The following is a 54,384-nucleotide window of genomic DNA, read 5'->3' on the forward strand; positions in this document are numbered from 1 at the left end:
CATCGGTGGAAGAGGCCGTGGTAATTGCCCGCGACACGCCGCAAGGCAAGCAGCTGGTGGGTTATGTGGTGGTTCATGGCACTGAAGGAAACGACAGCGAAAGCCTGCGCCGTGAACTGCTGGAGCACCTGCCGGAATACATGGTGCCTGCGCAGATTTTAGTGCTGCCCGCCATGCCGCTGTCGCCTAACGGCAAGCTGGACCGCAAGGCCTTGCCGGAGCCTGACTTCAGCCAGCAACAGAAGCAATACCAGGCCCCGCGTGATGAGCGCGAGACCCTGCTGGCAGAGATCTGGCAGTCGGTTCTGGGCATTGAGCGGGTCGGTATCGACGACAACTTCTTCGAGTTGGGCGGCGATTCGATTGTCTCGATTCAGGTGGTCAGCCGTGCCCGTCAGGCTGGTCTGCAACTGAGTCCGAAAGACCTGTTCCTGCACCAGACCCTGAAAGCCCTGGCCGCCGTTGCGCGTCAGGGTGACAGTGTGGCCGTGGTCAACGCACCGGCCAGCGGCCGCACGCCGTTATTGCCGATCCAGCACTGGTTCTTCGAACAGCAACTGCCACACCGCGCACACTGGAACCAGTCGGTATTGCTTGGTTGCCAGCAAGCACTGGACAGCGCCGTGCTGGAGCGCGCCCTCGGGCACGTCTGCCAACTGCATGATGGCTTGCGCCTGCGTTTCGGCACTGAGCCGAGCAGTGCCGAATATGCCGTCTACGAACACGATCCCGAGCTGCTGTGGATTCGTCAGGCCGCAGATGCCGACGAATTGCTGATGCACTGCGAGGCGGCCCAGCGCAGCCTGGATTTGAGCCAGGGCCCACTGTTGCGTGCGCTGCTGGTGGAATTGGCTGATGGCAGCCAGCGCTTGCTGTTGGTGATTCATCACTTGGTGGTAGATGGCGTTTCCTGGCGAGTACTGCTGGAAGACCTGCAGACGGCTTACCGGCAACTGGCGAGCGGAGTCAGCGTGCAACTGCCACCGCGCAGCAGCTCGTTCCAGCAATGGGCCGAGCGGCTGGCGGCCCATGCCCACAGCGCCGAAATGAGCGCCGAACTGAAATACTGGCAGACCAGCCTGCAAGGCCCGAGCGGCGATTTGCCTGCACGTGACCCACAGGCCAGCCTGAGCGGACGCCATGCGCGCACGCACAGTGTCGAACTGGATGCCGCGACCACCGCCGCCTTGTTGCAGCAGGCCCCTGCGGTGTTCCGCACGCAAGTCAACGACCTGCTGCTCACCGCCTTGACCCGCAGCCTGTGCGCCTGGACGGGCGAGACCTCGGCGCTGGTGCAGCTCGAAGGGCATGGCCGCGAAGCACTGTTTGACGACCTCGATCTAAGCCGCACGGTCGGCTGGTTCACCAGCCTGTTTGCCCTGCGCCTGCACGACAGCGGGGAGCCGATAGCTACGCTGAAGTCGGTCAAGGAGCAACTGCGTGGCGTACCGCAGCGTGGCGTGGGCTATGGCCTGCTGCGTTACTTGGGTGGAGAAGGGCAAAGCCTTGCCGCACTGCCGCAGGCACGAGTCACGTTTAACTACCTGGGGCAGTTTGACCACAGTTTTGGCCGCGATGCCTTATTCCAGCCTGCCAGCGAACAATCGGGCGCCAACCGTGATGCCGAGGGTGCGCTGAGCAACTGGCTGAGCGTTGACGGCCAGGTCTTTGGCGGCAAGTTGAGCCTGCGCTGGACGTACAGCACAGCGATGTTCGATGACACAGCCATCGAGGGATTGGCCCAGTCTTATGTCGAGCAATTGCAGGGTTTGATTGCACTGTGCCTGGAGGAAGGCGCGGGCGGTGTTACACCGTCTGACTTCCCGTTGGCAGGCGTGGAGCAAACGCAGCTTGATGCCTTGCCGCTGGCCGCTCGGCAAATCGAAGACCTTTATCCGCTGGCACCGATGCAACAGGGCATGCTGTTCCATGCCTTGTATGAAAACGAGGGTGGGGTTTATGTCAACCAGTTACGCGTCGACATCGACGGTGTTGATGCCGAGCGCTTCCGTACGGCCTGGCAGGCTGCGTTGGATAGCCACGACAATTTGCGTGCGAGCTTCCTTTGGGAAGGTCTGGCGCAACCGCTGCAATTGATTCATCGGCAACTCAAACTGCCGCTGGAAGTGCTCGACTGGCGCCATCGCGACGATCAGGCCAGCGCCCTTGATGCGCTGGCCCAAGCGCAACGCGCCACAGGTTTTGCCCTTGATCAGCCGCCACTGTTACGGCTGGTGCTGGTGCGGTGTGACGAGCAGCGTCACCAGTTGATCTATACCCATCACCACATCCTCATGGACGGCTGGAGCAACGCGCAACTGTTTGCCGAAGTGTTGCAGCGCTACGCCGGGCAAGCCGTCGTAGCCAGTGGTCATTACCGCGATTACATTCAGTGGCTGCAGGGCCGTGATGCGGCCGCCAGCGAGGCTTTCTGGCAGACGCAACTGGCGGCGCTGGACGCGCCGACCCGCTTGGCAGAATGTGTTCCGCAGAGCACTGCTCAGGACGGTTTTGGCCAGGTACAACGCTTGTTGACCGTTGAGCAGGGCGCACGCCTGAGTGCGTTTGCCCGTCAGCACAAAGTCACCGTCAACACCGTGTTGCAGGCGGCCTGGGCGTTGCTGCTGCAGCGCTACAGTGGCCAGTCCACTGTGGTCTTTGGCGCGACCGTGGCCGGGCGTCCGGCTGAGCTGGCGGGGATCGAGCAACAATTGGGCCTGTTCATCAACAGCCTGCCAGTGGTGGTCAGCCCGCGCGCCGAACAGCCATTGGCAGATTACCTGCAAGCTTTGCAGGTACAGAATCTGCAACTGCGTGAACACGAACACACGCCGCTGAGCAGCATCCAGCGCGCCTTTGCACAGGGCGGCGAGGCGCTGTTCGACAGCCTGCTGGTATTCGAAAACTACCCGGTTGCCGAGGCCTTGCGTCAGGCTCCGGGTGGTTTGAGTTTTTCCGGCATGCAGGCGCAGGAAAACACCAACTACCCGTTGACGCTGATGGTTGCTCAGGGCGAGCGACTGCGCTTGAACTTTGACTACCGTTGCAGCCATTTCCACACGGACACCGTGCAAAGCATCGGCGACCAACTGTTGCACCTGCTTTGGCAGTTCTGTGCCGACGGTCGCCAGCCGCTGGGTGAAATCGGCTTGCTGGACAGCAGCGCACGTCAGCGCGTGCTGCGTGATTTCAACGCCAGCGCCATGGACTATCCGCGTCAGGCCTGCCTGCATCAGTTGATCGAGCAACAGGCTGCGCTCAATCCTCAGGCGCTGGCACTGGACGACGGCAATGCCCAGCTCAGCCACGCGCAGTTGAATGCGCGGGCCAATCGTCTGGCCCGCTGGTTGCGTGCTCAGGGTGCAGGCCCGAATTGCGCGGTCGGCGTTGCACTGGAACGTACCGTGCAGTTGCCGGTGGCGTTGCTGGCGGTGCTCAAGGCTGGCGCTGCGTATGTGCCGCTGGACCCTGAGTTCCCTGCCGAGCGTCTGGCGCACATGCTGGCCGACAGCGAAGTGCGCTTGCTGTTGACCCAAGAGCATTTGTTGAGCGAACTGCCGGACAGCCAGGCGCAGGTGTTCTGCCTGGACCGCGACTGGTCGCAGCTGGACAGTCTGGCCGAGCACGACCTGCGCCCGGACGAATTGCAACGGCCAGTGAACATCGACGACCTGGCGTATGTGATCTACACCTCCGGTTCCACGGGCAAGCCCAAAGGCGTGGCCGTGCGTCATGGCGGGGTGGTCAACTTCATGTCAAGCATGGCCCGTGAACCGGGCCTGATGGGCCGCGACCGGGTTCTGGCGCTGACTTCGCTGTCCTTCGATATTTTCGCCCTGGAGCTGTACCTGCCGTTGCTGGTGGGTGGCAGCGTGCAACTGGTGGACCGTGATTGCGCCCGAGACCCGGCGCGGTTGCTGGCCACCGTGCTGGAAAAAGGCGTGACAGTGATTCAGGCGACGCCGTCAACCTGGACGCTGCTCAGCGCCCATGAGGATTTTTCGCGCCTGCAGGGTTGCCGTTTCTTCTGCGGTGGTGAGGCGCTGTCAGTCGAGTTGGCAGCGGTGCTCAGTGCCCAGGCGGATGAACTGTGGAACCTTTACGGCCCGACCGAAACCACCATCTGGTCAGCGGCCTGGCATATTCCTCGCGGCGGTCGGGCGTTGCTCGGCAAGCCGATTGCCAACACCCGGCTATACGTCCTGGACGCGGCGCTGCAACCGCTGCCAGCGGGTGTTCCCGGGGAACTCTACATTGCCGGTGACGGCCTGGCGCGTGGTTATCACGCACGGCCGGGGCTGACTGCCGAGCGCTTTGTAGCAGATCCGTTCAACGCGCAGGGCGGTTGCATGTACCGCACCGGTGATCTGGCGCGCTGGAGTCAGGACGGTGTGCTGGAGTATTTCGGGCGTATCGACCATCAGGTCAAGGTGCGTGGTTTCCGTATCGAACTGGGCGAAATCGAGTCGTGCCTGCTGGCGTGCGCCGGGGTGCGTGAAGCGGTAGTGATTGCCCGCGAAACCCCATTGGGCAAGCAACTGCTGGGCTACGTCGTCGCTGACGGCGAAGCCGCTGTCGGGCCCGAAGAGCTGCGCGCTGAGTTGCAGGCCCAATTGCCGGACTACATGGTGCCTGCACAGGTGATGGTGTTGACACGCATGCCACTGACGCCGAATGGCAAGCTCGACCGCAAGGCCTTGCCAGACCCGGATTTCAGCAGCTTGCAACAGCGTTATCAGGCGCCGCGCAGCGAGCTGGAACAGCGTTTGGCCACGCTGTGGCAGCAGGTGCTGGGGCTGCAACAGGTCGGCATCGACGACAACTTTTTCGAGTTGGGCGGCGACTCCATCGTGTCTATCCAGTTGGCTGGCCGCGCACGTCAGGCCGGGCTGCAACTCAGCCCGCGGCAACTGTTTGAGCACCCAACCGTCGCGCAACTGGCGCAGGTGATCACTGCTGTGGGCGTGCCTGTAACCAGCAGCGTCAGCGACTCGACGGCTGCACAAACGGGGCACTTCCCGCTGGCGCGTCTGGACGCTGGGCAGATCGAGAAGCTGGGACTGGACCTGACTCAGGTCGAAAACCTTTACCCGCTGTCACCCATGCAGCAGGGCATGCTGTTCCATGCGCTGGACAATCCGGGATCCGGTCTGTACGTCAATCAGATCAGCGTGCCGGTAGAAGGCCTCGACAGCACGCGCTTCGCCCAGGCCTGGCGTCGCGCCGTGGCTCGCCACGACACGCTGCGCAGTGGTTTCATCTGGCAAAGCGGCCTGCGTGAACCGTTGCAGGTGGTGTATGCCACGGCCCCGGCGCAGTTGCGCCTGCGTGACGATGTGCAGGATATCGTCGCCTTTGCCGAAGCGGATCGTCTGGAAGGTTTCGATCTGGCCCAGCCGCCACTGCAACGCCTGACCCTGATTGATCTGGGCGAGGGTCGCCAGCATTTGATCTGGACCACTCATCACTTGCTGATGGACGGCTGGAGCGGCGCGCAACTGATCAAAGAGGTGCTGCAACTGTATGCAGGCGCCGAATTGCCAGCGGTCAGTGCGCGTTATGCGGACTACATCGGTTGGCTGCAACGCCAGGATGGTGTGGCAGCCGAAGCGTTCTGGCGTGCCCGCCTGGCCCAGGTGCAACAACCGACATTGCTTGCCGACAGCCTGTCGCGCCCGGCCGAAGGTGAGGGGCACGGCCTGAGTTACAGCCATTACGATGCGACGGCCACCGAGCGCTTGAAAACCTATGCGCGCAGCCAGCGCATCACCCTCAACACCTTGCTGCAAAGTGCCTGGCTGCTGCTGTTGCAGCGTTATACCGGGCAGCAACAGGTGGTGTTCGGTGCCACGGTGGCCGGGCGCCCGGCACAACTGCCGGGTATCGACAGCCTGCTCGGGCTGTTCATCAATACCTTGCCGATTGCCCAGGCCCCCAAGGCTCAGGATGATTTGGGCGAATGGCTGCGTCAGCTTCAGGCTTACAACGCCGAAGTACGCGAATTTGAACACACGCCGCTGTATGACATTCAGCGTTGGGCCGGACACAGCGGTCAGGCCTTGTTTGACAGCATCATCGTGTTCGAGAACTACCCGGTAGACGAGGCACTGCGCCGTGGTGCCGGTAACGGCCCGCGCTTTGGCGAGCTGAGCCTGAAAGACGTGACCAACGTGCCGATGGACCTGGCCATACGTGTGGGTGAAGGCCTGGAGATTGAGTACCAGTATCTGCGCAGCCATTTCGACGCGGTGGCGGTCGAGCGGATTCGCGGCAACATGGAGCAGATACTCGACGCCATGGTCGCTGGTCAGGCGCGCTTCATTGGCGATCTACAATGCCTGTCCGAGGCTGATCGTAGCGCCTTGAGCAATTGCCGTGGCCCGCATCAGGCTCGCTTGCCGGCGCCGCCGGTGCATCTGGCGATTGCAGATCAGGCGCGCTTGCGTCCGTCGGCCACTGCCTTGCTGTGCGGCACCGAACAGCTTGAGTACGCCGCGCTGGAGTCTGGCTCCAATCAATTGGCGCATCATTTGATCAGCCTGGGTATCGGGCCGGAAGTGCGGGTCGGCGTGGTGCTGCCTCGCGGGGTTGCGATTCCGCTGGCACTGCTGGCGGTGCTCAAATCGGGCGGGGCTTACGTGCCGCTCGACGCGGATTACCCGCGTGAGCGTCTGGCGTTCCAGATGGCCGATGCCGGAATTGCGTTGCTGATTACTGACAGCCGACTGCGTGAGCGCTTGCCGCTGCCCGACGGCGTGCTGTGTCTGGAGCTCGACACGCTGGATCTGAGCACCGAACGCAGCGATTTGCCGTCGGTAAAGCTGGAGCCTGAAAACCTCGCGTACATCATTTACACCTCAGGCTCCACGGGTCAGCCCAAGGGCGTCAGCGTGGCCCACGGCCCGTTGGCGATGCATTGCGCGGCGATTGGCGAGCTATACGAAATGGACAGCTCGACCCGCGAGCTGCACTTCATGTCGTTCGCGTTCGACGGTGCTCACGAGCGCTGGCTGACCACACTGGTACACGGTGGCAGTCTGGTGCTGCGTGGTGAAGAGTTGTGGACACCGGAGCAGGTCTACACGGTACTGCACGAGCAGCGCATTGATGTGGCTGCCTTCCCGCCGGCTTATCTGCAACAACTGGCCGAGCACGCCCTGCGTGACGGTAATCCGCCGCCGGTGCGGATCTACTGCTTCGGTGGTGATGCTGTGCCAAACGCGAGCTTTGAACTGGCCAAAAAGGCGCTGCGTCCACAGTGCATCACCAACGGTTACGGGCCAACCGAAACGGTGGTGACACCGCTGCTCTGGAAAGCCGACGCAAACACGGCTTGCGAAGCCGCGTATGCGCCAATCGGTAAAAGCGTTGGCGCACGTCAACTGCATATCCTCGATCCGGACCTGCGCCCGGTGCCATTAGGTGTGGCGGGTGAGCTGTACATCGGTGGCGAAGGCTTGGCTCGCGGTTACCATCAGCGTCCTGACTTGACTGCCGAGCGTTTCGTGGCTGACCCGTTCAGCACAGACGGCGGCCGCTTGTACCGCACAGGCGATCTGGTGCGTGGCCGCGTCGATGGCGTCATTGACTATGTCGGGCGTATCGATCATCAGGTAAAAATTCGCGGGTTCCGTATCGAACTCGGGGAAATCGAAGCGCGTCTGCAGGAGCACCCGCAGGTTCGTGAAGCGCTGGTCGTCGCCCGCGACGGCCATAGCGGCAAGCAACTGATCGGCTATGTGGTCAACCACCCAGGCGTTGCGCTGAGTGGCGACGACTTGCGTGCATACCTGCGCGCACGGCTGCCGGACTACATGGTGCCGGTACAGGTCATGCTGCTTGAGCGCATGCCGTTATCGCCTGCCGGCAAGCTCGACCGCAAGGCGCTTCCGGAGCCGCAATGGAACAGCGGCACCTCGTATGTCGCACCGCGTAATGCCACTGAGCAGGTTCTGGCCGCGATCTGGCAAGACGTGCTGCAGGTTGAGCAAGTCGGCATTCACGATAACTTCTTCGATTTGGGTGGCGACTCGATTCTCAGTCTGCAAGTAATTTCCCGGGTGCGTCAGGCCGAAGGGCTGGGGCTTGAGATCCGTCTGCGTGATCTTCTGCAATACCAGACCATTGCCGGTTTGCTGGAACGCGCCCAGGAGAGCACCGAAACGGATGCTGCCGAGCCACAGGCGGTGGCCGAAAGTGTCGGTGATGAAGCGTTCGGGCTGATCCCGATTCAGCAATGGTTGTTCGAGCAGGACCTGCAAGCACCTGAGCACTTCAACCAGGCGATCCTCTTGCAGTGCCGCGAACCGCTGGACGTGGTGCATCTGGCTGCGGCGTTGCAAGCGATACTCAGCGAGCATGCCAGCCTGCGCCTGGCGTTTGTTCGCGGCAACGATGGCCAGTGGCGCCAGCGCTACTGCGAACTGAGCGAACTGCAGGACGGACTGCGCGCCGACCCGGTGTTGTGGCTGCGTGACGCACTGGACAGCGAGGCCGCGCTGGCGATTGCCAACCAGGCCCAGCGCAGTCTGGACATTACCAACGGACGTTTGCTGCGGGCGGTTTACAGTGAGTTGGCCGACGGCAGTCAACGGCTGTTGCTGGTGGCTCACCACTTGGGTATCGACGGTGTCTCGTGGCGGATCCTGCTTGAAGACCTGCAACAGGCTTACACACAGCTGTGTAACGGCCAGGAGCCGCGCTTCAGTGCGCGTACCAGCAGCTATCGGGCCTGGGCGCAAAGTTTGCGCGAGTATGCTGCGCATCCGCGTCTGCTGGCCGAGCTGCCGTACTGGTTGCAGCAAACCGAGCCTGCGGGCCTGGGCGAGCCGCCGCAGGACAACCCGCGTGGCAGCCAGCGTGTAGCGCATATGCAACAGGTGCAGTTACGCCTGGACCGCGACCTGACGGCGCAATTGCTGAAAGTTGCACCCGAGGCGTACCGCACCCAGATCAACGATTTGCTGCTCACGGCGCTGGGCCGCGTGCTGTGTCGCTTCAGTGACAGCGAGTCGGTGTTGCTCGGTCTTGAGGGCCATGGCCGCGAGGACATTTTCGAAGGCCTGGATCACAGTCGCACGCTTGGCTGGTTCACCAGTCTGTTCCCGTTGCGCCTGACGCCGGGGCAGGGCGGTTATGCCGAGTCGGTTGTTGCCACTCGCGAGCAACTGCGCGCGGTGCCTGATAAAGGTATCGGGCATGGCGTGCTGCGTTACCTGGGTGATGCCCAGACCCGCCGCTTGCTGGCAGACAGGGTGCAACCGCGTGTGACCTTCAACTACCTGGGGCAATTCGACCAGAGCTTTGATGACAAGGCGCTGTTTGCGCCGCTGCAAGAGCGCCCCGGCGATGCATATGCCGCCAGTGCACCACTGAACAATTGGCTGGAGATCATCGGTCAGGTTTACGACGGTGAGCTGGCATTACGTTGTCTGTTCAGTAGTCGGGTGTTCCGCACCACGACCGTCGAACAACTGATGGCGTTGTACCGCCAGGAACTGCAAGGCCTGATCCAGCACTGTTGCGCACAGGTCGCTGAACGCGAGCAGATGCCGGTATGAGCCGGTCACTAGTTAACGAGGTGAGTATGTTGCACCCGGATATTTCTGCCTTTCTCGATATGGTTGACGACGGCCGCCAGGCCGGACGTCCGGCGCTTCATGAGCTGAGCGTCGCGCAGGCGCGGGAAGAGTTCGAAGCCTCTTCGCAGGCGCTCAAGGCCAGTGCGCCGCTGATGCCGGTCGAGCATTTGCTGTTGCCTGGGCGGCAAGGGCATGAGTTGCCAGCGCGTCTGTACCAACCGGTGTCCGACGCGCCTGCACTCAGGCCGGTGTTGCTGTATCTGCATGGGGGCGGTTACACGGTGGGCAGTCTGGATTCTCACGACGGTCTGTGCCGTTCGCTGGCCCAGGCCTGTGGCTGTGCGGTGCTTGCACTGGGTTACCGGCTGGCGCCTCAAGCGCCATTCCCGGCAGCGGTGGATGACACCCGCGACGCCTGGGACTGGCTGCAAAAGAATGCCGCGTCTTACGGCCTCGACGTGCAGCGCATTGCTGTCGCCGGTGACAGTGCCGGGGCCACTCTAGCCAGTGTGCTGGCCGCCCAATTGGCCAGCGAGGGCGGGCCGCAGCCGCGAGCGCAGTTGCTGTTCTATCCGGCAACTGACGCAACCCGGCGCAGCGAATCTCAAGAGCTGTTTGCGGAAGGTTATTTGCTGGAAACCGCCAGCCTGGACTGGTTCTATCACCACTACGCAGCGGATCTGGCACAGCGTCATGACTGGCGTTGTTCACCGCTGTATGCGGCTGATGCATTGCGCGGCAGTGCGCCTGCCTTGCTGTATGCCGCGCAATACGACCCGCTGCTGGACGAGGGTCTGGCCTATGCCGAGGCGCTACGTGAACAGGGCGTCTCGGTGCACGCGCAGCTGTGTCATGGCATGACCCATGACTTTCTGAGGATGGGCGGGCTGGTGCCCGAAGTGGACAGCTACTTCCGGCAAGCGGCGCAGTTTCTCTCGCGTCACTGGTAAACATCGAGTGAAGCCTGAACAGGCCTCTGTTCAGGCTTCACCACGATTGGCATAGGTATCTACACATCTTTCCATGCAGGGATTTTTGCGTACATATCCGCTACCGCGTTAAGGGCTTCTATTGGTTGCGCTTTTACAGCGCCTCACTTTTGAAAAGAGCCGGAAGCCGGCCCAGCCAAAAGTAAGCAAAAGGCTCATACCCCACCACTCGGCCCCTCGCTGTCGCTCGGTGTACCCGCCCGCAGATCCTGAACCGTGGGCCGCTGCAATGGGCCATCCATGGCCCGGTGCAGCTAACCCGGCGTCCTGCCGGGTTGCCCACGCTTCAGAATCTCCGTTCGGCCAGCGTGGTTTAACGGGGCGCCCCAGATCAAAAACACGGCGGCCTGAAAGCCGACCTGTTTGTGTAAATTTACCGACCTTCTGGAGCACCCCCCACGCCACTGACACAACGCTGTCGCGCAGCAAACTCAGTTCATGTGGGAGCGGTGCTTGCCCGCGATAAAGGCGACGCGGTCTGAAGGATACACCGCGCTGTTCTTATCGCGGGCAAGCACCGCTCCCACAAAAAACCGCATGTATCCAGGCTCTGCTTCAGATCTGCTTCAGATCTGCTTTAGATTTTGATCTTAGGCGCCCCGTTAAACCACGACGGCCGGAAATCGACATTGCTGCGTGGGGCAAACCGGCAGGGATGCCGGTTTAGCTGCCTCAGGCCATGGATGGCCGGTGGCAGCGGCCCCACGCAGCAATGTCGAATTACGGGTATGCCGAGCGACAGCGAGGCACCAAGTGGTGGGGCAAAAGCGTTTTGGTTACTTTTGTCTGGGCCGGCTTCCGGATCTATCAAAAGTGACGCGCTGTAAAAGCGCAACCAATACATGCCATTAACGCGTTAACGGATATGTACACAAGAATTGCTGCATGAAAGTTGTGTAGATACCTATGCCACGATTGGCAGCGCAACCGATCAGCGCCGCTGGCGGTGCATCAGCCAGAGGAAGTACGGACAACCGATAAAGGCTGCCAGCAACCCTGCAGAAACCGGCCACGGGTAAGCGATATTACGTCCCAGCCAGTCGGCTACGAGCATGATCAGTCCGCCGATGATTGCACTCAGCAAGATCTGCGGCGCAGTACGGTGCACGCCGAGCTGGCGGGCGATGTGCGGCGCGATCAAACCAACGAAGCTCAGCGGGCCGACGATCAGCGTGGCGGTCGCGGTCAGTACTGCTGCCACGCCGAGAATCGCCAGGTGGCTGAGACGCAATGGCAAGCCGAGGGCTGAGGCCGTGCCGCCACCCAGAGTCAGCAAGTCCAGCGGCCGCGAAAGCAACAGGCTGACCAGCAGCATGACGCCAGCGATTACCAGCGCCGTCAGCGCGGCCGGACCGTCGACGTGATAGGTCGAACCGGTCATCCAGCTCAACAGCAAGGTCATGCGCGGATCTCCGCTGGCCATCAACAGCGTGCTCAACGCCCCCATCAGCGTGGTCAGGCAGACCCCGGTAAGTAACAGGCGCTCCGGGCTCAAGGCGCTGCGCCAGTTGAACCAGAACAGTGCGCCGAGTGTGAGCAGGGTACCGGCGCAGGCTGCTGGTACCATCAAGGCCTGTGGCTGTGGCACCAACAGGAATAGCACCATCACCCCCAACGCTGCACCGGAGCTGGCACCCAGTACTTCCGGGCTGGCCATCGGGTTGCCGGTCAGACGCTGGATCAGCAAACCAGCCACCGCCAACATGACTCCGGCGCTGAGCGAACCCATTACCCGTGGCAATCGCCATTGCAACGCGCCGTCGAATTGCTCCGGGCCGCTCCAGTGCCAGCCGTGCAAGCCGATGCCCAGGCTGATTGCCGGTATGACCAGCAACAAGAGCAGTACTGCACCGACGCTGATGTACCGGCCAGTGTTGTGCAACCTGCGCCACGTGCTGCCCTGCTGCGCGACGATGCCGCCGCTGCGCTGGCGCTTGAGCAACCAAAGCAACAGCGGCACGCTAAACACGGCGGTGAGAATGCCGGCCGGCACTTCACCGACAAATCGTGACAGCTCACGCGCGCACTGGTCCACCAGACACAACAGCGCTGCGCCCATCAACGGTGCCCATATTAGCCGTTGGCGCAAGGTGCGCGCCCCGCTGAGGCGGGCGATGGCTGGCGCTGCGAGGCCGACAAAACCGATGATGCCGACGGCACTGGTAACGAAGGCGCTGAGTGCCACGGCGACTACTAGCCCCAAGGTGCGCGTGGTCCGCAGCGAAACCCCAAGGCTGGCCGCGCTCTGGTCTTCAAGCCCCAGCACGGCCAGAGGCCTGGCGAGCAAACCGGCAATCAGTGCGGCGACTGCCAGACGAGGCGCCAGATAAGTCACGCCTTCCCAGCCACTCTGGTTGAGTGAACCGGCTTGCCAGAGCAGCAGGTCGACGAGGTAGTCATGGTTGAACAACACCAGCAGTGAATTGATGGCGTTGCAATACAGGCTGATCACCATGCCCGCGAGGATAAAACGCAGCGAAGACATCGTGCGGCTCCAGGCGAAGGCGAACAGCGCCAGCGTGGCCAGCCCGGCACCGACCAGCGTCACTCCCTCCAGGCCATGCAGCAGCAGGGCAGGTGCGGCGATAGTGGCAATCGACAGGGCCAGATTGGCTCCGGCCGCCACGCCGAGCGTGACCGGCTCGGCCAGCGGGTTGCGCAGAATCTGCTGAAACAGCGTCCCCGCCAGCCCTAACGCAGCCCCTACCATCAGGCTGACCAGCAGGCGTGGTGCGAAGCTGAAATGCAGCAGGACCTGACGGCCGTCGTCCAGGTCTGGGGTCCACAGTGCCTGCCACCACAGCGCGCTGGGCAGCAGGGCCTGTAAGCCATGCACCGCGATCAGCACCGCCAGCAAGGCCAGCACCAGAACCCAGGGCAGAGGTCCCTGGAACAGCGCAGGGCGAGGGGCCGTCAGGCCGATAGCCGGTTCAAGCATGCTCTTGTTCTCCGCGATGGCTCAGGTACGTGCCGATCAATTCGGCCAGGTTGAGTGCCGAGGCAGCCGCGCCGTAAGGGAAGAATTTACCCAGCGCCAGGGTGTTGCCGCGTCGCACTGCGGGCAGGTTTTCCCACAGCGCGTTGGTCTGGCGCAGACTCTGCAGTCGCGCCAACGTCGTCGGAATTTCGATGTACAGCAGGTGCGCGTCCGGGGTTTCGGCGAGTCGTTCGACGCCAATCAGGGCAATGCCCATGGCGCTGCTTGGGCCTTGCCAGGCATTGACCAGACCGAGCCGGTCGAGCACGTCCTGAATCATGCTGTTCTTGCCGTAGACCGTCGCATGGCGACCGTCCTGATTGAGCACTGCCACACAGATCGGCGGCTGAGGGCGTTGCGCCAGTTGTGCGCGCAGTTGAGCGAGACGGGTTTCACCAGCGGCGATCCAGCTTGCGGCCTGTTGCTGGCGGTCGATACGGGCTGCGAGCCTGGTCATGAAGCCAGTGGCGCTGGTCCAGACGCTAACGGCGCTGGGGTAGACATCGACCACTTCGGTGGGCGCAATGCCCTGCAGCGAGCGGGCGATGGCAGGCGGCATTTGATCGCTGAGGATCAATTGCGGGGAGAGTTCTTTGATCAATTCAAGATTGGGTTCCCAGTAGGGGCCCACGTCGAGGACTTCGGGAGGCAGTGGCGCAGTGGGCATGCGTCGGCTGTAATAACTGCCGTCGGAGATCGCCAGTGGCGTGACTCCCAGCGTCAACAGCGTTTCGGCGGCAGCCCAGTTGATGGCGATGATACGTTGCAGCGGGGCGGCGAAGAGGCTCATGGTGGGCAGACCGCTGGTCAGCGCAAGGCCGCCCACGGCAAATCGCTTAAGCAGGTGACGTCGGGTCAGAGGCATGTTCGTCCTCCTCGGTGGTAACGGCTCATCGTGATCCTCCAGAAACGACACCGGGCCCCTTGATCAAAGGAGCCCGGCTGAGGGTTCAGCAACGCACTGACAGGCGCTGCCTGCCCGACGCAGCATTGTGCTGCGCGGACAGACGTATACCCGTGAAAGATCAGGCGTTGATCACCATTTGTATTTCACGCTGGTCAGCAAGGTGCGGCGCATGCCCGGGTAGCACTCGTACGAGTCATCGCAAGTGGCTGAGTATTTCTCGTCGAGCAGGTTTTGGGCATTGACCGACACAGTCACGCTCTTGTTGAGCGGGTAGCTCGCGCCCGCGTCGAACAGGGTGTAGTTGTCGATGTGGAAGGTGTTGGCGTTATCGCCGTAGAGCACGCCGGTATAACGTGCGCCGCCACCCAGGCTGAGGCCATTAAGGATCGTGTCGTGGAAGGTGTAGTTCAGCCAGGCTGAAGCCATGTGCTTGGGCACGTTTGCCGGACGATTACCCTCGTCGCCACGGTTGCTCTTGGTGATCTCGGCCTTGGTGTAGGTGTAGGACGCAATCAGGTCCCAGTTCTGGTCCAGTTTGGCCTTGACCTCGGCTTCGATACCGCGCGACTGCTGTTCGCCACTGGCGACCGAGAAACCGGGATTGCCCAGTTCCTGGGTCAGTACGTTGGTCTTGGTCAGGTCGTAGGCTGCCAGGGTCATCAGGATATCGTCGGTAGGCTGGTATTTGACACCCGCTTCCCACTGATGCGCTTCGCTCGAATCAAAGGCGTTACCGCTGCTGTCCAGGCCAGTATTAGGCGCAAAGGACTCGGAATAGCTGACGTACGGCGCCAGGCCGAACTCGGTCAGGTAGGTCAGGCCCAGACGGCCAGTAAAGGCGTTGTCTTTCTGGTTCGACGAGGCACCGGCGTAGTTATCCAGGTCATTGCGCACATAGTCGTAGCGACCGCCTGCGGTCAGGATCCAGTGATCGTCGAACTTGATCTGGTCTTGAATGTAGCCACCGATCTGCTCAATGCTCTGGTCATAGTTGATCGAGCCGATGCTGTTGGCCTGGGTTGGGCGGGTCACCGGCTGGCCGTAGACCGGGTTGTAGACGTTCAGGTCCGGGCCGCGCACGCGCCAGCGAGTGACGTCCGCGTCCTGCCAGGTGTAATCCACGCCGGTCAGCAGCTTGTGCGTGAACGGGCCGGTCTGGAAGTCAGCCTGCAACTGGTTGTCCAGCGCAAAAGTGTTCATGTGCTGATCAAAACGGTCTGCGCCGCGAATGGTGTTTCCGGTGCCGACGTCAACACTGAACGGCAGCAGGTTCTGGAAGATCACGTCTACCTGACCATAGCGGGCGTTCTGGCGGAATTCCCAGGTGTCGTCGAAACGATGACGGAACTCATAACCGAAGCTGTACTGATCCTGATTCAGGTGGTTGAAGCTGTGATCACCCATCAGCGTATTGGTGGTGTGCCCGTTCGGCGTGCTGTAAGCAAACAGCGAGCCGCCGTTACGGTCACGCAGGAAGTCGCTGAGGAACGTCAGGCTGGTGTCTTCGTCCGGTGCCCAGGTGAAGGATGGCGCGATGTACAGGCGGTCGTCTTTGACTTCGTGGCCATCGTCGTAGTCCACCTGCGTGTTGGAGTCCCGTACCGATCCGACGACGCGATAAAGGAAGTGTTGCTGATCATCCAGTGCGCCACCAAGGTCGAACTGGCCTTGTCGGCGGTCATAGTTGCCGACTGAAAGCTGTACTTCGTTGACATGGTTGACTTCGGGTTTCTTGCTGACGCGGTTGATGATGCCGCCAGCGTCACCTTGGCCGAACAGGGTCGAAGAAGGGCCTTTTACCACGTCGATACGGTCAAACGCATAAGGTTCGCTGCGGAAGAACGCATAGCTGTTGTTCTGCTGACGCAGGCCATTGAGGTAGTCGCTGGTGGACTGACCGTTGAAACCGCGAATATACAGCCAGTCGAAACCTTTCGGATCCAGACCATAAGCTTCGACTTTGACGCCCGGGACGTAACGCAACGCATCCGTGACGGTTTGCGCGCCCTGGTCTTCCATCTGCTTGCGGGTGACCACGGAGATGGACTGCGGGATCTCGATCAGCGGCGTATTGGTCTTGCTGGCGCTGTTGCTGGTTTTCGGAACGTAGCTCTCGTACCCCTCTGGCACCGCCGCGCGACCGGAAATGATCTGGTCGGGCATGGTCAGTGGGCCGCTGGTCGGTGCCGCGGCAAGCAAGGTGACCCGGCTGCCTTCTATCTGATACTGGATGCCCGTCCCACGGAGCAGCGAGTTCAGTGCTTGCGTTGGTTCAATTTCGCCGTGCAGCTCGGGGCTGCGCAGGTTCTGCAATTGATCCGGGTTGAACACGATCTGCAAGTCAGACTGTGTACCGAGACTGATCAGCGCCGAACCCAGCGGTTGCGCCGGAATATCGATGCGCACCGGTGCGGCAATTGCGTTGGTGGCGGTCAGCGCCAGACCCAGGGCGGCGCTGCTGATCAACATTGCCAGATGGCTGGTCGGGTGTTTGAGGGTTGGGGGCTTGCTTTTACCAATCAATTTTTACGCTCCTGGATACTGGTTTTTAATAAAACTTTTTTAGTTTTTTTAGTTTTTTGGTGTTGGCGATGACAGACAGCTTTTTTACAACTACGGCGCCACTGTAATCAGGGGCGCCGTGACGGATCAGGTGAGTGCGACGTCGGGGCTGGTTGACGAGGTGTCCTTGTTATTGCGCTGGACCTCGACGATTTTCCCCGCGCTCATCCGCAGTAATCGGTCGGCGACATCGAAGTAGCGATCGTCGTGAGAAATCACGATCAAGGTCTTGCCCTGGGCGCGCAGCTCCGGCAGCAACTCGGTGTAGAAAATGCGCCGGAACTCAGGGTCCTGGTCTGCGGCCCACTCATCGAACACCAGCACCGGGCGCTTCTCTAACCAGGCTTGAACCAGAGCCAGGCGTTTGCGCTGACCGGTGGACAGGTCGGTGGTGGAATAGCTGTGGTCGTTCAGTGAGACCTTGTGGGCAATTTCCAGCCGTTCCAGATAGCGGTTGGCTTCGGCGGGGATTTCAGCACTGTCCTTGAGCAGGTCTTCGAACAGGAAGTAGTCGGCAAAAATAGTCGTGAACAGCTGGCGATAGTCGTCGCGGTTGCTGTCGTCGACAGGTTTTCCATCAATCAATACCTGGCCGCTCTGTGGCACATAAAGGCCCAATAGCAGTTTGATCATGCTGGTTTTACCGCAGCCGTTTTCGCCCGCAATAAACAGAATCTCACCGCGCTGGATGGTCAGGTTGAGCGGACCGACACCAAAACCAGTGCTGCCGTCTTCGGTAGGGTAGTGGTAGCTCAGGTCACGCAGTTCGATCTGCTCAATGTCCAGGGTTTTGCGCTCATCGTCGCGCAACAGCAGGTTGGGCTCCGGAGAAGAGAACCGAATCGACAGCTCGGCAATGCGCCGGAAAGCAACTTGGGCACGACTGACGATGGGCAGGTTGCCGACCAGATGCTCAAGCGGGCCTTTCATGTACAGCAACACCAGAATAAAGCCGCTGAGGGTGGCTCTATCGGTGCTCGGCCAGATTGACTCATAGGCCAGAGCCAGGCCTATGACGATGAAGAACAGGGTGGAGCCGAAGCCTTTGGCGACCACAAACAGGTTGATCGAACGAACCTGGATATCGCAGATGCGATCAATGGTGCCTTGCAGGCGCTCGTTGTAGTGCTGGAAGCGGCGCGGGCGGCTGATACGCAGCTCCTTGGCGCCTTCAGCCAGGGCACGGTAGTGCTTTTGCAGTTCGTCTTCTTCTTCGCGGGCCTGAAAGAACCCACGGATGCCACGGCTGCGCACCAGAAACTGGATGGCGCTGCCAATGATGATGGCGACCGCGGTGGTGAGGAACATCGGCAGCGACAAGACCGCCAGGTAGCCCAGGCAGCTCAGGCAGACCGTCAGCGATACCGCCAGCGGTGCAAAGGCGAACACAAAGTCGCTGATGGTATCGATGTCGTGCGTCAGTACCGGGATCAGGCGATGACTGCGATAGCGCTCGATCTGCTCGATAGGGGCGGAGATGATCTTGCTGCCCAGCTCTTTACGTAACCGTGCGATGGAGTGCTGCCCGACATAGTTGGTGCCGATGTCAGAAATGATCGATCCCAACAGCGCCAGCACGCAGAGGCCGGCAAACCCTGCCAGCAAGCCTGATTGCATGCCACCTTCGGCATTCAGGCTGTGGTTGATGGTGGCAAGTAGCGCAGTAATGCTGGCGCCGCCGATGATGCCGAGGACCGTCGCCATCAGCAACTGTGGCCAGAACGGCCGCAGTAGCTTGAAAAGCTCACCAAGGGTGCTTTGTGGGGGAGTCTGCATCATTTTTTCCTGGGCTCTGCGGCCACCGTCGGGCACGCTGGAATTCAAGGGCTGATCGGTGCTTTGGCCCTGAGAGGCAACGCCAATCCGAATCATTTTTGTTAAGACGAGTGAGCGAAGGAAAATTTAAGAAAAATTGCATGCTGGCAATTCGCCTTTTGTGGTGCGGGATTCTTCGTCTGGGCCAGCCCTGTCATGAACAGGCTCGCTGCTGCAAGAAAACATCACGAATTCAAAGGTTTATGCGGTGTTTGCTAAGCGGGGCAGTGGTGTCTTTGACACCGCGCTGTCGCGCAGCCGGCACTGCCCTGACTGGGACCGAATTTATCCGGGAAGGCGGCATTTCCGGCGATAAAGGTGTATTGGATGTACCGGCCCCTTCCCGGATAAAGCGAATCGCCTGCCGATACTGCCTGCGAGGGGCGGGTCGACTGCGCTTTAACTTAGCGATCCACTACTGCGGCCCGATACGCAAATGAGAAACATTACTAAAGTTTTTCCGAGCGCTCTCGTCACTACCTTTGAATGCACTTTTGAAAGCGCTTCTTCTGGCCGATGCGCAGGTGTTGGAAAAGGCAGGCTGCGCCGTGAAGGCGGAGTAACGCCACCCTCACGGTGAGGAAGATTTATTCCGGCCCGCGTCGTGCTCCACAGCTACCGTGAAACAGGACACTGGCATCATGACTCAGTTGATCTCACCGACCTACGACGTACTTGGCATTGGCTTTGGTCCGTCTAATCTGGCGCTGGCGATTGCTTTGCAGGAACAGGCTCTGCAGCAGGGGCGCAATTATCAGGCGCTTTTCCTCGACAAGCAGCACGACTACCGCTGGCATGGCAACACCCTCGTCACCCAGAGCGAGTTACAGATTTCCTACCTCAAGGATCTGGTCACCTTGCGTAACCCGACCAGCCCTTTCAGTTTCGTGAATTACCTGCACAAACACGACCGACTGATCGACTTCATAAACCTGGGCACACTTTATCCGTGCCGTATGGAATACAACGACTATCTGTGCTGGGTGGCCCGACAATTTTCCGAGCAGTGCGCCTATGGCGAAGAAGTTTCCCGCGTTGAGCCCGTGCAAGGTCCTGATGGCATAGAACTGCTCAAAGTGCTGTCCACCGATGTGCGGGGTCAGGAGCGTTTCCGTCTGGCGCGCTCCGTGGTCGTCAGTACCGGTGGGACGCCACGTATCCCGGCGGCGTTCAGTCATCTGCGTAACGACGCGCGTGTGTTCCACCACTCGCGCTACCTGGAAAGTATCGCCAAACAGCCATGCCTGAAGAACCCGTTGATGCGCATTGCGGTGATTGGCGGCGGGCAGAGTGCGGCCGAGGCGTTCATTGACCTGAATGACAGCTACCCTTCGGCGCAGGTCGACATGATTCTGCGTGCAGCGGTGCTAAAACCAGCGGATGACAGCCCTTTCGTCAACGAAATCTTCGCGCCGAGCTATACCGATCTGGTGTTCAACGAGCCGCAGGCAGAGCGTGAAAAGTTGATCCAGGAATACCACAACACCAACTATTCGGTGGTGGATCTCAACCTGATCGAGTCGATCTATTCGATTTTTTACCGACAGAAAGTTGCCAACCAGCAGCGTCATGCGTTTCTTAGCCGGCGCACTGTCGAGTTGGCCGGTGCCGACAGCAACGGCATCGAACTGACCCTGCGCGACAGCGCCACCGGCGCGACCGAGCAACGCCGTTATGACGTGGTGATTCTGGCTACCGGTTATCAGCGCAGCTCCCATCGCGAGCTGCTCGCGCCGCTCAAGGATTACCTCGCCGACTATGAAGTGGGTCGCGATTACCGTTTGAAAACCGATCCGCGTCTGCGTGCGGGCATCTACATGCAGGGCTTCAGCCAGGACAGCCACGGCCTTAGTGACACGCTGCTGTCGGTGTTGCCGATGCGTGCTGCGGAGATCGCTGCGTCGATTTTCGATCAGCCAAAGGGTGGCAAAAGCATCAATCGCGATACGAAGAGCCTGGCGGCACGAAGTGCCTGAGCGACTGTGACTGCGGTGTGATTTACACATCCGGACTAAATCCTCAGCGCCCCTGAGCGTCATACGAACCGGGGGCGCTGTTTTTCAATGCGCATTATTTCGCGGCCCGAGGTGGTCCTGCCATGTCCTGCAACTCTACCAACGGAACGTTGTTACTGCCCGATGGGCGCCGACTGTTCGCCGATGCAGGCGAGCGCTTCCTTATGTTGCTGGTCGACGATAAGCCGCTGCTTGAAGTGGCGCGTGACGGCGATGTCTGGCAGGTGCCGCATGATCGCGAGCCGTCACAACTGAATTTCGCACCGTGGGCATTGGCTGCGCTGATGGTGCAGAGCCGCGAAGTGTTCTTCGAGCAATGCCGGTTATGTTGACGTTATTTCACCTGGCCGTGATCACTCCCGACTCCAGGCAGCGCGGGGCGCAAGTATGATTGCTGCCCTTGCGCCGCTGTTCATGGGGCAGTTCGCAAGCTATCGCGACGTGCTGGTAACGCGTGATGACCCTCGGCCCTCGATTGCTTCCACGCGGCTGTTGCAGCCTGAGTATCTGGAGCCTGTGCTGCAGCGTTTTTCACCGGAACACGCGGGCCAGGACCGTCGCGCCCTGGCGTCACAATGGTCGAAGTATTATCTGGTCAAGCTGATTCCGCCGGTGGTGGCTGCTGCTCTGGTACTTGGCCGTCGCCTGCCGTTGGACTTTGCTGACGTCGAGGTGGTGCTTGATGCACAGGGCCTGCCTGAAGCCTTCAAGCTGACGGGCGACGGCGAGGTGTTCAGTAGCCCGCCGAGCGATCCGTTCCAACGTTTCAGCGACCTGATCGACACCCACTTGCAGCCTTTTGTGCAGGGCCTGGCCAGTGAGGTCAAGCTCTCACCCAAAGTGCTGTGGAGCAACGCCGGTAACTATTTCGAGTGGTTTATCGGTGAAATGGCGCGAGTGCCGCTGCCGCCGCATCTATTGGCGGATGGCAAGGCACTGCTGGAAACCGAATGGCGCCCGGACGGCTCACGCAATCCGCTGTTTTTTCCGATTCGCTACGAACCCGTGTCCTGTGACCTGCGCGCAGACGGACGCTGGCGTCAACGGCGAGTCTGCTGCATTCGCTATCGTCTGGACACGCTGGCTCATTGTGATAACTGTCCTTTGATCGACGAGCCGCCGCCGGAAATGATCACCCTCTAGCCGCCCTTGGCACTGCCGGGCGGTAAACCATCGCGCAGCGCTCAATTATTCATCTCAATCAGTCAGATCGGGTAGCTGATCGGTGAACCGTCGACAGGGTTGGGCAGCACGCCCATCGCAATGCCATAAATGTCTTGCAGGATTTCACTGCGCATCAACTGGCTTGGACTGCCCTGGGCGAGCAAACGTCCACCGTGCAGTGCCAGCAGATGGTCGCAATAACGAGCTGCCATATTGACGTCATGCAAGACCACCAGCACCCCGAGGTTGAGTTCGCGGCTAAGGGTCTTGACCCTGCCGAGCACTTCCACCTGATGGGCGATGTCCAGTGCAGACGTCGGCTCGTCGAGCAGCAGGAAACGGCTGTTTTGCGACAGCAACATGGCCAGCCAGACCCGTTGGCGCTCGCCACCGGACAACTGGTCGACCATTCGTTCGGCAAAGGTGTCGGTGTCGGTCAGTTCCAGCGCACGATCAATGTGCATGTTGTCTTCGCGCGTCACGCGACCCAGCGCCCCATGCCAGGGGTAACGCCCAAAAGCGACCAGTTCGCGGACATTCAAGCTGTCGGTCTGCGGCAATTGTTGGGGCAGGTAAGCGACCTGACGGGCGAAATCGCGACTGTTCCAACTGCTCAGCGGCTTGCCGTCCAGGCTGATCGTTCCTGAGGAAGGTTGCAGCTGACGGGCCAACAGTTTGAGCAGGGTCGATTTGCCCGAGCCGTTGTGACCGATCAGGCCGATCATCTGGCCATGGGGCAGTTGCATGCTGAGGGGTTGGAGCAGAGTGCGCTCGGTGACGTTGAGGCTGACGTTTTCCAGATCGAACATTAAGTCACCCTTAGACCGATTGAATCGCGGGGGGAGGAGTATAGGTTTTAATGTTAATGAGAATCAATGTTGAATTGCCTTGCCTGCGGGCCGATCAGGGAGGCACGACAACTAGCTTGAAAAAAACGCCGGAATCACTGCGTTTCTCCTGTTTTTTTGATCTGCTTTTGATTTTGATCTGAGGCGCCCCGTTAAACCACGCTGGCCGAACGTAGATTCTGAAGCGTGGGGCGCTCTTGAGTTGAAGAGTGGCAAGGATGCCGGTTTAGCCGCATCGGGCCATGGATGGCCCATTGCAGCGGCCCACGGTTCAGGATCTGCGGGCGGGTAAACCGAGGTGCCGAGTGGTGGGGCACGAGCGTTTTGCTTACTTTTGGCTGAGCCGGCTTCCGGCTCCATCAAAAGTGAGGCGCTGTAGAAGCGCAACCAATATCAGCCGTTACCCCAGAAACGGATATGTACGCAAAATGCACTAAATGCACTATACGAAGGTGAGGTCCCTGCCAGCCAGATTGTCGCCCAGACCTGAACCCCAACTGAACATCCCACGCTCTTGCCAAGAAAACCTTTGGATACCTGAACTTATCTGCATTTTCTGCCTCTCATGCCGGTAGCCATTGATCGCGGCACCCTGATAAGCTCGCGGCTTTACTCGTTTGCCCTATTGGCGCATGAACAAGGAATCAGAATGAAACAGCATCGGTTGGCAGCGGCGATTGCCCTGGTCGGTCTGGTACTCGCAGGTTGTGATAAGCAAGCCAGCACTGTTGAGCTGAAAACCCCGGCACAAAAAGCGTCCTATGGCATTGGTCTGAACATGGGCAAAAGCCTGGCTCAGGAAGGCATGGACGATCTGGACTCCAAAGCCGTAGCACTGGGTATCGAAGATGCCGTCGGCAAGAAAGATCAGAAACTGAAAGACGAAGAACTGGTTGAAGCATTCTCGGCGCTGCAGAAGCGTGCCGAAGAGCGTATGGCCAAAATGAGCGAAGAGTCGGCAGCTGCCGGCAAGAAATTCCTCGAAGAAAACGGCAAGAAGGAAGGTGTAGTCACCACCGCTTCTGGCCTGCAGTATCAAATCGTCAAGAAAGCCGATGGCCCTCAGCCTAAGCCAACCGACGTAGTGACTGTTCACTACGAAGGCAAGCTGACTGATGGCAAGGTATTCGACAGCTCCGTAGAGCGCGGCAGCCCGATTGATCTGCCAGTCAGTGGCGTGATCCCGGGTTGGGTCGAAGGCCTGCAACTGATGCACGTTGGCGAAAAGATCAAGCTCTTCATCCCGAGCGATCTGGCTTACGGCGCACAGAGCCCTAGCCCGACGATCCCTGCCAACTCGGTACTGGTATTCGACCTGGAACTGCTGGGTATCAAAGACCCTGCAGCTGCGGGCGCACCTGACGCCGACGAAGAACCGGCTGCTCCCGCTTCCAAATAAGCGACGCACCGGCTTCAACACAACGCCCCGTTTCGACGGGGCGTTGTCGTTTCTGGTCGAACGGATCTGCATGGGCGTAGTCGGAGTAACATGACACGCGTCAAGGCATCAGAGCCTTGTCAGACGATCCAACACTTTGTGACAGTGGCTGTGGGTAACTTCTGGACAGCCTCAAGTCAACGATTTTTCTAGCTTTTTTTATGTGACTAAAAAACGCCCGATTTGACTCCGGACCATGTAAAACGTGGCTTGTGGCCTGAAAAAAGGGCTCTGTTCACAAGGTTATCCACAAGTTGTGTGGATAACCTTTTTGAGTATCAGGCACCCCCTTTTGTAGGATGGGTGTTTATCGGCAACGGACGACACTCAACGGGAGTGGACATGAAAGCACCCTGGAATTTGCTCCGGTATCTACCCATGGCACGGCGGCTGATTGCTGCTGGCCGCTTGCCAGGTCTGTTATTTGCCGTGGCGCGCAAAGGCTCGGCCGAAGGCAGTCGTCTGGGCAAGATAAAAGATGATTTGCGCTTGCTGCAGGCGTTATGCCTGGCGTACTGGAGAGGCGAGTATCGAGCAATCAGTCCCAAGGCGATCCTGTCGATCGTGGCGGGGTTAATGTACTTCCTGAGCCCGCTGGACGCCGTACCCGACTGGATCCCGGGGATCGGCATGCTTGACGATATTGCCGTGCTGGCATGGGTCATGAAGAGTCTGGATGCCGAGCTCAACGCCTTTCGCGCCTGGCGTGCGCGTCAGTCACCCGAGAAGCTGATTGTGGTTGAGCGTCTTCCGGCGACAGCAGCCTTGCTGGAGCAGGAAAAAGCCAAGGACTGACCCAAGAGACTGGCCGTACAGGATACCGGGGGCGTATTCAGGTGGGCGGGGAGTCCCAGACCGCTGTTAAGATGCCAGCATCAGAATAAACTTACTCGATGTGTGTAGTTGTCCTACATGGGGGTCGTATGGATCTGCAGGTTATTTCTCGTGATGGGGAGCCGGAGTACGCAGTTCTGCCGTGGGCTCAGTATCAGGCTTTGCTGCAGGCAGCCGGTTTCTCCACCCCGTCGGGCGCTGAAACAGCGTCCGCATCGGTAGCGAGTGTCGCCGAGGCTGCCGAGTTACCCGGGCTTGAGCAACTGGCTACGCTGCGTGCCGCGAAGGGACTGGAAGTGGCGCAACTGGCCAGAACCGTCGGTATCAGTCCGTCGTATCTGGACATGATCGAAAGCGGCGAGCGCAAGCCGGATGCCGCTATTCTCCGTAGCCTTGCCTGGGAACTGGGTGTGGTTGGCTGGAGGGGGGAGTCATGAGTGTGCGTATCAGTCGTCAGCACTGGGATGGGCTGTTGGCTGAACTGGATCAGGCTCGCAGACAACGTCATTTGTTGACCTATCGGGCATTGCTGGAGCGTTTGCAGTTGCCTAGCCCGGCCATGCAGACCCTGACCGCCGCGCTTGAACACCTGGCGGCTATCGACGCCAAGGCAGAGCAACCGTTGCGCAGCTCGCTGGTGATCAGCCAGGGCGCGAGTCGTTTACCGCGTACTGGCTTTTTTGAGTGCGTTGAGCGTTTGGGACGGTTTTCGGGGCCGTCGGATGGCGTTGCCGCGGCGTCATGGCATGCATCGGAAGTCGTTCGGGTTTTTGAGTTCAGCTATCCCGAGTAGCGATCTGGATTTGCCACGCTGGAATGAGATCCTTCTGTGGCGAATTCTGTGTTGGCCTGAAAATACAGTTCTTGCGGGAGCGAATTCATTCGCGAAGAGGCCGGTACATCCGCAACCTGTGTATCGCCTGAAGTGCCGCCTTCCCGAATAAATTCGGTCCCACTGGATGGCGTAGGTCCATATAAGCACCGCCCCCCGCCGGGGATTGTGCGCAGCCCATCAGCCCATCAGCCCATCAGCCCATCAGCACCCCAACTCCCGCGTATCAATCACATGTACGCTCGCGCCAATGATGTCTTTGGCGTGATGCTTGGCTTCCGAGGCGAGTTCGGCCAGCTGGCTGGCGTCCAGGTCGGCGCATGACTCGGGGTGCAGATGAATCACACCGATGGACAGTGACAGCAGCGGGAATTCCTGACGCTGCCCTTGTCGATTGGACGCGATGAAGCAGCCTGCCTCAAGGTGCTCGGCGCGATAGAAGCGTCGACATTGATTCTGAAAGTCCTCCAGCAGCAGATTAAGGCGTTTCTGCCAGTCTTCGGAGCCGAGCACCATCAGGAAGTCGTCGCCGCCAATATGGCCGACGAAGTCCTGACTGGGGTCGATACGGTCATTCAGGCACTGCGCGAGACACAGTAAAACCTCATCACCCCGACCGTAACCGTAGATGTCGTTGAAAGGCTTGAAGCTGTCGATGTCCACATAGCAGATCATCGATTCGCGCCCCTGTTGCAGCAAGCGCGTCAGACACTGCTGGATCGGCACATTGCCCGGCAGCAACGTTAACGGGTTGGCATAACGCGCCTGCTGGATCTTCAACTCGGTAATCAGCTTGAGGACATCGATCACCCGGCCAAGCCCCAGATAGTTGCCGTTCAAGGTGATGATGAAGTCTTCTTCGATGCGTTGACGGGCCCGACTGGTCAACAAACGACTGACTTTTTGCAGAGACTGGTTCAGTTCGACCGCGAGAAAATCATCGCTCATCAGGCGGCTGATCGGCTTGCGGGCGAATAACTCGGTGCCAAAGGGTTTGAGCAGCACCTCGGACAGCGAATGCCGGTGCACGATACCGCACGGTCGGCCCTGATCATCCACCACCGCCATGGAGTTCAACGCTGCCTGTTTGCGAAAGGCTTCCAGCACTGCTGCGGTCGGGGTGCTCTGCTCAACGGCGGGTTGTTCACTGAGTAGGGCGCTCAAATCGCTGCCTTCGTCTGCCAGGGTGGGGGTCGCCAGTGCGTCCAGCTTGGGTAGCAAAGTGCGTGCGTCGCGAGGCGGTTGTTCCTGTGGGCGACACAGCAGGTAGCCCTGCACCAGCTCCACACCCATTTCACTCAGTACCGCGAGCTCTTCCGGCAATTCGATACCTTCGGCGATGACCGAGGCGCGTGAAGCTTTGGCCATTTGTAGCATCGAGCCGACAAACTCACGTTTGACGGCATCCTGGTGAATGCCGTCGATGAAATGGCGATCGATCTTCACGTAGTCGGGGCGCAGTTCTGACCACAAACGCAGGCTGGAATAGCCGGCACCCAGATCGTCCATGGCAATGGAAAACCCCATGTCTCGATAGTGGTGCAGGGCGGTGTATAGAAGCTCGAAGTCTTCTGTGGGCGTTTGCTCGGTCAGTTCGATCACGACCTTGCTCGGCGCGATGTCGTAGCGTTGCAACAACTCTAGTGTCCGGCCAGGCGGGTGTGCAGCCTCCAGCAAGGATTCGGGAGAGATGTTGAGAAACAGCTTGCCCTCCAGCTTTTGCTCGCTGAACCGGCGACAGGCGCTTTCCCGGCACGCCATTTCCAGCTCGCTTAGCCGTCCGGCGTGGCGGGCTACGGCGAACAGGCTGACGGGGGAGTGCAGGATACTGTTGGACGGGCCGCGGGTGAGCGCTTCGTAACCCAGGATGCGACGTTCCGTCAGCGACACGATTGGCTGGAACAGGCTGTGCAAATCACTTCGAGCAAGAATCGAGCTCAATGCGCTCAGCTGTTCTGTCATGGTCATGGCAATCTCGGGGCAAGAAAAAAGGGGTTAAGCGCTGATGCGCTTAACCCCCTTATTTCACGACAGATTCATGACTGTTTGATGACGATTGCTATCAAATAGCCATTTCGATCCGTGACCGTGTACGCAGAAAATATTTCACCAAACACCTATTTCCGTGGGAGCGAATTCATTCGCGAAAGCGTCCTGCAAGGCAATGATGGTTTGCCTGCTATGCCAATTCGCGAATGAATTCGCTCCCACACTGCATACCCTATATCACCGGGCTGCCTACTTCTTGGCAACCGAAGCACTCAAGCCCAGATAGTCGATCAGGATGCGACCGGTCTCGGACAGGTACGCGTCGTCTTCCGGCTTGGTCTTGTCGTCGTCCATTGGCAGGGCATCTTCGTCTTCTTTCTTCAGCTCTTTAAGCGGCTCTTCACCTTTGGCTTTACGACGGGCGTTTTCCAGTGCCAGTTGCTTGCCTTCGATAGCTGCATGTTCGGCGCGACGGTCCACTTCGTTGAGGCTGACGGTTTTCTCGTTCATCAATTGCTTGGCCAGAGCCAGGCGGTTTTCGATGAACACGAACTCTGCGTCTTTCGCCGAACGGGTTTCATGTCGCGTCTGGAGCTGAGCCAGGAATGGTTTGAACGGATCAATGGCCGGCTTGATCGCCGGTTTGATGCTGTCCCAAGGCATCGCCTCAGGCAGCGCGCTCTCGCCGATTTCCTTGGTATCGATGATCGACGGATAAGTAATGTCCGGCACGACGCCCTGATGCTGGGTGCTCTGCCCGGAAACCCGATAGAACTTGGCCAGGGTCAGTTTCAGCTCACCATGGTTGAGCGGCTGAATGGTCTGCACGGTGCCTTTGCCGAAGGTCTGGCCACCGATGATCAACGCACGGTGATAGTCCTGCATGGCACCGGCGAAAATCTCCGAGGCCGAGGCGGACAGGCGGTTGACCAGCAAAGCCATCGGGCCTTTGTAGAAGGCGCCGGTGTCTTCGTCTTCAAGTACATCGACCTTGCCGTCGGCATTACGCACCAGCACGGTCGGGCCCTTGTCGATGAACAGGCTGGTCAGCTCGGTCGCTTCCTGCAGTGAGCCGCCACCGTTGTTGCGCAGATCCAGGACCACGCCGTCGACCTTCTCGGCCTGCAGTTCGGTCAGCAGTTTCTTCACGTCACGGGTAGTGCTCTTGTACTGCGGATCACCGGCGCGATACGCCTTGAAGTCCAGATAGAACGCAGGGATGTCGATCACGCCAAGTTTGTAATCACGACCATCCTGTTTCAGGTGCAGGATCGACTTCTTGGCAGCCTGCTCTTCCAGCTTCACCGCTTCACGAGTGATGGCAACGATTTTGGTGGTCTGGTCGTTAGGTGCATTGCTGGCCGGAATCACTTCCAGACGCACGACTGAGCCTTTCGGACCGCGAATCAGTTTGACGACTTCATCCAGACGCCAGCCGATCACGTCGACCATCTCTTTGTCACCCTGGGCGACGGCGACGATCTTGTCTGCTGGCGCAACCTGTTTGGTTTTTGCCGCAGGACCCGCCGGTACCAAGCGCACGATCTTCACGTTGTCATTGTCGCTCTGCAACACAGCGCCGATGCCTTCCAGCGACAGGCTCATGTTGATGTCGAAGTTTTCCGCGCTGTCGGGAGACAGGTAGTTGGTGTGCGGATCGTAAGACATGGCGAAGGTGTTGATGTACGCCTGGAAGATGTCTTCAGCACGCGTCTGGCTCAGACGTGCCAATTGATTCTTGTAGCGCTTGGTCAGCGTTTCCTGAATCTTCGACGGGTCTTTACCGGCAATCTTCAGGCGCAGGACTTCGTCTTTGACACGCTTGCGCCACAGGTCATCCAGCTCGGCCTCATTCTTCGGCCAGGCGGCGTCCTTGCGATCCACCAGCAAGCTTTCCTTGGCGGTGAAATCAAGCTTGTCGACACCTTTGTTCAGTTCGGCCAGGGCGAAATCCAGACGCGACTTGATGCGATCCAGATAGCGCTTGTAGATGGTGAAACCGGGATTCAGGTCGCCGCTTTTCAGGAAATCGTCAAACTGGGTACGCCACTTGTCGAATTCGGTGATGTCGCTGGCGAGAAAATAGCTGCGCGCCGGGTCCAGAAGCTTGAGATAGCTTTCATAGATGATCACCGAACGTTTGTCGTCCAGTGGCGGCTTGCTGTAATGGTGCCGTTTGAGCAGCTCAACCACGTTGAGACTGGCAATCACTTCATCGCGATCAGGCTGAAGGTTATCCCAGCTGTTGGCGGCGAAGGAGCTGGCGGACATCGGCAAAATGCTGAGACCCACAACCAGCGCGAGGGCGGTACTTGGTAAGAAATGCTTCATGCTGATTCGACGCGGGGACAATTGATAACGCATATTAGGCCGTCTTTGGAAGTCGCCGGTTCCGTCGGATCCGGTCGCATAATGCAAGAAAGCCCGTGCTGCTTCAGCTTCGGGCTCAGTCCAGACTCACTATGGAGGCACTGTGAAGGCATTGCAAGGCGTTGAAGGTCGTGTGGAATGGGTCGATGAGCCAAGTCCGGCTCTTGATGTAGGGCAAGTTCGTATCAAAGTTGCCGCTGCGGGTTTGAATCGGGCTGATTTATTACAGCGTGCGGGGCTCTATCCGCCACCACCGGGGGCTAGCGAAATTCTCGGAATGGAATGTTCCGGGGTGATCGCCGAAGTGGGGCCAGGTGCGTCCTGGCAAGTCGGCGACAGAGTCTGTGCGCTGCTGGCGGGCGGGGCGATGGCTGAAGAAGCGGTGGTTGATGGACGACACGTTTTGCCGGTCCCTGAAGGCCTGTCACTGGCCGAGGCTGCGGCTATTCCTGAAGTCTATGCCACCGCCTGGTTGAACCTGTTTCAGCTCGCCGGACTCAAGCCCGGCGAGAAAGTATTGCTGCACGCCGGTGCAAGTGGAGTTGGTTCAGCTGGCATTCAGCTTTGCAAGGCGTTCGGCAACCCGGTCTGGGTCAGCGTTGGCTCAGCGGACCGCCTGGAATACTGCATCGATCTGGGCGCGCAGGGCGGTGTCGTGCGCAATGAGAGCCTGGACAGCCTGAAAGATTTCGCGCCGTTCGATGTGATTCTTGATCCAGTGGGCGCCAATTACGCTGAGCTGAACGTCAAGCTGCTCAGTGTTGACGGTCGATGGGTGCTGATTGGCTTGATGGGCGGCCGCGAGGCGCAGCTGGACATGGCGCAGATCCTGAGCAAGCGCATCCAGTTGCTGGGATCGACGTTGCGCAGCCGTGATGACACGTTCAAGGCAGATCTGTTGCGTGATCTGGGGCAGCACGTCTGGCCGCTGTTCACCGAAGGCCGCCTCAAACCACAGCTGGCCCGCAGCTACCTGATCCAGGACGCTGAAGCGGCTTACGCCGAGCTGGCGGGCAACAAGGTCAATGGCAAGCTGGTGCTGGTGATTGATGAGAGCCTGGTTTAAAGCCTGAGTCCTAAACCTGTGGGAGCGAATTCATTCGCGAAGCCAGCTGTACAGGCGCTGCAGTTTTGCTGAATGTACCGGCCTCTTCGCGGATGAATCCGCTCCCACAGGGTTGCTGTCCGATCAGGAGATTTGTTGCGAGCCCACGCTACTTCCAGTTGTGAATCGGCCATCCGGCCTTCTGCGCATGCTCCAGCAAGGTCGGGTCCGGATTCACCACATGCGGGTAATCCACCTTGAGCAACAACGGCAGATCATTGCGTGAGTCCGAGTAGAAGCTGGCGCCTTCGAGGTTTTCACCTTCGGCGTCCAGCCACTCCATGAGGCGGGTGATCTTGCCTTCGCGGTAGGTCAGGGTGCCGACGGTCTTGCCGTTGTAAACACCGTGAGCCACGTCCAGATCGATCGCCAGCACTTCATCGATACCGATGCGTTCTGCGATCGGTTTTACCAGATGAACGCCCGACGCTGAAATCACCAGAATCCGGTCACCGGCAGCGCGATGCTCGGCGATGCATTTGGTCGCGTCACTGAAAATGATCGGCTCGATGTAATCCTCGACCCATGGCCCGACCAGATGATCTACTTCTTCGGGAGTACGGCCCAGCATCGGCTCCAGACTGAAGGCCATGTAGTCCTCCATCGCCAGTTTTCCTTCGCTGTAGGCCTGCATCAATTCGTGGTCGCGTTTGATGAATGAGGCTGAGTCAACCCAGCCAAGCCTGGCCATCTGCTCGCTCCACAGGCTGGCGCAGTCCCCGGCGATCAGGGTTTCATCCAGGTCAAAAATTGCTAAAGCCATTGAAAATCTGTCCTCTGAAAATTAACTGAGTGGCGGCGCAATTCCTGTAGGAGCGAGCTTGCTCGCGATAGCATTCTCCATGCTAATGGTTGCTTTACCGAGAAACCGCTATCGCGAGCAAGCTCGCTCCTACAGAGGTATTGGGGCAGGTCATCAATTGTGCCCGATTGATACAACCTCACGCCTCACGCCACCTCACACAACGCCGAAGCATCAATACTCAGCGTCACCCGCGTCCCGTCGGCCAGCAGATCGTCTGCCGAGCGATTGAGCACGTCCACAACCAACTCCACACCGCGGGCCTCGACACGGTAGCGGATCACGTTGCCCAGCAGGCTGTGGCTGCGGATTTGCCCTTCCAGGGCACCGGTCAGGCTGAGCTGAATGGACTCCGGACGAATCGCGATGCGGCTGGTGATCGGACGCTGCATCAAGCGGCTGACGTCTTCGGCTTCGAGCAGGTTGTAGTTGCCGATAAAGCCTGCGGCGAAAACATCCACCGGCGCAGTGTAAAGGGTTTCGGCGTCGCCGCTCTGCACGATACGACCCTGATTCATCAGGAAAATGCGATCTGACATGGTCAGCGCTTCTTCCTGGTCGTGGGTCACGAAGATCGTGGTCAGGCCCAGCTCACGCTGAATCGCACGGATCTGCTCGCGCAAGTGCTTGCGAATCCTGGCATCCAGCGCCGACAACGGTTCATCCAGCAGCAACAGGCGCGGACGGGTTACCAGCGAGCGGGCGAGGGCAACGCGCTGGCACTGGCCGCCGGACATCTGATGCGGATAACGGCTGGCAAAATCAGTCAGTTCCACCAGCTTCAACACTTCGGCAACCCGTTTGTGGGTGTCGTCGGCATTGACCTTCTGCATACGCAGACCGAAGGCGACGTTCTGCTCCACAGTCATGTTGGGGAACAGCGCGTAGCTCTGAAACACCATACCGATATTGCGCTTCTGCGGGGTGATCGGCACCAGATCTACACCATCGAGCACGATACGCCCGCTGTTGACCGAGGTCAGCCCGGCGATGCAGCGCAGCAAGGTCGACTTGCCACAACCGGACGGGCCGAGCAGGGTGACGAATTCGCCGCGTTCGATGGTGCAGTTGATGTCACTGAACACCGCTGTGCTGCCGTAGTTTTTTTGCAGGTTTTCGACGCTGACAAAACTCATATCAGTCTTTGTCCTTATTCAAACGATTGGCGGCCAGGGTCAGCAGCAACACGAAGAGGAAGTAGGAAATCACCAGCGCACTGTTGAAGTGGCCGCTGCTGTTGCGCATGTTGTTCAGGTACACCTGCAAGGTTTCGTAGCGCGTGCCGACCAGCAGGTTGGCAAACACGAACTCGCCGAACAGGAAGGAAAACGACAGCAGCAGGGCGACCATCAAACCTTTGCGCAGGTTGGGCAGCACCACCAGAAACGCTGCCTGCCAAGTGTTGGCGCCGAGCAGTTGCGCGGCGTCCATCAGGTCAGTCAGGTTGATCGCTTGCAGGTTGTTACTGATCGCCCGGTACATGAAGGGCAGGGCGACGGTGAAGTAGCAGCCGATCAGAATCCAGGGCGTGCCAACCATCGCGAACGGGCCTGAACCGTACAGTTGCAGCAAACCCACCGACGATGCCACCGGTGGCACCGCGAAGGGCAACAGGATCAGGATGTTCATCAGCGCATCCAGCCGCGGGAAGTGGTAGTGCACCACAAACAGCAACGGCAGGATCAGCACCACGGAGAGAATCAGCGCGCCCACACAGACCAGTAACGATTGGCCAAACGCAGCGAGGAAGCGCGGATCGCTCCACAGCGCGATGTACCACTTGAACGTCAGCCCGCTGGGCAGAATGCTTGCTGACCAACTGGTAGATATCGAATACAGCAGCGTGCCAAGCAGCGGCAGCAGGAGGATGAAGAACAGCAGATAAACGACCGTGCGGTGATAAAACCGGGCAGGGCCTCTTTCAGCGCGAGACATGGTAGCTCCTCTTCAGCAACCACTGATGAACGACGGTGACCAGTGTCATCAGGCCGACCAGAATCATCGCCAGGGCACTGGCCATGTTTGGATCAAGACTGATATCGCCCGCGACCATGGCCGCAATGCGGATCGGCAGCACGTTGAAGTTGCCCGTGGTCAGGGCATACACCGTGGCGTAAGCGCCCAACGCGTTGGCAAGCAGAATGACAAAGGTGCCAAGCAGGGCGGGAGTCAGTACCGGCAAGCCGATGTAACGCCAGAACTGAAAGCTGCTGGCGCCGAGTAATGACGCTGAATCACGCCAGTCCTGACGCAGGGCGTCGAAGGCCGGGTAAAGCAGCAACACGCCGAGGGGGATCTGGAAGTAGGTGTAGAGGATGATCAACCCGGTTTTCGAATACAGGTTGAAGTCTTCGATGATGCCCGCCTGCTTGAGCATCAAAGTCACTGCTCCGTTGAAGCCCAGCAGGATGATGAAAGCAAAGGCCAGCGGTACGCCGGAGAAGTTGCTGGTCATGTTGGCGAAGGAATTGACGAAGTCCCGCAGGCGCGAATCCACGTTGCGCAGCGAGTAGCTGCCCAGCACCGCAATGATGATGCCGAACAGGCTGGACCAGAAACTGATCTCCAGGCTGAACTGCATGGCCTGGCGGTAGAACCGCGAGTCGAAGGCCTTGATGAAGTTTTCGATGCCCCAGCCCGCTTCGGAGTGCAGACTGTTGATCGCTACCCATCCTAGCGGCGCGATCTGAAAAACGAAGAAGAACAGGGCGAACGGGAGCAGGCAGAGAAGCCCGAGCCATTTGCCGCGATTTTGGGTGCTCACTTGAGAATCTCCCGGCAGAACGGTTTGTCGTGGGGCACACCGAGCAGCTCGCAGACGATGCCGCACAACTCGGTTTGCCTGGGCGTCGCCTCAGGGTTCAGGCTGAACGCATTGCCCAGCACGAACAGCGGCACTTCGCGCTCTTCGGGCAGCAGGCCATTGTGAGAGCGGTCGTTGTTCATGCCGTGGTCGGCGGTGATCAATACCTGATAACCAGCGTCGAGCCAGACTTGCAGGTAATCCGCGATGATGATGTCAACGCTGCGTGCGCTGTTGCGGTATTGCGGGCTGTCGAGGCCGTGCTTGTGCCCGGCGTCGTCGATGTTCATGGGGTGAATCAACAGCAGATTGGGTGCGTGCCTGACCCGCAGACTTTCGGCGTCGGCGAACAGGTGCGAATCGGGGTAATGGTCCGCGTAATAGAAGTGGCCATGCTGAATCGGTAACTCGACGTCATCCGTGTGGCGATCACGTGCGGCATCGAACGGCGTACGGTTGTACAGCTCACTGACCCAGTGATAGGCCGCCGCGGCGGTACTGAGCCCGGCATCGGTGGCGTAGTGGAACATGCTGCGTTGGTTCGATAACCGGGAAACCTGGTTGTGGACGATGCCGCTTTCAATCGGCGGTACGCCCGTCAGGATGCATTCGTAAAGCGGGCGCGAGAGTGCCGGCAATTCGCATTCCAGCTTGTAAAGCGAGGCTCGACCTGCATTGGCGTAAGCCTGCAGATGGCCCATCGCATGTCGGGCCACGTCGTAGTTGAGGCCGTCGAGCACGATGAGGATGACATTGTGTTTCATGAGCCAATCGCTCCGGCCGGGTGTGTCACAGGCTGATACGTGGGTGTAAGGATAAAAAATGGCCTCATCCTTGAGGCCTTTGGTGCATCAGTTCATTTCAACGATGACTTGCTCGTTCCACATTTGCGGCAGCGCTTTGGAGGTCTTCTCCCATGCCGCTGCGTTCTTGATCGGCGTCACGCCTTTGTATTGCTCGTTTGGCAGCAGCTTGGCCTGGACTTCAGCCGGCAAGGTGAGGTGCTCGGCACGAATCGGGCGTGCGTTGCCTTTGGCCAGATTGATCTGCCCGGCGTCGCTGAAGATGTATTCACGGGCCAGCTTGGCGGCGTTAGGGTTCTTCGCGTATTTGTTGATGATGGTGGTGTAGCCGGAAATCACCGAACCGTCGGACGGGATCAGTACCACGTAGTCATCCGGGTTGGTCATCTTGGCCTTGTAGCTCAGGCCGTTGAAGTCCCAGACGATGCCCACTTCAACTTCGCCTTTTTCCATGCTCTGGATGTTCGGGTTATTGAGGGCCAGACGCTTCTGTTTGGCCAGTTCAGTGAACAACTGCAGGCCTGGAGCAATGTTGCTTTCGTCACCTTTCATGGCAATCGCAGCGGCCAGTACACCGTTGGCAGCTTGTGCGGCGGTGCTCACGTCACCCACCGTTACTTTGTATTTGCCGTTCTTCAGGTCAGCCCATTTAGTGGGTACTTCGGAACCGTGCAGCAACTTCTTGTTGACCACGAAGGCGATGGTGCCGGTGTAGGCCAGTGCCCAGTGACCGTCTTTGTCCTTGGCCCAGTCCGGAACCTGATCCCAGGTGCTTGGCTTGTAAGGTTGAGTCACGCCTTTAGCCGCTGCGATAGGGCCGAAGGCCGCCCCGACATCGCCGATGTCAGCGCTGGCGTTGTCTTTTTCCGCATCGAACTTGGCGATTTCCTGGGCCGAGCTCATGTCAGTGTCCATGTGCTTGAGGCCGTACTTGGTCTGCAAATCAGCCCAGGTGTCTTTCCAGTTCGCCCAGTCATCCGGCATGCCAACACTGTTGACTGCGCCTTCAACCTTTGCGGCTGCTTCAAGGGTTTTCAGGTCAACGTCTGCGGCCATGGCCGAAGTGCTGAGGGCGATAGCGGAACCGAGGAGTGATGCCAGCAAAAGGTGTTTCATTCGAAGCTCCTTGTGCACTTCTGAAAGTTCTTTTTAGAAGTGATCGTTGCGGGTTGGTTGGTCTAGGTCAGCAATACCTGAGCCAAGTTAAGCTTTTTCGATGACATTTTTATGTTAGCGAGGTGCCGTGCTCGTCTATGTCGTGGCGGGTTCAGGGGCTGCGGGATAAGCGTAGACCATGATCAAAGCCTTGATCTGGAAGGGCTTCAGAGGTTTTTTGGACGGTGCTGGCATGGTTTGTGATGGGGTTTGTCACGGAGCAGTCATCTACGCTAAGTAGGCTGTTTCTGCGCCCTGGTGGGGGCAATGAGAATAACTCGTGCCCTGTTATGGCGCTGGTCTAGTCCAGAAAGGTAATGTGATGCGCGAAGAAGTGCCCCGTGCGGTGACGACGATTTGCAATGCCCTGCAGGAGCAGATCGAGCATGGTCTGCTGCCGCCCGGTAGCAAATTACCCGCAGAACGTAAGCTGAGCGAAGTGTTTGATACCACGCGTATCACCTTGCGTGAGGCGTTGGTACAGCTCGAAGCGTTGGGGCTTATCTATAGAGAGGAACGGCGCGGGTGGTTTATTTCGCCGCCACGCCTGGCATACGACCTGATGCGCCGTAGCCACTTTCACGCGATGGTCAGTGCTCAGGGGCGAGTCGCTGACACTCAGGTTATCTCTGCGCGTCTGCAACCGGCTTCGGCAAAAATCTGTGAAATGCTGCAGTTGCCTGCGCTGTCCAGCGTGATTCAGATCTGCCGTGCGCGGCGTATTGATCAACGTCTGGTGCTCTATGTAGAGCATTACCTGAACCCGGAATATTTCCCCGGCATCCTTGAGTGCGATCTCAATCAGTCGCTGACCGAGCTGTACGCCAGCCGCTATGACCTGCGTTACGGGCAGGTGCGCTTCGAAATGGTCCCCACCGCGCTGCACGCAGAAGCCTCGGCGGCGCTCAAGGTTTCTCTTGGCAGCCCCGGCTTGCGTATTGCAAGAGTCAACTTCGATCAGAACGGCCGCTTGATCGATTGTGATCTGGAGTACTGGCGGCACGATGCGATCCACGTGAGCGCGGTGGTGCGGGATATTTGAGGTCAGATGAGCCTGGGCTCCGTGGGAGCGAATTTATTCGCGAAAGGGCCGGTACAGACGCTGCATCTTTATCGCCTGAAAGATTGCCTTCCCGAATAAATTCGGTCCCACGGGTTGAGCTTCCACTGAGCTCCACGGTTCTGCTTCGCTCAGGTCAGCTTCTGCAGAATCTTGAACACGACAGTGCCCAGAATCCCGATCATCCCCAGCCAGATCATGAACACGCCGCTGTTGCGCTCTTGGTAGTTGTAGCCAATGCACAACAGCAGCATGCCGGCCAGAACCGGTAGCAGAATCGAGAAAAACGCGTCCATGACGTCCAACCTCCAGAAACTGATGGAGTCAGTCTAGGCGGGTTTGGACGTCATGCGATTGATGTGGGGCAATGCTGGCTCTACAGCAGGTCTCTGATAGGAAAAATAAGAGGTTCCTCATATTAACTTCGCTCTCGCTGTCGGATGAGCGATAGGATTTATAGCGATATAAGACCGCCGTTATATTGCTATTTAATTGAAGCCGATCCAGGTGGCGTTTTAGAGTGCTTTGATTTGGCTGAAACGTTTAACTGTCATTTATGACAGCTGTCGATGTGTCGGTTATATGTTTACAGTAAAAGTTCTGCCATGCAGAAGTTAGGGGGCATTCTGCAGGCTTATTTCTTTTGTGTTTCGGTGGAAACCGATGGAGGCGATCAATGACTAGTAGTGAAGATAACCCGGAAATAACAGTGTCCTGTTTCGTCTGGCTGCGGCAGTGGGTTGGCATTAAATTTCGATTATCCGGAACAGGAACTGGGGTGTGCTGACCCGGATCTGCGGTACGAGGTTTTATTGCTTATAGAGTCTGGAAAGCAAAAAGACGCTAACTTTGTTTTTTTTAAATAGGCCAAGGAGTAGGGGAAGGGGTTAATTCATTAAGGAGAACTATCATGGGTTATAAAGAAACGAAAAATCTGGCGGCCCCTATACTGCCTCAGGCAGTTGACGGGAAATTAAGTAAAAGGGACATCCAGGAGACAGGTGGGCATGTTCGGGTTCCTGTTTATGATTTCATGGCTATTGGGGATCGGGTTACTCTGCATCTGAAAGGAGAACCCCATGAAGGGCCCATTACTTTTCCTGAGATCAAAGATGTCACTGCCGTCGCACCGATAGACTTTCAGATGACCTATGTCGGGCATCTCGTGAGCTGGGAAACACTTGATGTGCATTACGAAGTCATCAACAAACAAGGGACGGACAAGGGAACATCGGATCTGGTAACCGTTAGCATTATTTAAACTCGCCACCGACGTTTATATCTTTGCAGTCGAAACGGTTAAAAAGGATGCGCTGTGAAACGAGTGACCATGCCAGCTCAGTTATTTCGCTGCAGGCATGGTCACTCTAGCATTTGGCTCAAGGCAATTCATGACTCGCATAAAACGCGGTCAATACTTTTACCAGATGCGCCAGGTCATGGCTGCCCGCCAGTTCACGGATCGAGTGCATGGCAAACGTCGGCAGGCCAATGTCCACGGTGCGTACGCCCAGGTGGCTGGCGGTGATCGGGCCGATGGTTGAGCCACAAGCCATGTCGCTGCGTACTACAAAGCTTTGCACCGGTACTTCTTCAGCCATGCACAGATGGCGGAAGAACCCGGCGGTTTCGCTGTTGGTGGCGTAGCGCTGGTTGCTGTTGACCTTGATGACCGGGCCTGCGTTGAGCTTCGGGCCGTGGTTGGCGTCGTGTTTCTCGGCGTAGTTGGGGTGGATGCCATGCGCGTTGTCGGCAGAAACCAGCAAGGACTTCTGGATGGTACGCACATAGTCTGCGCCGTCCGGCAACAGGCGCTGAATGATCTGCTCCAGCATCGGGCCATCCGCGCCGCAGGTCGACGACGAGCCGACTTCTTCATGATCGGTGCAGACCAGCAGGCAGGTTTCGTCGCTATCGCTACCGAGCAGCGCTTGCAGACCGGCGTAGCACGACAACAGATTGTCCAGGCGCGCACCGGCAATAAAGTCCGCATTGAGCCCGACTACGGCAGCGCTTTGCGTGTCATAGAAACTCAGCTCGTAATCAAGCACCACATCGGCATTCAGGCCATGTTCGCGTGCCAGTTGATCGGTGAGCAGGGCGCGGAAATCTGCGCGCTCATCACCTGCAACCTGAGCGAGAATCGGTGGCAGCTCGGTTTGCGGGTTGATCGCCCAGCCTTCGTTGGCAGTGCGGTTGAGGTGGATCGCCAGGTTGGGGATCACGGCTATCGGTAGCTTGAAGTCGATGAGCTGGCTTTCGACCTTGCCGTCACGACGGAAGGTGACGCGACCGGCGAGAGACAGATCACGGTCGAACCACGGGGCGAGCAAGGCACCGCCGTAGACTTCGACACCCAGTTGCCAAAAGCCCTGGCGCTGCAGCTCAGGTTGCGGCTTGACCCGCAGGCACGGGCTGTCAGTGTGCGCGCCAACCATGCGGATGCCGCCGGTCAGTGGCGACTGACGGCCCAGGCGGAATGCCACAATGGATGAATCGTTGCGGGTTACGTAGTACCGGCCGCCGGTTTCCGTGGCCCAGGTTTCACGTTCGTCCAGGCGCTGGAAGCCAGAAGCTTCAAGGTGTTGGACGAGGGTAGCGGTGGCATGGAAAGGGGTAGGAGAGGCCTTGAGGAAATCAATCAGGCCCTTGTTCAGCTCTTCGCGCATAAGTCACTCCAGACAGCAATGGCGGGAGTTTACCGTATTGGTGTGTGTAGTGCTGTTGCGGGTGTGCTTATCGCTGGAAGAACGAAAGACCTGTAGGAGCTGCCGAAGGCTGCGAACGGCGGTGCATCAGGGGAGCCGCTGTTCGCAGCCTTCGGCAGCTCCTACAGAATCGTGGTGTGCCTAAAACGGCGCCGGACACTCAAACCGCAACCGCTCGCCACTCTGCGGATGCGTGAAGCTCAACATGCTTGCATGCAGGCACAAACGCGGATACGCCGCCAAGGCGTCCGGGTATGCATACAGACCATCGCCCAGCAACGGATGCCCGATCGACAGCATGTGCACCCGCAACTGATGTGAGCGCCCGGTAATTGGCGTCAGCTCGACACGACTGTAATGGCCGCAACGCTCCAGTACTTTCCAGAAAGTCTGGGCATGCTTGCCGAACTCGTGATCCACCACATGCCGAGGCTTGGTGGGCGGGTCGTAACGCAAGGGGAGGTCGATGCTGCCGCTATCCAGCGTCGGTTCACCCCAGCACAGCGCGGTGTAGGCTTTTTCGGTTTCCCGGTCATGAAACTGCCGGGACAGCTCGCGATGCGTGTCCGGATCACGGGCCAGCAGAATGATCCCGGAGGTTTCCCAATCCAGTCGATGGACAATGCGGGCTTCGGGGTAGCCGTTTTCCTGCAGGCGGGTAATCAGGCAATCCTTGTTGTCCTCGGCACGGCCGGGGACGGAAAGCAGCAGGGTTGGCTTATCAATCACCAGAACGGCAGCGTCCTGATGAATGATGCGGATGTTCGACAACGGCATTTAACGGCCTCTAAACGCAACGGCGGCATCAGCCCCACTCGCAAGAATGGTGCTAATGCCGCCGCAAGCAACCGCCGGATCTAGCGATCTGGCAGGGTGATGTTGAGTTCCAGAATCGAACAGCTGCCCTGATTTTCCAGAGCAACCTGCACATCGTTGGACTCGATGTTGACGTACTTGCGGATCACTTCAACCAGCTCTTTTTGCAGGGCTGGCAAGTAGTCCGGAGTTGTACGCTGGCCGCGTTCATGCGCCACGATGATCTGTAGACGCTCTTTCGCGACCGACGCGGTGGTGGTTTTTTTGCTGGCGCGAAAGAAGTCGAAAATGTTCATCAGTTACCCCCGAACAGGCGTTCGAAAAATCCTTTCTTCTGTACGTCCAGGAAACGGTGCTCACGATCTTTGCCCAACAGACGATCAACAGCATCGCTGTAGGCCTGACCGGCATCGCTCTGCTCATCAAGGATGACTGGCACGCCCTGGTTGGAAGCTTTCAGTACTGCCTGGGACTCAGGGATCACGCCCAGCAGTGTCACCGCGAGGATTTCCTTGACGTCTTCAACGCCCAGCATCTCGCCTTTGCTGACGCGCTCCGGGTTGTAGCGGGTCAGCAACAGGTGTTCCTTGATCGGCTCTTCGTTACGCTCGGCGCGACGCGATTTGCTGGCCAGAAGGCCCAGCATGCGGTCGGAGTCACGTACAGACGATACTTCCGGGTTGGTCACGACGATCGCTTCATCGGCGAAGTACATGGCCAGGTGAGCACCTGTCTCGATACCGGCAGGGGAGTCGCAGACGATGTACTCGAAGGATTCCTTGAGTTCCATCAGGACTTTTTCCACGCCTTCTTTGGTCAGCGCTTCCTTGTCACGGGTCTGGCTGGCGGCCAGTACGTACAGGCCTTCGATCTTCTTGTCTTTGATCAGGGCCTGTTGCAGGTTGGCTTCGCCGTTTACCACGTTGACGAAGTCATAAACAACGCGACGCTCGCAGCCCATGATCAGGTCGAGGTTACGCAAGCCAACGTCGAAGTCGACGATGACAGTTTTGTGGCCGCGCAATGCGAGACCGGTACCGATGGCGGCGCTGGTGGTGGTCTTGCCCACACCACCCTTGCCGGATGTAACCACGAGAATCTTGGCCAAGGTGTATCACCCCTAGAGGAAAAGGACAGTTAGTCCTGAAGAGCGTCCCTTGAAGCGGCGACCGTCGAACAATGATGGAAATTGAAAGCTACCGGGTGTCCTACCCTGGGAGCGATTTGCCAGGAACGATGAAAGCCCCCGGATTTCCTACTACCTTTGCTACGTTTTCGCGACGAATCAGGGATGCTTTGAAAATGGCGCAGTATCCGTTAAAGCCGGATGATGTTCAACACGTCACCGGACAGGCTGACCTGTACCGACGTACCCCAGAGTGGATCCCTGCGTAAATCTTCGGAAACCTTGTATTGCCCGGCGATGGATATCAGTTCCGCGCCCATTTGCTGACAGAAAATTCGCGCTTTGGTGTCGCCTTTTATTCCTGCCAGCGCCCGTCCGCGCAATGGGCCGTAAACATGGATGTTGCCATCGGCCAGAAGTTCCGCACCGGGACTCACCGGGGCAATCACCACCAGGTCGCCGCCCTGGGCATAAATTTGCTGACCGCCGCGCACCGGAGAGGTGATCACCCGGGTCGGTTTGATCGTTGGCTCCGGAGGCTTTTCGGCTTTCTTCTTCGCGGCGTCGCCTTCCAGAGGGTCCAGTGGACGCTCGCGAGCACCGGACGGCGGCAATACGGGCAAGTCAATCGCGATAGCGGCGGCGATGTCTTCGATACGACTGGCCCGGATCGCCAGGGTACGCAGGCCATGCTGGCGGCAAACGCGCATCAGGCCGGGTAAATCCACGGCACCGCTGTCGGCGGGAAGCTTGTCGAGCGCCAGCACCAGCGGGGTATTGCTGAAAAAATTCGGAGCCTGAGCCACTTTTGCCGCCAACTGACGGTCGAGGGCCTCAAGGTTGTTGCGAGCCAGCTCCAGCACGGTGATGGCGAGCATGCTGCCCTTGAGTTGGAAGACTGGATCCTGTTCTTGCGATTCGTTTTGGCTCATGGTCGGCATACAACGGCTTGTCGCTAAAAGTGCCGAGACTTATAACGAGAACGCCCGCTAGCCGCAAGCGGGGTCGAACCGTTGTAGAATGCGCGGCCATGGTTCTGATGGAAGCTTTAATGGATCGCCCGCGTTTTCGAGCTTATTTTCTTCACCCCCGTTTCTGGCCGCTATGGCTGGGGCTTGGGCTGCTGTGGCTGGTTGTTCAACTGCCATTTCGCGTTCTGTTAGTCATCGGGCGGCTGTTGGGCGCAGTGATGTATCGGTTCGCCGCTGATCGCAAATACATCGCGTCGCGTAACCTGCAGCTGTGTTTCCCGCATCTGTCCAGCGATGAGCGCAAGCGTCTGCTCAAGGAAAACTTCGCCTCCACGGGCATCGCCTTTTTTGAAATGGCCATGAGCTGGTGGTGGTCCAGAGAGCGCCTTGCCAGACTGGCGCACATCGAAGGCCTTGAGCATTTGCAGGCCGCTCAGCAGCAAGGGCAGGGCGTGATTCTCATGGCGTTGCACTTCACCACGCTGGAAGTCGGTGCTGCGCTGTTGGGTCAGCAACACACCATTGATGGCATGTACCGCGAACATAAAAACCCGCTGTTTGATTTTGTTCAGCGTCGTGGTCGTGAGCGTCACAACCTTGATTCGCTGGCGGTAGAGCGTGAAGACGTCCGCGGCATGCTCAAGCTACTGCGTGCCGGCCGTGCCATCTGGTACGCACCGGATCAGGATTACGGCGCCAAGCAGAGTGTTTTTGTCCCGTTGTTCGGCATTCAGGCTGCAACCGTGACGGCGACCAGCAAATTTGCCAAGCTGGGACGTGCTCAGGTTGTACCGTTTACTCAGCAGCGCCTGGCTGACGGCAGTGGCTATCGATTGGTCATCCATGCGCCGTTGCAGGATTTTCCGGGCGAAAGTGATGAAGTCGATTGCCTGCGCATCAATCAATGGGTAGAAAGTGCCATTACGGAGTGTCCTGAGCAGTATCTCTGGGCGCACCGTCGATTCAAAAGCCGACCTCCGGGCGAGCCTAAAATCTATAAAAAGCGTGAGTGATCAACTGAGGCGCAGCTAAATGCTCGAACCCGTCATCGCAATGGATGCTGTGAATGATGTAGAACCCGTTACCGGGTTGATTCTGTCTGGTGGTGGGGCGAGGGCTGCTTATCAGGTTGGGGTGTTGGCGGGGATCGCCGATTTGCTGCCTCCCGGAGCACCCAACCCGTTTCCGGTCATTGTCGGTACCTCCGCGGGTGCCATCAATGCCGTCAAACTGGCCAGCGGTGCATTGCATTTTCGTACCGCTATTCATCAGTTGACCGAGTTCTGGCAGGGCTTTCGCAGCCATCAGGTGCTGCGTAGCGACTGGCCGGGCGTGATGAGTCAGGCCGGGCGGTTCTTTGGCAACAGTCTGCTGGGGATAGGCTCCCAGGTCCCCGTCGCCCTGCTCAACAGCTCGCCGCTGCGAGACCTGCTCACTGAACGGCTGGACCTTGAAGGTATTGACGCGGCGATTGCTGCGAAGCACTTGCGCGCTGTGGCAGTGACTGCGTTTGGTTACGAGTCTGGCCACGCCATGACGTTCTATCAGGGCAAGGGCACCATTGATCCATGGCTGCGCCACCGCCGTCTGGGCGTGCCGACCCAGTTGACCATCGACCATTTGCTTGCCAGTTCGGCGATTCCACTGCTGTTCGCGCCGGTCAAAATCGATCAGGAATACTTCGGCGACGGTGCTGTGCGTCAGTCCGCCCCCATCAGCCCGGCGTTGCATCTGGGGGCCAATCGCGTGTTGGTCGTCGGTGTCAGCGGCAACCCGCGAGGCGCCGATGCCAACAGGCAGATGCAGCGGGTGACGAATGGCAAGCAGCCTACGCTGGCGCAGATTAGTGGACACATGCTCAACAGCACGTTCATCGATAATCTGGAAAGTGACATCGAAGTGTTGGAGCGCATGAATCTGGTCAGCGATCTGCTGCCCTGCGAGCACCGGGTGCGCCAGAAGGGCCTGGCTCCGGTTGAGGTCCTGATCATTGCCCCAAGCCAGCCGATCGACCAGATTGCTGCCCGTCATCGCCATGAACTGCCCCGTGCGCTGCGCACCTTCCTGCGCGGCCCTGGAGCCACCAAGACCAGTGGCGCAAGTGTGCTCAGCTATTTGCTGTTTGAGGCGGGTTACTGTCGGGAATTGATCGAACTGGGCCGCCATGACGCTATCGCTCAGGGCGAGCAGTTGAAGCGGTTTTTGCGGTTGTCGTGAGCTCAGATCATTCCTTGTAACTGTAGGAGCGAGCTTGCTCGCGATAGCGTCAGTTCAGCCAATAATGGTATCGACTGATGACCCGCTATCGCGAGCAAGCTCACTCCTACAGAGGTTTGCCTCAGCCACAATTCCTCACGCAGTCAACCGATCATCCCGAAAGTCCCGCAGCGCCTGCTCGATCTCTTCCCGGGTGTTCATCACGAATGGGCCGTATTGCACGATCGGCTCACGCAGCGGTTTGCCTGCGATCAGTAACACTCGGGCACCGTCTGTAGTGCTCAGTTGCAGTTCGCCTTCGCCGGACAGTCGCACCATGCGGCTGGCACTGACGTTCTGCGAGTGACCCGCTAACTCCAGGCTGCCTTCGTAGACATACAGCAACGCAAGATGCCCTTGGGGAATCTTCGGGCTGATGCTGCTACCGGCGGGCATGTGAAAGTCGAAATACTGCGGCTCGGTGTCTGGACGCTGCACGGCACCGGTTTGCTGGCGCTGACCGTCATCGAACTGCCCGGCGATCACCACCACATCAACACCCTTGCCGGTGGCCAGGCGCGGAATGTTCTCTGGCTGGATATCCTGATAACTGGCGTCGCTGAGCTTGTTCTTGCCCGGCAGGTTCAGCCACAGCTGGAAGCCGCGCATCACACCTTCTTCCTGCTCCGGCATTTCGCTGTGGATGATGCCTCGCGCAGCGGTCATCCATTGGACGCCGCCACCTTGCAGCAGGCCGACGTTGCCCATGTGATCTTCATGACGCATACGGCCTTCGAGCATGTAGGTCACGGTTTCAAAACCACGGTGTGGGTGTGGCGGGAAGCCTGCGATGTAATCGTCCGGCTTGTCGGAACCGAACTCATCAAGCATCAGAAACGGATCGAACTGCTCGACACCTGGCCCGCCGAATACACGGGTCAGTTTTACCCCGGCACCGTCCGACGCGGGCTGGCCGGCCTGGATCGAAAGCACTTTACGAAATTGGCTCATGGAGTTTCTCCTCATCAATGCCGACCATGCTATGCCTGTTTGGCCGATTGATGGGTGATGATTTTGCGGGTGATTGATCGGGTTTTTTGATGTCTTACGGCGTGATTGGGAATGTGATCACCCTGTGGGAGCGGTGCTTGGTCTGGGCGGCATTCCGACGATAAACGCTAACGCGGTATGGCTTCTTGCTGCGTCTCATGCATCGCGGGCAAGCACCGCTCCCACAGGGTGATCGCATTCCAAATAGAGTATTGATGTGCACAAAAAAAACGGCCAGCCCGATCGCTCCGGCTGGCCGTTTTTGTATCGCTGAAGTGTTACTCGGCGATCTGCAACTTGCGGGCTTCGGTGTAGACGTAACGCACCTTTTCGTATTCGAACGGTGAGTTCATCTGGCCGTAGCGGAAGCTGGTGGTGTATCGGCGATCAATAGCGCGCAGCAGGTACAGTTCCGGGTGATCACTGCTGACCTGAGCGACGTTGAGGAAGTTGATCTGCGATTCGGCAGTGAAGTCGAACAGCAGGCCGCCGGTGTCACGCAAGTTGGACGGGCCGAGCAGCGGCAGGACCAGGTACGGGCCAGCCGGTACACCATAGAAACCCAGAGTCTGGCCGAAGTCTTCGTTCTGGCGAGGCAGGCCCATTTTGGTTGCCGGGTCCCACAGGCCGACGACACCGATGGTGGTGTTAACCAGCAGGCGGCCGGTGGTTTCCAGCGAGCGCTGACCTTTGAACTGGAACAGGCTGTTCAGCAAGTTAGGAATTTCACCCAGGTTGGCGAAGAAGTTGCTCACGCCAGTACGCACGAAACTCGGGGTCACGTAGCGATAGCCGTTGACCACCGGAAGGAACACCCACTCATCGAAACGGTAGTTGAAGTGATAGACGCGCCGGTTCCAGGACTCAAGCGGGTCATAGACTTCCAGCGCGGTCAGTGTGGCGCGTTCAAATTCCCGTTGATCAAGGCCGGGGTTGAACTGCAGCGATTTCAGCGGCTGGGTAAAACCGTCGGCATCGTCTTGACGCAGCACAGTGGCCGGGTGTTCGGCGATATTGCTGTCGACGACCGGGTCCGCAGCCTGAACGGTCCCTGCGCAGAGCAGGGCAGCGAGGAGTAAAAGACGTTTAGCCACGGAAGAACTCCAGCATGGCGTCGCTGTTGACGCGGTAATTGATGTTGCCGCAATGGCCGCCGTAAGGATAAACGGTCAGGCGATCGCCGAAAGTCTTGCGCAAGAAGCCCAGGTCACCGGAGCCCAGAATCACATCGTCCGCGTTGTGCATCACGGAGATCTTCTTGCTGGTCTGCAGGTAATCCTTGAGCGCGTACAGGCTGACCTGGTCAACCAGTTGCAGCAGGCTGCCACCATCGGTGCGGGCACGCCACATCGGGATGACTTGCTCGGTCAGGTAGCAGTCGAAGTCGCACTGCAGCGCGCGGCGCAGGAACGGCGACAGACTGGTGCCTTCGGTGATCGGGAATTTCGGTGGCGTGATCAGGCCGCGACGGTTGATCAGGTCAGAGGTAAACGCGATATCGGCTGATGAAAAACGGAACGAGGTGCCGATCAACATCGCCATCTGTTCATTGGTCAGGTGCTGCTTGGACTGTTGGAAGTCATACAGCAGCGCGTCGTTGAGGTCGATGTAACCCTTCTGACGGAAGTAACGGGTCAACTTGGCAAGTACCAGCTCATAGAACGTGGTGCTGTTATCGATGCCCTTGACGTTGGTCTGTACCAGCTTGTCCAGGTTGGAGATCGAGGTGTAGAGGTTGACCGGCGGGTTGAGCAGCAGGACTTTCTTGAAGTTGAAGCTGCGGCGGGTTTCATCCAGACGACTGACGAACGCCGCGTTAAGCGCGCCGAGACTGTAGCCCGTCAGATAGAAATCGGTGATTTTCAGTTCGGTCTGTTGCGCGCGTACCGCTTGCATTACGCGGTACAGGTCCTCGGCATCTTCAGTAGAGATACCCGGGGTCGCGAAACGCGAGGCCGAGCTCATGAAGTCATAGCTGGTTGGCGAAGACAGCTGAACGACGTGGTAGCCCGCGCCGTAGTACAGCTTCTTGAGGAATTCGTTGATGGTGCTGTTGTAAGGCGCGCCGGTGCCGGCGATCAGAAAGATCAGTGGCGCGGCATGGTCTTGTTTGGCCATGCGATAACGCAACTTTTTCACGGCCCAGAAGTTGTCTGGCAGCGTGAACTCGCGCTCTGGACGCAGATTCAGGGTGTAATCATCCTGATCGATGTCGTCGTCTGCGGGCAACTCCGGACGCATGTCGGGAGGCGTGGTGGCAATGGTTGCTTCGAATGGATTCTTTAGAGGATAGCCATACGTGGCGGGGTCGACATCGACCGCCATAGCGGACGCACTCAAACAGAGGCCGCCAACAATGGCAGCGAAGCGCAGGAAACGGAGCATGACTAGATCCCTTGGGAAAGAAGTGCTGATGAGATACGCGGGCTATGACCATTGGTGTAGTGCCAAAGTGCCGTAATCGCCAGCGAACCTTTTGTAAATAGTTCGAGACAATACACGTTCTCTGGCGTCAAGAGAGCAATGGTGTGCTTTTTTATGGAGGTAAGGGATGGAATCAAACCCTATAGGCGCTCACCGAGGTTACGAGGCCAGCGATAGCGGCTTGTCTGATACACCGCCATCGCTGGCCTCGTAACCTCGGTGAGCTCCTACAGACAGGGTGATTTCAACAGGGAGAGGCCGGGTGCCTCAAACCCCAGACAGCATAAAGGGGAGCCTGGGCTCCCCTTTAAATGGTTTTTACGTGCTCTTTTTTTATTGTTTTAGGGTGGCCTGTTGTTGTTTTTGGCGACCGTGCCCTTTACTGCGTTCTTGTTCGATCCCCATCCGGGATCAAGAGCAAACGTATTTTTTTGAGCGCTGACCTTACTTCGACCTTGCGATCCAACCAGTTCGGGAGCTACCTGACGGTAGTTTTATTGTTCTCTGCCCGGTTGCGAGAGCCCGAAGGCACCTCTGTGAAGCTGATCCACTCCAAAAAAATCTGTTAGCTGCGTCTCTGTGCCTTTGTTCTTGTTATGTCAGAGCCGATACGTCTTGTTCTTATTAGGTGTGCCGCATTTTTATTCTTGTTATGCCAGAGATATAGCAGGAGCTGTGCCAACTTTAATAAGTATATATAAATCAATCGCTTATTAAATTTACGGCTGCGTGGATCGATGTCGAGAAGGTCATTATGTTCCCGTGTTACACGCTGTTACAGCGATTGCCGACGTCGCGGTAACACTCCTGTCATCGAAAAACGTTACCCGGTAGCGGCCGGAGAGAAGACCAGTCGAATGCGTCGATGCGGTGCGCTGCACTTCAACAAGTGGCAGGTCTTTTATCGCTGGCAGGGAGGGGGATTTCGTTTGACATGCAAATTTCGGACGGAACAGCCCGCTTTTTACGACAAGGTTGTCGTTGATGGCACTCAGGTGTCGTTTCTCCGTGCCTTGATGTCGCTGACAGAGCATGTCGTATTGCTCCACAGGTTGATGATCAAGGGGCGATACGATGATGGCCATCGTTCGCTGAGTCATTGAGGCGTGAAAAAGTGCGCGGTGCTCCAAGGCTGGGCGCGGACTGCGGTCTTTATAAAAACGTTAACGATGCCTGACCTTATTGTCGGGCGCGAGACTACCGGGGAAGTAACGATGAAGATGCGAAAAATCCTGGGCGTGAGTGCTGCTCTGGCGCTTGCTGTCAGTTCCACGCTGGCACATGCCAAAGAAGTGAGTATCGGTTACGTAGACGGTTGGTCCGACAGCGTCGCGACCACGAACGTTGCTGCTGAAGTGATCAAGCAAAAGCTGGGCTATGACGTGAAACTCCAGGCAGTGGCGGCCGGGATCATGTGGCAGGGCGTTGCAACGGGCAAACTGGACATGATGCTGTCGGCCTGGCTGCCGGTCACCCATGGCGAGTACCTGGCCAAGAACAAAGACAACGTTGTGAATTATGGCTCTAACTTCAAGGACGCCAAAATCGGCCTGATCGTACCCGAGTACGTGAAAGCCAAGAGCATTGAAGACCTCAAGACCGACGATTCCTTCAAGAAGAAAATCACCGGTATCGACGCGGGCTCGGGCGTGATGCTCAAGACCGATGAGGCCATCAAGGCTTACGGGCTGGATGGCTACAAACTGCAGGCCAGTTCCGGTGCGGGCATGATTGCCGAGCTGACTCGGGCGTATGGCAAAGAACAGTCCATTGCCGTGACGGGCTGGGTGCCGCACTGGATGTTTGCGAAGTGGAAGTTGCGCTTCCTGGACGACCCTAAAGGCGTCTACGGCGCAGCTGAAACCGTGGACAGCATCGGCAGCAAAGAGCTGGCCACCAAGGCTCCGGAAGTGGTGGAGTTCCTGAAGAAGTTCCAGTGGGCGTCCAAGGATGAAATTGGTGAGGTCATGCTGGCTATTCAGGACGGCGCCAAGCCCGAGGCCGCTGCCAAGGATTGGGTCGCCAAGCACCCTGATCGCGTGAAGGAGTGGACTGGCAAATAAGTCAGCCTGCTTGCGTAGCATCTGAAGCCGCCCGGTTAATCACCGGGCGGTTTTTTTTGTGTTCAGGTAAAAAGTCTTGAACCACCACAATTTTATGAGTGTCGGTGGCCTTTTGTAGGAGTGAGCTTGCTCGCGATAGCGTCGGGTCAGTCAAGGAGTTCATTACCTGACCCGACGCTATCGCGAGCAAGCTCACTCCTACAGGCCTGGCCGATTGAAAGCACAAACCCCAATCTACGACTAATGTCGCTCTAATACTAAGGTCGTCTGGAGCGCTTGCCAGACCGGACTAAAGTGCAAGACGTGACATCTCATCTGTGCTGCGAGGACAAAAACAATGAACGACAGCATTTACCTCTCGATTCAAAACAGCCCCCGTTTCAAGGAGCTGGTATCCAAAAGGGAGCGGTTCGCCTGGATTCTTTCAGCGATCATGCTCGGGCTTTACGCCGCTTTCATCCTTTTGATTGCGTATGGACCAAACATTCTGGGCGCGAAACTTAGCGCTACTTCGACTATTACCTGGGGAATGCCGATTGGGGTCGGCCTGATCGTGTCCGCTTTTGTGCTGACCGGCATCTATGTTCGTCGTGCCAACGGTGAATTCGATGACCTGAACAACGCCATCCTGAAGGAGGCACAGCAATGATCGGGCGTCTATCAGCAGTATTCGGCCTGGCCGCCTTTGCACCGTCGCTCTGGGCGGCGGATGCATTGACCGGCGCTGTGCAAAAGCAACCGTTGAACACCTCGGCGATCGTCATGTTCCTGGTGTTCGTCGCGTTCACGCTGTACATCACCTACTGGGCATCGAAGAAAAACAAGACAGCATCGGACTACTATTCAGCAGGCGGCAAGATCACCGGTTTTCAGAACGGTCTGGCCATTGCCGGTGACTACATGTCCGCGGCGTCCTTCCTGGGTATTTCCGCACTGGTGTACACCTCTGGTTATGATGGCCTGATCTACTCGATCGGCTTCCTGGTGGGCTGGCCGATCATTCTGTTCCTGATCGCCGAGCGCCTGCGTAACCTGGGCAAATACACCTTCGCTGACGTGGCCTCTTATCGCCTCAAGCAGAAAGAAATTCGCACCCTGTCCGCCTGCGGTTCGCTGGTGGTGGTTGCGTTTTACCTGATCGCGCAGATGGTCGGCGCCGGTAAGTTGATCCAGTTGCTGTTCGGGCTGGACTACACCGTTGCGGTGATCCTGGTTGGTATCCTGATGTGCCTGTATGTGCTGTTTGGCGGCATGCTGGCCACCACCTGGGTACAGATCATCAAGGCGGTGATGCTGCTCTCCGGTGCGTCGTTCATGGCGCTGATGGTGATGAAGCACGTCAACTTCGACTTCAACATGCTGTTTGCCGAGGCGGTCAAGGTTCACCCTAAAGGTGAAGCGATCATGAGCCCGGGCGGCCTGGTGAAAGATCCGATTTCGGCGTTCTCCCTGGGCCTGGCACTGATGTTCGGTACCGCAGGTCTGCCACACATCCTGATGCGCTTCTTCACCGTGAGCGATGCTAAAGAAGCGCGCAAGTCGGTGTTCTACGCAACAGGCTTCATCGGTTACTTCTACATCCTGACTTTCATCATCGGCTTCGGCGCGATCCTGCTGGTCAGCACCAACCCTGCGTTCAAGGATGCGGCCGGTGCGTTGCTGGGTGGTAACAACATGGCAGCCGTTCACCTGGCCGATGCGGTCGGTGGCAGTCTGTTCCTGGGCTTCATCTCGGCAGTAGCGTTCGCCACCATTCTGGCAGTGGTTGCCGGTCTGACTCTGGCGGGTGCTTCGGCGGTATCCCACGACCTGTATGCCAGTGTGATCAAAGAGGGCAAGGCCAACGAGAAAGACGAAATCCGTGTCTCGAAGATGACTACTATTGCGCTGGCAGTGGTGGCAATCCTTCTGGGCATCGCTTTCGAAAGCCAGAACATCGCGTTCATGGTGGGCCTGGCGTTCTCCATCGCGGCCAGCTGTAACTTCCCGGTACTGCTGCTTTCCATGTACTGGAAAAACCTGACCACCCGTGGCGCCATGATTGGCGGCTGGATGGGCCTGGTCAGTGCCGTGGTACTGATGATCCTCGGCCCGACCATTTGGGTATCGATCCTGCACAATCCGAAGGCCATCTTCCCGTACGAATACCCGGCGCTGTTCTCTATCGCCATCGCGTTCGTGGGCATATGGTTCTTCTCCATCACCGACAAGTCGAAAGCGGCAGAGGGCGAGCGAGCCTTGTTCTATCCGCAGTTCGTACGCTCCCAGACTGGCTTGGGTGCCAGCGGCGCGTCGTCGCACTAAGCTGTCGTAAGTGCTCCATAAGAAAGCAGCCTTCGGGCTGCTTTTTTATTGCAGTGGGAATCTTGCCAGCGATGGCAGTGAGGCAATAAGACCGCTATCGGCGCCATCGTTACCTCCTACAGTCAAAAAGCATTCCAATCATAGAATTGAATTGTTACTACCAGGAGCTGCCCCGCGTTCTTGAAACCGCGCTGTCGCCCAGCAAACACGGCCCTGTAGGAGCGAGCTTGCTCGCGATAGCGGTCCCACTGTTGAAAAATCATCGTCTGACCAGGTGCAATCGCGAGCAAGCTCACTCCTACAGTCAACAAGCATTCCAATCATAGAGTTGAGTTGTTACTGCCAAGAGCTACCCCAGCGTCCCTGACACCGCGATATCTCGCGGTAACCACGGCCGTGTAGGAGCGAGCTTGCTCGCGATAGCGGCAGCACTGTTGAAAAAACATCGTCTGACCAAGTGCAATCGCGAGCAAGCTCACTCCTACAGTCAACAAGCATTCCAATCATAGAATTGAATTGTTACTACCAGGAGCTGCCCCGCGTTCTTGACACCGCGCTGTCGCCCAGCAAACACGGCCCTGTAGGAGCGAGCTTGCTCGCGATAGCGGTCCCACTGTTGAAAAATCATCGTCTGACCAGGTGCAATCGCGAGCAAGCTCACTCCTACAGTCAACAAG

General features: G+C 58.4%; 40 protein-coding genes and 1 pseudogene. 17 read left to right on the forward strand and 24 right to left on the reverse strand.

The annotated features are described in order from the left end of the window. Nucleotides 1–5 precede the first annotated feature (5 nt). Both EE949_RS29105 and EE949_RS29110 read left to right on the forward strand, forming a co-directional pair. Nucleotides 6–9,560: pseudogene (locus tag EE949_RS29105) on the forward strand (amino acid adenylation domain-containing protein); the annotation flags it as partial. After that, nucleotides 9,557–10,531, forward strand: coding sequence for an alpha/beta hydrolase (locus EE949_RS29110; protein ID WP_122667432.1), 975 nt, complete (start codon nt 9,557–9,559; stop codon nt 10,529–10,531). The pseudogene EE949_RS29105 and the gene EE949_RS29110, both read left to right, overlap by 4 nt. Before the next feature lie 970 nt (nt 10,532–11,501). On the opposite strand, the gene fhuB is transcribed toward EE949_RS29110, so the two are convergent. The 4 genes from fhuB to EE949_RS29135 form a co-directional block, all read right to left on the reverse strand. Next, nucleotides 11,502–13,508 (reverse strand): Fe(3+)-hydroxamate ABC transporter permease FhuB, encoded by a 2,007-nt coding sequence (gene fhuB / locus EE949_RS29120; RefSeq protein WP_122667433.1) that lies wholly within the window; start codon nt 13,506–13,508, stop codon nt 11,502–11,504. After that, on the reverse strand, nt 13,501–14,412 hold the full coding sequence (locus EE949_RS29125; protein ID WP_122667434.1) for an ABC transporter substrate-binding protein: 912 nt from the start codon (nt 14,410–14,412) through the stop codon (nt 13,501–13,503). The genes fhuB and EE949_RS29125 overlap by 8 nt, the downstream gene beginning before the upstream one ends. Nucleotides 14,413–14,583: 171 nt before the next feature. Further along, nucleotides 14,584–16,923 (reverse strand): TonB-dependent siderophore receptor, encoded by a 2,340-nt coding sequence (locus EE949_RS29130; RefSeq protein WP_430735954.1) that lies wholly within the window; start codon nt 16,921–16,923, stop codon nt 14,584–14,586. A gap of 180 nt (nt 16,924–17,103) precedes the next feature. Next, nucleotides 17,104–18,792, reverse strand: a complete 1,689-nt coding sequence (locus EE949_RS29135; RefSeq protein ID WP_162874456.1) for a cyclic peptide export ABC transporter — start codon at nt 18,790–18,792, stop codon at nt 17,104–17,106. A 680-nt stretch (nt 18,793–19,472) separates the two neighbouring features. On the opposite strand from EE949_RS29135, the gene EE949_RS29140 reads away from it, so the two are divergent. The 3 genes from EE949_RS29140 to fhuF all read left to right on the forward strand — a co-directional run bounded on the left by EE949_RS29140 (nt 19,473) and on the right by fhuF (nt 21,989). Beyond that, nucleotides 19,473–20,807, forward strand: a complete 1,335-nt coding sequence (locus EE949_RS29140) for a lysine N(6)-hydroxylase/L-ornithine N(5)-oxygenase family protein (RefSeq protein WP_122667436.1) — start codon at nt 19,473–19,475, stop codon at nt 20,805–20,807. Nucleotides 20,808–20,929: 122 nt separating this feature from the next. Next, nucleotides 20,930–21,178 (forward strand): hypothetical protein, encoded by a 249-nt coding sequence (locus EE949_RS29145; RefSeq protein WP_122667437.1) that lies wholly within the window; start codon nt 20,930–20,932, stop codon nt 21,176–21,178. A gap of 55 nt (nt 21,179–21,233) precedes the next feature. Next, on the forward strand, nt 21,234–21,989 hold the full coding sequence (fhuF, locus tag EE949_RS29150; protein ID WP_122667438.1) for a siderophore-iron reductase FhuF: 756 nt from the start codon (nt 21,234–21,236) through the stop codon (nt 21,987–21,989). 62 nt (nt 21,990–22,051) lie between these two features. On the opposite strand, the gene EE949_RS29155 is transcribed toward fhuF, so the two are convergent. Next, a complete protein-coding gene (locus EE949_RS29155) occupies nt 22,052–22,819 on the reverse strand; it encodes an ATP-binding cassette domain-containing protein (RefSeq protein ID WP_122667439.1) in 768 nt (255 codons plus the stop codon). Between the two features lie 688 nt (nt 22,820–23,507). Here EE949_RS29155 and EE949_RS29160 point away from each other — a divergent pair. The 4 genes from EE949_RS29160 to EE949_RS29175 all read left to right on the forward strand — a co-directional run bounded on the left by EE949_RS29160 (nt 23,508) and on the right by EE949_RS29175 (nt 25,923). After that, nucleotides 23,508–24,257, forward strand: a complete 750-nt coding sequence (locus EE949_RS29160) for an FKBP-type peptidyl-prolyl cis-trans isomerase (RefSeq protein ID WP_122667440.1) — start codon at nt 23,508–23,510, stop codon at nt 24,255–24,257. A 381-nt stretch (nt 24,258–24,638) separates the two neighbouring features. Continuing rightward, nucleotides 24,639–25,091 carry a YkvA family protein gene (locus EE949_RS29165; protein WP_122667441.1) on the forward strand — a complete coding sequence of 151 codons (453 nt, stop codon included), beginning with the start codon at nt 24,639–24,641 and terminating at the stop codon, nt 25,089–25,091. A 128-nt stretch (nt 25,092–25,219) separates the two neighbouring features. Continuing rightward, nucleotides 25,220–25,567, forward strand: coding sequence for a helix-turn-helix domain-containing protein (locus EE949_RS29170; protein WP_122667442.1), 348 nt, complete (start codon nt 25,220–25,222; stop codon nt 25,565–25,567). Continuing rightward, entirely contained in the window at nt 25,564–25,923 is a 360-nt protein-coding gene (locus EE949_RS29175) for a hypothetical protein (RefSeq protein ID WP_027899633.1), read from the forward strand. The genes EE949_RS29170 and EE949_RS29175 overlap by 4 nt, the downstream gene beginning before the upstream one ends. 243 nt (nt 25,924–26,166) lie before the next feature. Here EE949_RS29175 and EE949_RS29180 read toward each other — a convergent pair whose 3' ends face one another. Together EE949_RS29180 and EE949_RS29185 are read right to left on the reverse strand one after the other, a co-directional pair. After that, nucleotides 26,167–27,930 carry a bifunctional diguanylate cyclase/phosphodiesterase gene (locus EE949_RS29180; RefSeq protein ID WP_122667443.1) on the reverse strand — a complete coding sequence of 588 codons (1,764 nt, stop codon included), beginning with the start codon at nt 27,928–27,930 and terminating at the stop codon, nt 26,167–26,169. 270 nt (nt 27,931–28,200) lie between these two features. Then, nucleotides 28,201–30,282, reverse strand: a complete 2,082-nt coding sequence (locus tag EE949_RS29185; protein ID WP_205504995.1) for a carboxy terminal-processing peptidase — start codon at nt 30,280–30,282, stop codon at nt 28,201–28,203. Between the two features lie 142 nt (nt 30,283–30,424). Here EE949_RS29185 and EE949_RS29190 point away from each other — a divergent pair, with 142 nt between their 5' ends. After that, nucleotides 30,425–31,387: an NAD(P)H-quinone oxidoreductase gene (locus EE949_RS29190; protein WP_122667445.1), complete on the forward strand. Its 963-nt coding sequence runs from the start codon at nt 30,425–30,427 to the stop codon at nt 31,385–31,387. Between the two features lie 148 nt (nt 31,388–31,535). Here EE949_RS29190 and EE949_RS29195 read toward each other — a convergent pair whose 3' ends face one another. The 6 genes from EE949_RS29195 to EE949_RS29220 all read right to left on the reverse strand — a co-directional run bounded on the left by EE949_RS29195 (nt 31,536) and on the right by EE949_RS29220 (nt 36,950). Next, complete coding sequence (locus EE949_RS29195) at nt 31,536–32,189, reverse strand: HAD family hydrolase (RefSeq protein ID WP_122667446.1); 654 nt, start codon at nt 32,187–32,189, stop codon at nt 31,536–31,538. Between the two features lie 185 nt (nt 32,190–32,374). Continuing rightward, a complete protein-coding gene (locus EE949_RS29200; protein WP_122667447.1) occupies nt 32,375–33,364 on the reverse strand; it encodes an ABC transporter ATP-binding protein in 990 nt (329 codons plus the stop codon). Nucleotide 33,365: 1 nt separating this feature from the next. Continuing rightward, nucleotides 33,366–34,163, reverse strand: coding sequence for an ABC transporter permease (locus tag EE949_RS29205; RefSeq protein ID WP_122667448.1), 798 nt, complete (start codon nt 34,161–34,163; stop codon nt 33,366–33,368). After that, entirely contained in the window at nt 34,150–34,992 is an 843-nt protein-coding gene (locus EE949_RS29210) for an ABC transporter permease (RefSeq protein ID WP_122667449.1), read from the reverse strand. Before EE949_RS29210 ends, EE949_RS29205 begins: the two co-directional genes overlap by 14 nt. Then, nucleotides 34,989–35,795, reverse strand: coding sequence for an alkaline phosphatase family protein (locus EE949_RS29215; RefSeq protein WP_122667450.1), 807 nt, complete (start codon nt 35,793–35,795; stop codon nt 34,989–34,991). Before EE949_RS29215 ends, EE949_RS29210 begins: the two co-directional genes overlap by 4 nt. Before the next feature lie 87 nt (nt 35,796–35,882). Then, entirely contained in the window at nt 35,883–36,950 is a 1,068-nt protein-coding gene (locus EE949_RS29220; protein ID WP_122667451.1) for an ABC transporter substrate-binding protein, read from the reverse strand. Nucleotides 36,951–37,311: 361 nt separating this feature from the next. Between EE949_RS29220 and EE949_RS29225 the strand changes: the two genes are divergently transcribed. After that, nucleotides 37,312–38,031: a UTRA domain-containing protein gene (locus EE949_RS29225; RefSeq protein WP_122667452.1), complete on the forward strand. Its 720-nt coding sequence runs from the start codon at nt 37,312–37,314 to the stop codon at nt 38,029–38,031. A gap of 149 nt (nt 38,032–38,180) precedes the next feature. On the opposite strand, the gene EE949_RS29585 is transcribed toward EE949_RS29225, so the two are convergent. Next, complete coding sequence (locus EE949_RS29585) at nt 38,181–38,345, reverse strand: hypothetical protein (protein ID WP_162874425.1); 165 nt, start codon at nt 38,343–38,345, stop codon at nt 38,181–38,183. A gap of 614 nt (nt 38,346–38,959) precedes the next feature. Between EE949_RS29585 and EE949_RS29230 the strand changes: the two genes are divergently transcribed. Next, nucleotides 38,960–39,310 carry a hypothetical protein gene (locus tag EE949_RS29230; protein WP_122667453.1) on the forward strand — a complete coding sequence of 117 codons (351 nt, stop codon included), beginning with the start codon at nt 38,960–38,962 and terminating at the stop codon, nt 39,308–39,310. 118 nt (nt 39,311–39,428) lie between these two features. On the opposite strand, the gene EE949_RS29235 is transcribed toward EE949_RS29230, so the two are convergent. The 5 genes from EE949_RS29235 to minC all read right to left on the reverse strand — a co-directional run bounded on the left by EE949_RS29235 (nt 39,429) and on the right by minC (nt 43,631). Beyond that, entirely contained in the window at nt 39,429–40,718 is a 1,290-nt protein-coding gene (locus EE949_RS29235) for a M18 family aminopeptidase (RefSeq protein WP_122667454.1), read from the reverse strand. A gap of 180 nt (nt 40,719–40,898) precedes the next feature. After that, nucleotides 40,899–41,534, reverse strand: coding sequence for an RluA family pseudouridine synthase (locus EE949_RS29240; RefSeq protein WP_122667455.1), 636 nt, complete (start codon nt 41,532–41,534; stop codon nt 40,899–40,901). Nucleotides 41,535–41,614: 80 nt separating this feature from the next. Next, complete coding sequence (gene minE, locus EE949_RS29245; protein ID WP_122667456.1) at nt 41,615–41,869, reverse strand: cell division topological specificity factor MinE; 255 nt, start codon at nt 41,867–41,869, stop codon at nt 41,615–41,617. After that, complete coding sequence (minD, locus tag EE949_RS29250) at nt 41,869–42,681, reverse strand: septum site-determining protein MinD (protein WP_032630046.1); 813 nt, start codon at nt 42,679–42,681, stop codon at nt 41,869–41,871. Before minD ends, minE begins: the two co-directional genes overlap by 1 nt. A 209-nt stretch (nt 42,682–42,890) precedes the next feature. Continuing rightward, complete coding sequence (gene minC, locus EE949_RS29255) at nt 42,891–43,631, reverse strand: septum site-determining protein MinC (protein ID WP_122667467.1); 741 nt, start codon at nt 43,629–43,631, stop codon at nt 42,891–42,893. Between the two features lie 119 nt (nt 43,632–43,750). On the opposite strand from minC, the gene EE949_RS29260 reads away from it, so the two are divergent. Next, nucleotides 43,751–44,683: a lipid A biosynthesis lauroyl acyltransferase gene (locus EE949_RS29260; protein ID WP_122667457.1), complete on the forward strand. Its 933-nt coding sequence runs from the start codon at nt 43,751–43,753 to the stop codon at nt 44,681–44,683. A 19-nt stretch (nt 44,684–44,702) separates the two neighbouring features. Beyond that, nucleotides 44,703–45,887, forward strand: a complete 1,185-nt coding sequence (locus tag EE949_RS29265) for a patatin-like phospholipase family protein (RefSeq protein WP_122667458.1) — start codon at nt 44,703–44,705, stop codon at nt 45,885–45,887. A 135-nt stretch (nt 45,888–46,022) separates the two neighbouring features. On the opposite strand, the gene EE949_RS29270 is transcribed toward EE949_RS29265, so the two are convergent. The 4 genes from EE949_RS29270 to EE949_RS29590 all read right to left on the reverse strand — a co-directional run bounded on the left by EE949_RS29270 (nt 46,023) and on the right by EE949_RS29590 (nt 50,425). Further along, nucleotides 46,023–46,877: a pirin family protein gene (locus tag EE949_RS29270; protein ID WP_122667459.1), complete on the reverse strand. Its 855-nt coding sequence runs from the start codon at nt 46,875–46,877 to the stop codon at nt 46,023–46,025. Nucleotides 46,878–47,194: 317 nt separating this feature from the next. Next, entirely contained in the window at nt 47,195–48,010 is an 816-nt protein-coding gene (locus tag EE949_RS29275; protein WP_122667460.1) for an MlaA family lipoprotein, read from the reverse strand. Continuing rightward, nucleotides 48,003–49,301, reverse strand: a complete 1,299-nt coding sequence (locus tag EE949_RS29280) for a serine/threonine protein kinase (protein ID WP_122667461.1) — start codon at nt 49,299–49,301, stop codon at nt 48,003–48,005. The genes EE949_RS29275 and EE949_RS29280 overlap by 8 nt, the downstream gene beginning before the upstream one ends. A 791-nt stretch (nt 49,302–50,092) precedes the next feature. Then, nucleotides 50,093–50,425 carry a hypothetical protein gene (locus tag EE949_RS29590; RefSeq protein WP_162874457.1) on the reverse strand — a complete coding sequence of 111 codons (333 nt, stop codon included), beginning with the start codon at nt 50,423–50,425 and terminating at the stop codon, nt 50,093–50,095. 129 nt (nt 50,426–50,554) lie between these two features. Between EE949_RS29590 and EE949_RS29295 the strand changes: the two genes are divergently transcribed. From EE949_RS29295 to EE949_RS29305, 3 genes are all read left to right on the forward strand, one after another. Then, on the forward strand, nt 50,555–51,403 hold the full coding sequence (locus EE949_RS29295) for a glycine betaine ABC transporter substrate-binding protein (RefSeq protein ID WP_122667463.1): 849 nt from the start codon (nt 50,555–50,557) through the stop codon (nt 51,401–51,403). Between the two features lie 337 nt (nt 51,404–51,740). After that, complete coding sequence (locus EE949_RS29300) at nt 51,741–52,052, forward strand: DUF485 domain-containing protein (protein WP_122667464.1); 312 nt, start codon at nt 51,741–51,743, stop codon at nt 52,050–52,052. Continuing rightward, complete coding sequence (locus EE949_RS29305; RefSeq protein WP_122667465.1) at nt 52,049–53,707, forward strand: cation acetate symporter; 1,659 nt, start codon at nt 52,049–52,051, stop codon at nt 53,705–53,707. The genes EE949_RS29300 and EE949_RS29305 overlap by 4 nt, the downstream gene beginning before the upstream one ends. Nucleotides 53,708–54,194: 487 nt before the next feature. Here EE949_RS29305 and EE949_RS29705 read toward each other — a convergent pair. Then, on the reverse strand, nt 54,195–54,384 hold a 190-nt coding region (locus EE949_RS29705), incomplete at its 5' end, for a hypothetical protein (protein WP_206335726.1).

Source organism: Pseudomonas viridiflava (genome assembly GCF_900602065.1).
In the GTDB taxonomy this organism is placed as follows: Bacteria; Pseudomonadota; Gammaproteobacteria; order Pseudomonadales; family Pseudomonadaceae; genus Aquipseudomonas.

Bases quoted from the DNA above. Each gene is read 5' to 3' on its own strand.
- EE949_RS29225 (WP_122667452.1), top strand. From the start codon at position 37,312: ATGCGCGAAGAAGTGCCCCGTGCGGTGACGACGATTTGCAATGCCCTG.
- EE949_RS29170 (WP_122667442.1), top strand. From the start codon at position 25,220: ATGGATCTGCAGGTTATTTCTCGTGATGGGGAGCCGGAGTACGCAGTT.
- EE949_RS29220 (WP_122667451.1), bottom strand. From the start codon at position 36,950: ATGAAACACCTTTTGCTGGCATCACTCCTCGGTTCCGCTATCGCCCTC.
- EE949_RS29265 (WP_122667458.1), top strand. From the start codon at position 44,703: ATGCTCGAACCCGTCATCGCAATGGATGCTGTGAATGATGTAGAACCC.
- EE949_RS29305 (WP_122667465.1), top strand. From the start codon at position 52,049: ATGATCGGGCGTCTATCAGCAGTATTCGGCCTGGCCGCCTTTGCACCG.
- EE949_RS29185 (WP_205504995.1), bottom strand. From the start codon at position 30,282: ATGAAGCATTTCTTACCAAGTACCGCCCTCGCGCTGGTTGTGGGTCTC.
- minE (WP_122667456.1), bottom strand. From the start codon at position 41,869: ATGAACATTTTCGACTTCTTTCGCGCCAGCAAAAAAACCACCACCGCG.
- EE949_RS29135 (WP_162874456.1), bottom strand. From the start codon at position 18,792: ATGCAGACTCCCCCACAAAGCACCCTTGGTGAGCTTTTCAAGCTACTG.
- EE949_RS29195 (WP_122667446.1), bottom strand. From the start codon at position 32,189: ATGGCTTTAGCAATTTTTGACCTGGATGAAACCCTGATCGCCGGGGAC.
- EE949_RS29260 (WP_122667457.1), top strand. From the start codon at position 43,751: ATGGATCGCCCGCGTTTTCGAGCTTATTTTCTTCACCCCCGTTTCTGG.
- EE949_RS29280 (WP_122667461.1), bottom strand. From the start codon at position 49,301: ATGCTCCGTTTCCTGCGCTTCGCTGCCATTGTTGGCGGCCTCTGTTTG.
- EE949_RS29270 (WP_122667459.1), bottom strand. From the start codon at position 46,877: ATGAGCCAATTTCGTAAAGTGCTTTCGATCCAGGCCGGCCAGCCCGCG.
- EE949_RS29590 (WP_162874457.1), bottom strand. From the start codon at position 50,425: ATGGCCATCATCGTATCGCCCCTTGATCATCAACCTGTGGAGCAATAC.
- EE949_RS29230 (WP_122667453.1), top strand. From the start codon at position 38,960: ATGGGTTATAAAGAAACGAAAAATCTGGCGGCCCCTATACTGCCTCAG.
- EE949_RS29145 (WP_122667437.1), top strand. From the start codon at position 20,930: ATGTCCTGCAACTCTACCAACGGAACGTTGTTACTGCCCGATGGGCGC.
- EE949_RS29300 (WP_122667464.1), top strand. From the start codon at position 51,741: ATGAACGACAGCATTTACCTCTCGATTCAAAACAGCCCCCGTTTCAAG.
- EE949_RS29125 (WP_122667434.1), bottom strand. From the start codon at position 14,412: ATGCCTCTGACCCGACGTCACCTGCTTAAGCGATTTGCCGTGGGCGGC.
- EE949_RS29240 (WP_122667455.1), bottom strand. From the start codon at position 41,534: ATGCCGTTGTCGAACATCCGCATCATTCATCAGGACGCTGCCGTTCTG.
- fhuF (WP_122667438.1), top strand. From the start codon at position 21,234: ATGATTGCTGCCCTTGCGCCGCTGTTCATGGGGCAGTTCGCAAGCTAT.
- EE949_RS29110 (WP_122667432.1), top strand. From the start codon at position 9,557: ATGAGCCGGTCACTAGTTAACGAGGTGAGTATGTTGCACCCGGATATT.
- fhuB (WP_122667433.1), bottom strand. From the start codon at position 13,508: ATGCTTGAACCGGCTATCGGCCTGACGGCCCCTCGCCCTGCGCTGTTC.
- EE949_RS29160 (WP_122667440.1), top strand. From the start codon at position 23,508: ATGAAACAGCATCGGTTGGCAGCGGCGATTGCCCTGGTCGGTCTGGTA.
- EE949_RS29175 (WP_027899633.1), top strand. From the start codon at position 25,564: ATGAGTGTGCGTATCAGTCGTCAGCACTGGGATGGGCTGTTGGCTGAA.
- EE949_RS29235 (WP_122667454.1), bottom strand. From the start codon at position 40,718: ATGCGCGAAGAGCTGAACAAGGGCCTGATTGATTTCCTCAAGGCCTCT.
- EE949_RS29130 (WP_430735954.1), bottom strand. From the start codon at position 16,923: ATGTTGATCAGCAGCGCCGCCCTGGGTCTGGCGCTGACCGCCACCAAC.
- minC (WP_122667467.1), bottom strand. From the start codon at position 43,631: ATGAGCCAAAACGAATCGCAAGAACAGGATCCAGTCTTCCAACTCAAG.
- EE949_RS29215 (WP_122667450.1), bottom strand. From the start codon at position 35,795: ATGAAACACAATGTCATCCTCATCGTGCTCGACGGCCTCAACTACGAC.
- EE949_RS29140 (WP_122667436.1), top strand. From the start codon at position 19,473: ATGACTCAGTTGATCTCACCGACCTACGACGTACTTGGCATTGGCTTT.
- EE949_RS29585 (WP_162874425.1), bottom strand. From the start codon at position 38,345: ATGGACGCGTTTTTCTCGATTCTGCTACCGGTTCTGGCCGGCATGCTG.
- EE949_RS29155 (WP_122667439.1), bottom strand. From the start codon at position 22,819: ATGTTCGATCTGGAAAACGTCAGCCTCAACGTCACCGAGCGCACTCTG.
- EE949_RS29295 (WP_122667463.1), top strand. From the start codon at position 50,555: ATGAAGATGCGAAAAATCCTGGGCGTGAGTGCTGCTCTGGCGCTTGCT.
- EE949_RS29200 (WP_122667447.1), bottom strand. From the start codon at position 33,364: ATGAGTTTTGTCAGCGTCGAAAACCTGCAAAAAAACTACGGCAGCACA.
- EE949_RS29165 (WP_122667441.1), top strand. From the start codon at position 24,639: ATGAAAGCACCCTGGAATTTGCTCCGGTATCTACCCATGGCACGGCGG.
- EE949_RS29180 (WP_122667443.1), bottom strand. From the start codon at position 27,930: ATGACCATGACAGAACAGCTGAGCGCATTGAGCTCGATTCTTGCTCGA.
- EE949_RS29205 (WP_122667448.1), bottom strand. From the start codon at position 34,163: ATGTCTCGCGCTGAAAGAGGCCCTGCCCGGTTTTATCACCGCACGGTC.